The sequence below is a fragment of the Xanthomonas cannabis pv. cannabis genome (assembly GCF_000802365.1).
In the GTDB taxonomy this organism is placed as follows: domain Bacteria; phylum Pseudomonadota; class Gammaproteobacteria; order Xanthomonadales; family Xanthomonadaceae; genus Xanthomonas; species Xanthomonas cannabis.
Window position 1 is genome coordinate 1 of record NZ_JSZE01000043.1, and the last position, 51,474, is coordinate 51,474.

A 51,474-nucleotide genomic window follows, 5' to 3' on the forward strand; every position below is an offset into this window, starting at 1 on the left:
ATCGCCCTGATCCTGTTGAACGGCTTCTTCGCCATGTCGGAGATGTCGTTGATGACCTCGCGCAAGAGCCGCCTGAAGCAGATGGCCGGCTCCAGCAAGCGCGCCGCACGGGCGCTGGCCCTGGCCGAAAGCCCCGAGAACTTTCTGTCCACGGTCCAGATCGGCATCACCCTGATCGGCATCCTGACCGGCGTGTTCGGCGGCGAAGCCATCGGCGAGGCGATCAGCAGCTGGCTGCAGGGCGTGTTCCCGGCGTTGTCTGCCTCGTTCGAGCTGGTCGGCAAGCCGCGCCCCTACTCGGTGGTGATCGGCAGCACCCTGGCCGTGGCGCTGATCACCTTCCTGACGTTGATCTTTGGCGAGCTGGTGCCCAAGCGGCTGGCGCTGCGCAACTCCGAGGACATCGCCGGGGTGGTCGCGGTGCCGATGACCTGGCTGGCCAGGATCGCCGCGCCCGGCGTGTGGGTACTGGCACGCTCCACCCGGCTGGTGCTGCGCATGCTGGGCATGGGCAAGGACGAATCGGCATCGGTGACCGAAGAAGAGATCCGCATGCTGGTGGCCGAAAGCCACGAGGCCGGCGTGATCGACGCGCACGAGCGCGACATGATGAATCGCGTGATGCGGCTGGGCGACCGGACCGCCGACAGTCTGATGACCCCGCGCAACCGCATCGCCTGGCTGGATGCCAATGCCGAACCGGAACGTAACTTTGCGGTGATGCGCGAGCACGAATTCTCGCGTTACCCCGTGTACCGCGGCAGCGACCAGGACATTGCCGGGGTCCTGGAAGTCAAATCGCTGGTCACGCGCATGGGCGGGCACGGCGAGAACCTGTTCCAGGCGCTGCGCGAGACCCTGTTCGTGTCCGAATCCACGCACGCGATGAAGCTGCTGGAGATCTTTCGCGAAGAACAGCAGTCGATGGCCCTGGTGGTCGACGAATATGGCGAGATCCGCGGCCTGGTGACCATCAGCGACCTGATGGGTGCGGTGGTCGGCCGTCTGCAGGCGGTGGAAAATACCGACGAAGATGCGCTGGTGGTGACGCGCGCGGATGGCTCGCTGCTGATCGATGGCTCGCTGCCGGTGGAAGAGCTGCGCGAGGTGCTGGGTGCCGAACTGCCGGATGCCGACGAAGGCGACTACCACACGCTGGCCGGGCTCTGCATTTATTACTTCGGCCGGATTCCGCAGGCCGGCGAATTCTTCGACTGGGCGGGCTGGCGGATCGAGATTGTGGATCTGGACGGGGCGCGCGTGGACAAGTTGTTGCTGAGCCGCGTCGGCGACGAGGGCAGCGATGACATCGTCGGATAACGGCGCGCCGCCTTCGGAGGACGCCGGCAGCGAACAGATGCGTTACCGCAATGAAGGAATCCGCAGCCTGCTGGCGGCCTTCAGCGACGGCGACCCGGAGCACGTGCTGCGCGTGCGCGAGATCCTGGCCGATCTGCAGCAGAGCGCATTCGGCGTGTTCCTGTTCCTGGCGATCCTGCCATCCTTCATTCCCATTCCCGGCGTGGCCGGCGGCATCAGCGGCCCGCTGACGGTATTGATCGGCCTGCAGATGATGTGTTGCCTGCGCAAGCCCTGGGTGCCGGGGTTCATCGGCGACCGTGGCCCGAAGCGGCGCACCAGCCAGCGCTTCGTGGCGAAGCTGGCGCCGACCCTGCAGCGGCTGGACCGTCTGCTCAGGCCACGCCTGCATGGTGTGCTGGACCGCATGCCGGCGCAGGTGTTCACCGGGGCGCTGCTGGTGCTGGTTGGCGTCCTGCTGACGTTGCCGATCCCGTTCACCAACTATCTGTTCGGGCTGATTCTGCTGCTGTTTGCGCTGGCCCTGCTGGAGCGCGATGGCGCCCTGATGCTGGCGGGCTGGGCGGCGGCATTGATCTCGATTTCCGTGTTCGGCGTGACCTCGGATCAGTTGGTGGACCTGATTCGCGGCTGGTGGCCGGTGGCCTGGCGTTGAGACTGCGGTCACCGGCGGGCATTGGTGTGCGCTCGCTGATGTAGCTTGGCTGCGCGTGTGTCGGTGGTGGGGCGTGCGGTGTGCTGGCCTGCGGAGGTTTGGCGACGGTGTTGACTGAGCTGGCTTGGTGGAACTGTCTTGACCGCTCTCCGCAGCGCCGATCTGTTTCCCGGCGCTGACGTGTTGCGAGCGACCTTACCCTCACCCCAACCCCTCTCCCGCAGGAGAGGGGCTCACACGCGTTGCGCGCGGTTGGGCGATCTGGTTTCAGGGCTACGCCACGCGCCTTGCGCGCAGTCTTGCGCTACACGTACCAGGAACGTGCAAGGCCCTTCGCTCTTGCTTGGCAAGGGGTTGATCGTCGTCGCTACACCCGCTCAGGTGTTGCTTACTTCAGATCGACCACGCGGTTGTCCGAAAGGCTGGCAGTGTCGTCGGTCACGGCGGTCATGACGAAGTACAAGGCCTTGCCGAGCAGGCCGCTCGGGCCGTCCCAATATTCGGCCGATTCGGCGCGCACATGGATCAGGCGCAGGTTGGGGTCTTCCTTGCCACCGGGGAAAAATACCTTCATTGCCGGCGACCACAATGCATCGATCTTGGCGCGGTCGTGGACGACGCGCGCGGTTCCGGCGACCGACACATAGGTGTTCCTGGAGGCCGACGCGTAGGCCACGTTGACGCGCGGGTCGGCGGCGATCTCGGCCACCTTCGGGCTGTCGGCCGCGGTGGCGAACCACAGGTCGCCATCGAATTCCACTTCCTGCGTGCCCAGCGGACGGCTGACCAGCTTGCCGTCCGCCGACACGGTGGTGAACATCGCGATGTCCACACCGCGAATTAATTCCGCCAACTGCTTGATGCTGTCGCTGCGATCCTGAAATTGCATGCCTGCCTTCCTGATGGAGATGCACGCATCTGAGCGGATCGCCGCGCAAAGCGACGTGAATCACGCAGTGGTCACGTCCAGCTCGCGGCAGGCAGCGGCCGCGAGCTCGAACGAGCGCAGACGTGCGCTGTGGTCGTAGATGTTGGCAGTGAACAACAACTCATCGGGCGCATGCCGCTCGATGAAGGCCGCCACGCCGTGCGCCACCTGCTCCGCATCGCCCAGCACCGTGCATGCAAGCGCGCGCTCCACGCCGGCGCGCTCGTGCGGCTGCCAGAAGGCGTCGATGTCATCGATCGGCGGCGGAATCTTGCCGGGCCTGCCACGTCGCAGATTCACGAAACTCTGCTGCTGGGTGGTGAACAGGCGCCGCGCCTGCGCCTCGGTGTCGGCCGCCACCACGTTCAGCGCAAGCATCGCGTGCGGCTTGGCCAGCTGCGCGGACGGGCGGAATTCGCGGCGGTAGATCGCCACCGCTTCGTCCATCGCGTCGGGCGCGAAGTGCGAGGCAAATGCGAACGACAAGCCCATCGCCGCCGCCAGCCGCGCACTGAACAGGCTGGACCCCAGCAGCCACACCGGCACGTCCAGGCCGGCACCGGGAACCGCCTGTACCAGCTGTCCCGGCACGGCGGGCGCGAAGTAACGCAACAACTCCGCCACATCCTGCGGGAACTGGTCGGCGCTATCGAAATAACGGCGCAAGGCACGCGCGGTCGGCTGGTCGGTGCCGGGCGCGCGGCCCAGCCCCAGGTCGATGCGCTGCGGATACAGCGAGGCCAGCGTGCCGAATTGCTCGGCCACCTGCAGCGGGGCGTGGTTGGGCAACATGATGCCGCCGGCACCGACACGAATGGTCTTGGTGCCCCCGGCCACATGACCGATCAGCACGGCGGTGGCCGCGCTGGCGATCCCGGGCATGTTGTGGTGCTCGGCCAGCCAGTAACGCTGGTAGCCCCAGCGCTCGGCGTGTTGCGCCAGATCGAGCATGTTGGCGAAGGCGTGGGTGGTGTCGCTGCCTTCGCAGACGGGCGCCAGGTCGAGCACGGAAATGGGCGTCATCGGATGGCTCCGGAGGAATGATGTGCAGGAAATGGGGCTGCCCGGCGGGGATTGCCAGCGGTTTCACGGGCGTTGAGGGGATTACAGCATTCCAGCAGTCGGACAACGGGTGGGTTGTGGGACCGAGTATTCTCCGGCGGGAGGGGCTATCCCTTCTCCCTCCGGGAGAAGGTGGCGCGTAGCGCCGGATGAGGGTAAGGGCGAAGCTTGGTGGACCTTGGATGCACGCTTGTCGTGCTGTCCGCTGGTGTTCGCATGCCCAGCGCCATCTTGCCTGCAGGCGAACGCCTTGACTGCGCCGCGAAGCGTTGCCGCTGTGGGTTCTGGGCACTGCCTATGATGGCGACGCTCCGTCTACGACTGGCTGCACATGTCTCCGATTGCCGCGCCTGCCCCTGTACCGCCCTCGCCTTCCGCGCAGATTGCAGCGAGGATCGATCGCTTGCCGGCCAGCGCCACGCTGTGGCGGCTGGTTGGCCTGCTGGCGCTGGGCGGCTTCTTCGAGCTGTACGACCTGTTCCAGACTGCCTACATCAGCCCCGGGCTGATTGCCGACGGCATCTTTGCCAGCGGTGCCGACGGCGCGTTTGGCATGTCCGATCAGGCCGCGTTCGCGGCGGCGACCTTCCTGGGCCTGTTTGTCGGTGCCGCGCTGCTGAGCCCGTTTGCCGATCGCTTCGGGCGCCGCCCGGTGTTCACCTTTGCGCTGGTCTGGTACACCGCCGCGACCGTGGCGATGGGGCTGCAAAACACCGCCACCGGCGTGATCGTGCTGCGCTTTCTGGTTGGCATCGGGCTGGGCATCGAGCTGGTCACCATCGATACCTACCTGTCAGAACTGGTGCCGCGGCACATGCGCAGCGCGGCGTTCGCATTCGCGTTCTTCGTGCAGTTTCTGGCGGTACCCGCCGTCGCCCTGGCCGCCTGGCTGCTGGTGCCGCACGCCCCGCTGGGCGTCAGCGGCTGGCGCTGGGTAGTGCTGCTGAGCGGCGTGTTTGCGTTGGCGATCTGGTGGTTGCGCAGCCGCCTGCCGGAATCGGCGCGCTGGCTGGCTGCGCAGGGCCGCCACGCCGAAGCGGACGCGGTGCTGGCGCAACTGGAAGCCCGCTGCATGCGCGATCTCGGCGCGCCGTTGCCGGCACCGCAGGCGGCCGCCGCGCGGCCGACCGACCGGACACAGGTCTCGCGGTTGTGGCGCGCGCCGTATCGCGGCCGCATCGGCATGCTGGTGGTGTTCCATATTTTTCAGGCCATTGGCTTCTTCGGCTTCGGCAACTGGCTGCCGGCGCTGATTGCCGCACAGGGCAACGGGGTGAGCAGGAGCCTGGGATATTCGTTTGCGATCTCGCTGGCCTACCCGCTGGCGCCGCTGCTATTGCTGCGCGTTGCACAGCGCTGGGAAAACAAGTGGCAGATCACCGCATCGGCGCTGGGCGCGGTGGTGTTCGGGGTGGCGTTTTCGCTGCAGCAGCAGGCCATCGGCATGGTCTTGTGCGGCGCCATGATCGCGTTCTGCAATGCCTGGATGAGTTTTGCCTATCACGGGTACCAGGCCGAGCTGTTCCCCACCACACTGCGCGCGCGTGCGGTGGGCTTCTGCTATTCGTTCAGTCGCCTGTCCACCGCGTTCAGCAGCGTATTGATCGGCTGGTTGCTGAGCCGGGTCGGCAGCGACGGCGTGCTGGGCTTCATCGTGATCAGCATGTCGATCGTGGCGAGCGTGATCGCCGTGTTCGGCCCGCGCACGCGCAATCGTGCACTGGAAGACATCGCCGGTTAGCGGGCGCGCGGCGGCGCTGCGCGCATCATGCGCCGCGCGTGATGGCGACCGCTGCCCTGCGCCTGCCCGTCAGGCACGGCGCCCAAGGCCACCGTGCGGTCGGCCACCGCGGCCAGGCTGGTGCGGTGCGAGACCACGACCAGTGCCGTCTGCGGCAGACGCTGCCGCAGCATGCACAGCACCTGGTGCTCGGCATCCGCATCCAGCGCGCTGGTGGCTTCATCCAGCACCGCCAGGGCGGGCTGGCGCAGCAACACCTGCGCCAATAACAACCGCTGTACCTCGCCCCCGGACAGACGGCTGGGTTGCCCGTGGATGACGGTCTCAAGCCCCTGCCCCTCGCGCTGCAGGCGTGCGCGCAAACCGACGTCGCTCAGCGCGTCCCACATGCGCGCCTCCGGCACACCCGGCAGCGCCCAGTCCAGGCAATCGCGCACGCTGCGCTGCCACGGCCGCACGCCCTGCCCGAGGTAGGCGCCATGCCGGACCAGCTGCTGGTAGGCGGCAAAATCCAGCCGACGCCCCCCCATGTGTGCATCGAACAGCTGCGGTGATGTCTGCCCGGACAGCACGTCCATCAGGCTGCTCTTGCCGATGCCGGACGGGCCCACGACCAGGGTCATTTCACCCGGCACCAGCACCAACGCGGCGATCTCCAACCGGGCCAGCGGCGGCGCCAGCGCAATGCGCTCGATCTGCAGCGCGGCGGGCAGCGAGCGGGCGGCGACGGCAGACGCCGGGGCACGCGCGGCGCCCAGATCCACATGGCGCTGCCAAAGTTGCAGGGCCGGCCAGGCAGAGCGCAGTTGCTGCACGCTTTGCCGCGTGGTGACCAGGTACGGCAGCAGCCGCCCCAGCAGCAGGCTGACCGTGATCAGAGCGGCACGCTCGCCGCCTTGCCATAGATTGGCCAGCACCAGAATGCAGGCGATGGCGGCCACTGCCGTGAGTTCGAGCACCAGTCGGCTGCTGGCCACCAGTGCCTGCTGTTGTGCATAGCCCTGGCCCAGGCGCGCGGAGATGCGCTCGTAATGCCCGATTTCCACGTCCTCGCGCTGGAACGAGCGCACGTGGCGCAGACGCCGTGGAAAGTCCTCGCTCAACCAGAACAATTGCGTCATGTCGGCCACGTAGTCGCGGCTGATGCGCGCCTGCGCCGCGCTGCTGGAAAGGCGCAAACCCAGCCACGCCAGCAATGCCAGCAGCGGCGTGGCAAGCAGCAACGATGGTGCGATCAACACCGCAATGCACAGGCTCACGGCGGCCGTAATGCCGGCCACCAGCAACTGCAGCACGGCACTGAAGCCCTGCGTTGCGATCTCGATGTTATAGGTCAGCACGTTGGCGATTTCGGCGGAGCTGGTACCCGCCAGCGCGGGCAGCGGCGCATCGATCAGAGCGGTATGCACACGTCGGCGCAGGCCCAGCGCATAACGACTGGTCAACCTCGCCGCCAGCCGGGCGCCCTGCCAGCGCAGCGCGGCGAACACCAGGCTCACCAGCACAAACAGGCCGGCCTGCACCGGCAAACCACCCGGCACGGTGAGTCGATAGCCGGCCAGCTGCACGCCATGACCGGGCTGCACCAGCGGAACCAGACACACCGCCACGATGCTGCCGACGCAGGCGGCCGCCAGCGACAACGCCACGTACGTCATCATCGATGGCACATCTGCCGGCACCAGCGTGCCGGCGAAGCGGCGCAGCACGGCCACGACGTCATGGCGAACGATGGCCCTGTGCATCAGCAGCGCGCAACGTAGTGCAGCGCCGCGTCCGCAGCACTGCGACGTGCCGGGGCGGGCCGCGCGCAGTCTGCGCACGGCCATTGCGGCGGTGGGTTCATCGCAACACCTGCAGCACCGCCTCCAGCGAGGCCTGCGGCTGGGCGCCACGACGCAGGGTCGACATGCCGATACGCTGCACCTGAGCGACAAACCGTTGCCACCCCGGCTGCCCGGCCGCGTACGGCTGGTCGCGCGCCAGGCACTCGGCGATCTGTGCGGTGGGTACCGGAACCAGACCCGGCGCGGAGGTGCTGGCCGATAGCGGGGAAAGCATCACCACCGCACACAGCTGCAACGGTGTGGGCGCCAGCGTGGCCTGACCATGACGGATGTCCACTTCGAACTTCTCCACGCCGCTGCGACGGACAATGGTGGGCGAAGCACTGATCCAGGCACGCGTGCGCGCATCGACCAGCGCAAGCGCCTCGGGCCGCAGATGCAGAAAGTTGGCCACGCCGGTGGTCAGCAGGTTGTCCGGCGCGACGAACACGCCGTCTTCGGCAACGAACTCCAGTCCATGCAGCAGGCAATGCAAGGCGAGCGTGGATTTCCCCGCGCCGCTGGCGCCCAACAACAGCACGCTGCGCCCACGCCGGCCGACGCAGGCCCCATGCAACGGCACCAGCCCCATGCCACGCGCGGCCAGCAGGAATACGGCGAACTCGATCAGTTCGTAACGTACGTGATAGGCGTGCGCCAGCATGTCCTCGGAGACCACCAGCACCGCGCGGCGCTCGGGCACCGAGAGCATCAGATAATTGCAGGCATCCATGACCCCGCAGACCAGCCCGCCGACGGCGTGCGTGCGCACCGGCGGCGGCACGGCAACACTGCCGTGCGAGACGCGCGGCAGCAGATCCATGCTGATGTGGAACTGCGGCGCGCCGGGCAGGTGATGCGCCGGCAACCCGGCATACGCGGTATCGACCAGCGCCAGCAGCGCGTGACTGTCACTGCTGAAGTGGAACAGCGCACCGAGAATCTGCCGCTGCACGCTGAAACGACGCGGCCGCTGCTCGCCAAACGGATCGGCGGCCAGCACGCCCGGCGTGGCTGCGTGCGCGCCCGGCGGCATGTGTTGCGCCAATGCAGCCGACTGCGGCATGCCTGTCCATCCATTGCTTCGATCAGCCGGTGGGTGCCGATTCGCTACACAAAGGTTGCATCGACACAGGTGATGCATCGCCGCGCCACCGTATCGCCGCTGGCAGCGCGACAGCGCAACCAAAGCCGCCTGCATGCGCACCTACTGCCGAGCCGAATGCCGGTGTCTGCGCACGCCGCCGCTGCGCGCCACCTGGCGACAGAACGAGAGCCTTGTGCAGATGCTAAAGATCCAGGTCAGTCATTCGTATTTCCTGCGTTACGACCCCAAGCAATGGGAGCGCGGCAAACCGTACCCGCCCTTGGCGACGCTGCAGATTGCCGCGCTGCTGCGCCAACGTGGCCATGCGCTGAGCCTGTTCGATGCCATGCTGGCCGACGATGTCGAGGAGTACGCCGGTGCGCTGCAGGACGCGCAGCCGCAGCTGGTGGTGTTCTACGAGGACAACTTCAACTTCCTCACCAAGATGTGCCTGAGCCGGATGCGCGAGGCGGCCTGCCGCATGATCGGGCAGGCGCACGCAGCCGGCTGCCGCGTGCTGGTGGCGGGCTCCGATGCGTCCGACAACCCGGATGTCTTTCTGGCTGCCGGCGCGCACGCAGTGCTGATTGGCGAAGGCATCGCGCCACTGATCGAACTGATCGAACGCCTCGAGGCCGACCCGCAGATCGCCACGAGCGAGTGGCTGGCCGGCGTTGCGCGCATCGCCAGCCGCGATCCTGCCGTGGTGCGCGCGCATCCGGGTGCCCAGCCGCCGGACGCGCGCCTGAGTGGCCTGCCCGCCTGGGACCTGGTCGACATGCCGCGCTATCGACAGTTCTGGCAGCAGCGCCATGGCTATTTCAGCCTGAACATGGCGGCCTCGCGCGGTTGCCCGTTCCGGTGCAACTGGTGTGCCAAGCCGATCTGGGGCAACCATTACAACCGCCGCGGCGCCGAGGACGTGGCCGCCGAGATGATCCATCTCAAGCGCAGCTTCCAGCCCGACCATCTGTGGATGGCCGACGATATTTTCGGCTTCCACATCGACTGGGTGGAAACCTTTGCGCAACGCCTGACCGAGGCCGATGGCGCCATCCCGTTCACCATCCAGACCCGCGCCGACCTGGCCAGCGAACGCATGGCTGCGGCCCTGGCGCGGGCCGGATGCGCGGAAGCCTGGATCGGCGCAGAAAGTGGCAGCCAACGCGTGCTGGACCGGATGACCAAGGGCACGCAGGTCGCCGAGGTGATCGCGGCGCGCCAACGCCTGGGAGCACAGGGCATCCGCGTGGGATTTTTCATCCAGTTGGGATATCTGGGCGAAGACCTCGACGACATCCTGGCCACGCGTGCGCTGGTGACGCAGGCCAACCCAGACATCATCGGCGTCAGCGTGTCTTATCCCCTGCCCGGCACCAAGTTCTACGAAGAGGTCAAAAACCAGCTGGGCGGCAAGACGCATTGGCAGGACAGCGACGATCTGGCGATGATGTTCCATGGTGCGTACGACTCGGAGTTCTATCGCAGCGTGCGCGACCTGCTGCATACCCAGGTCGATCTGCAACAGGCACGCGCCGGCATGGACGCCGATGCGTTTGCACGCGCGGCCGAGGCACTGGAAGCACGCTGGTCTGCGCTGATCGCCGTTGAACATCGCCACCGGACCGAACCGCTTGCCACGCTGGCCGCGCGACAACCACGGGCGTTGGCCACCGTGCTGGTGGGCTGAGCACATCCGTGGCGCGAGCGCGCTGTGCACGCCATGTTGCCCCCTTCATCGCGGCACCCTGCGAGCCGCTTGACCGCACCAACACTGCGACGCGTTTCAGACAACGACGCGTCGCGACACCTCCCTTCGACCTTCCGGATCATGCCCGCATGCAGCCTTCGCTCCGTACCATCAAACACGGCTTGCACACCGCCACCGAACAGCTGGCGCACGAGCTGGCACAGCCGGGCGACAGCGCGCCGCAGTGGGACCGGCTGCAGTGGCAACTGGCGGCGGCGGCGGCGGCGGCACACGGCGTCTCCCCGTTGCTGCAGCGCCGCTCGTTGTGGCAGGACGCCCAATGGACGGCCTTTCTCACCAAGCAACGCCGCCATGTCGAAGACCGCCACCGGTGCATTGCCGTGCTGCTGGCCCGTATCGACAGCGCTGCCCGCAGTGCCGGCATTGCCCTGGTGGGATTGAAGGGCACCGCCTTGCACCGGTTGGGGGTGTACCTGCCCGGTGATCGCCCGATGGCCGATATCGATCTACTGGTGGCGCCGGACGCTGCACCCGCGGTTGCAGCGGTGCTGTGCGAGCTGGGCTACACCGCCTCGTTCGAACAGTGGAAGCACCAGGTCTTCAAGCCCATCGGTGGCGATGCGGTGGCCGGGCTGGGCGAGCATCGCGATGCCCCGATCAACATCGAGCTGCATACGCGTATCCAGGAGCGCCTGCCGGTGCGCGGCGTGGACATCACCGCACGCATCTGGCCGGAGCATGCGCAGCCGGGCCTGAACCCGTATCCGTCGACTGGCGCGCTGATGGGCCACCTGCTGCTGCATGCCGCTGGCGGCATCTGCCATCGCAGCATCCGCCTGATGCATCTGCACGATCTTGCGTTGCTGGCCACCCGCATGGGGCCGCGCGATTGGCAGGAACTGTGGGAAGACCCGGCGGTGTCGCCCTGGTGGGCATTGCCGCCGTTGTTGTTGCTGCAACGTTACTACCGCACGGTGGTGCCGCCTGCGGTGATGGCCCGCCTGCACGCGGAGTGCCCGCGGCTGCTGCGCAGGCGCGCTGCGCGACAGACCCTGACCACCGCGTCGTGCTCCAACCTGTGGTTGTCCGCACTGCCGGGGATCGAATGGTCCGGCTCCTTGCGTGAAGCGCGGCAGTATTTGCGCGAGCGCGTGGTGCCCTCGGCCGAAAGCCGCAAGGAGCGCGCGGACATGCTGCAGACCCAGCTGTGGCTGCAGGACCAGCCATGGGTGCGCCAGACCCAGGCACGCCGCCTGATGACGCGACTGACCCGGCCGGTGCCCCGCACCGACATGCTGTATGTGGTGCGTGCGGCGCTGGAGGGCTATCTGCAGCCGGCGTAGCAGCCAAGCGATTGCGTGTGTGCCATGCCGCGCGGCGTCTGCTGCGGCTGAAGGTGCGGCTCAGCGGCGCGGTGTTGTGCGCGCTAGTCGGCCCATTGCCGCCGCGTGCCGGCTGCCACGTGCTGCGCCACGGCCGCGATCAGGCGCGATCGCCCGCCGGCCAGGTACACGACGCACTCCGCAGCTGCGCCGCGGTTGGGCACGCCCCAACGCCGACCGCCCTTCGGCGCTGCACCCGACCGTCAAGACAACGGTCGTGCGTCGCATACCTGCCGATAGAGCTGCTCGAACAGGCGGGTGGTGAACGCGGCATCTTCGCGCACTGCGCGGCACTGCGCTGCCCAAGCCAGGCGCAGGCGCAATTGGTCATCGCCGAGTACCTGCCGGACCGCCTCGGCCATTCCGGCCCAATCGCCGGGCGGTACCGCCAGTGCCGAAACCGGCGCCCATTCGACCAGATGGCCGACCGCCGTGCCGACCGTCGGCACACCGGCCACGGCCGCTTCCAGCAGCACCATGGGCCCGGCTTCGTGCAACGAGGACAGCAGCAACAGATCGGCCGCCAGCATGATCGGGCGCAGCTCGCGCTGGGTCTTGAAGCCTAGAAAGCGCACCTGATCCTGCAGGCCCAACGCCTGCACCAGGCGCTGCATGGCGCCATCCAGGGTGTCCACGCCGACCATGTCCAGCGTAAAGGCGACCCCGGCGCGCTTGAGCGCGGCCATCGCCTGCAGCAGGGTGCGCTGGTCCTTGACCGGGTTGAGGCTGGCCACGTGCAGCAGGCGCGCAACCGCACCCTGGCGGGCACGTGGTGGCGCCACCGGCCAGGCACGCAGATCCACGCCCAGCGGCACGCGCGTGGCAGCGATGCCCAGCGCCTGCAGCGAGGCGATGATGGGTTCGCTGGCCGCAGTGACCCGATCAGCCAGCCGCAGGATCACCGCTTCGCGTAGGCGGCCGCGCCATTTGCGACGGCCGCCATAGCCGATGGCATGCAGCGCCGCCAGCTCGCCACCGGCGATGTGCACCGCGCTGGGACGCCGCAACAGGCGCGCCGCCGCCACTGCGATGAGGCTGCAGTAGCCGGAAAAAACCGCCTGGACCACATCGAACGGGGCGCGACGATGCTCCGCCACGATGGCTGCGACCGCACGCAGGCGCGTGCGCCGCGCGCCGATGTTGTGCACCATGGCACCGCGCAGCATCCAGGTATCCGGCAAGGGCTCCTGGTGCAGCACGAACACATGCACCTGGTGACTGCGCGCCAGCCAGTCGATCAGGGTCAGAAACACAGGGATCACCCGCACCTCACCGCTGCGGTCCACCCCACCGGGCACCACCAGCGCCAGTTTCATGCCGCGCTCCCGCGCGGGGGTTTCAGCAGGCTGGCGTAGGCCTGCGCCCAACCCTGCCCGACTGCGGCAAACGACAGCCGCGCATCGAAATGCGCCCGCACCTGCGCACGGGCGGGCCGCTGCCGCGACACGCGCAACAACAGCTCCGACAGCGCACTGGCATCGCCCACCGGCCACAGTTCGCCCATGCTACCCCCATCGCTGAGCGCGCAGAATGCGGGAATGTCGGTCAGCAACGGCAGCGTTCCGCAGGCGTAGGCCTCAAGCGCCGCGTAGCCGCAGCTCTCCGCATGGCTGGCCGAGACGAACAGGTCGCTGGCCCGCAGCAAGTCCTGCACCTGCGCATGATCGACCTTGCCCAACAACTGCACGCAGCGCGCCAGCCGCGGGTCCTCGCGCAGGCGCTGGCGGACCTGGTCCATCAACGGCGCCTGATCGAAGACGCAATACAGCCGCAGGCCGGGCAGCACGCGCGCGGCCATGGCCACCGCGTCGAGCACGCATAACGGGTCCTTGGCGGCGCTCAAATGGCCGACCCAGAGCACGCAGGGGTCGCCCTGCAGCCGGGTCTGTTCGCGTGCCAGCAGGCGATCGCCGGGAGTGAAGCGGCTGCTGGATTCGGGAATGGCAACCACCTGCGTCTGCGGGCGAAACAGACGCGCGCGCACGAATGGCTGCGCCAGCTGCAGCGAGGTGAACGCAATCCCGGCAGCGGCGCTGTAGCGCGCGCGCCACAGCAGCCTGCTCCACCAATGCGGCGGACGATTGGCATGGTCCTGCAGCAGCAGTGGCACATGCGGCAGCCGGCGCGCCAGCCGCCGTGCATCGCCGGCAAATTCCAGCCCGTGCACATGGATCACGTCGGCGTCGATCTCGCGTAGCAGTTTGCATAGGGTGCGCGCCCGTGCGGCGCTGCCACGCGGGCCAAGTGGCGCGAAGCGATAGTCGATGCCGCCCTGGACGATGTGCTGATCCAGCGCCGAGGCCTGGATCACCGTGACCCGCACGCCGGCACTGGCGACGGCCTCGGCAATGTCGGCCAGCGACGGCCATTGCGCGAACACCTGCGCCGCGCTCAGACCGTGCGGAGTAGGAACCAGATTGAGCTGGACCACGTGCAGGCTCATGACGCCGGGATCTCCCGTGTCGCATGATGCGTGCGGCGGCAACCCGCAGCCGCGCAAGACACGACGTGGCCGCAGTGCAGCCTGGTCCGGCCACTCAGCGTGCGGCCGTACACGGCCACTGCAACCGCACCGGTCACGCGACGCGACGCAGGCGCAGCACCAGCGCCACCGGTACCTGCAACGCGGTGCGGTCAAAATTTGCGCCGGCAGGAATGTCGGCCGGGTCCAGCATCGGCTCGGCCACCGCTTCGATCGCAAAGCCCAACGCGGCGCAGGCCGCATGCCAGTGACTGTACAGATGCTGGGTATGGCGCACGGCGTAGTGCTGGCCATCGGCCTTGAAATCACGACGCCACCCCAGCGCATGGCCGATCGGATGCACGTCACTGCACATCACCAGGCCACCGGGACGGGTCACCCGATGCAGCTCTTCCAGCGCCGGCCACAGGCGCTGCAGGTGGCCCACCACCAGGCCGCAGACGCTGAGGTCGGCCACCGCATCGGCCAGCGGCAACTGGTCCAGGCTGCCCTGCTGCAGGCTGACGCGCGCGGGCGGCCACTGCTGTGCCAGTTCGGTCCCGGCGCGCTGCAACATCTGCGGCGACAGGTCGACACCGGTCACCTGCCGTGCGCCGCGGCGCAATGCGTGCTGCATGTAACGGCCGCTGCCACAGCCGGCGTCCAGCACGTGCTGGCCCTGCAAGCTGGACGGCATCAGGCCCAGCATGGCGCGTTCTTCGGCCCGCATCACCGGGTTATGCGCATGCGGCGGATACGCCTGTGCCCACAGCGCGTATGCGGCAGCGGGTTCGAGCACCGGAATGGTGTTCACGACGCCGCTCCCATCGCGCTCACTGCGCCAACGGCCCTGGTGCTCGCAGGTGCGAGCGGCTGCACACGGTGCAGACCAGGCTCCAGCGCCAGCACGGCGGGATCGGCCAGCGCCGCATCCAGCAGCTTGGGCCGGCCATCCAGCACCACCGGCACGGCCGGAACACCGGCTGCCGCGAACCACGGCGCAAAATCCGGGTCGGCAATGCGCGGCTTGCCGTTGCGGATCACCGCACGCAGCTCGCTGCGTTCACAACCGATGACGCTGTCGGCGGGCTCGCCGCCGCGGTCGCGCACGATCACCAGATCCGCAGCGGCGCCCGGCGCGATGCGCCCGCGCCTTGGCATGCGCAGGATGCGCGCGGACCGGTCTGTGACCAGGCCCAGCAGCAGGTCGGGCGCCAGTCCGCTGTCGGCGGCGATGCGCAGTTCTTCGAGCAGATCGCGCGCGCCGCTGACGCGCGAGTCGCTGCCCAGCGCCAGCCGCCCGGCCATGCACAGCCGCCAGGGGTCGAGCGTACGACCCAGCAGCGCCAGATTGCTCGACGGGCACCACACCACTGCCGCACCGCGCGCGATCACCCGTTCGATCGCCTGCTCGCCCAGGCCCACGCCGTGGATCAACACCGTGTTGGCAGCCAGGCAACCGAGGCGGTCCAGGTCGTCCAGCTCCGCCCGCGCCACCGCATCGGTGCCTTCTGCCAGATGGATCATCCACGGATGCGTGGAGGGCGTGGCGGCAAAACTGGCTTGCACCGGCGGGCCGTAGCCGGTCCAGCCGAGTGCGTAACTCCAGCCAAATTCGTTGAGCACGCCGACCGGGAAATCCGCCTCATCCAGGGTGGCATGCCAGGGGTCATGCTGGGCCACACAGGTGACGCCGGCCAGCAGGTTCTTCAGCCCGCCGTGACGCAGCCGCACCGCCTTGGGCACGCGCAGCGCCGCAGCGACGGCCGGATGCTGGAAATGCGCCTGAAATGCTTCGATCCAGGCGTAGCTGTTGGGGAAAGGCGCACGCTGCGGCAGCGGCGGCACGCAGTTCACCTGCAGATGCTCGTGCGCATTGACCAGCCCCGGCGCCAGCACATGGCCGGACAGATCCAGGCGCAGGGTCGCGGTGCCCACGGTGCCGCCGAAGCGGCCTGCGCGCAGGTTCAGCGCCGCGCGCGACGGGCCGGCCAGCGTGATCGAGCGCGCACCCTGCAGACAGACGTCGGCCATGGACATCGGCGTCTCCACTCAGCGCTTGCGCATCACGATCAGGAAGTGATCGCCCATGTCGCGCAGCAGCGGCAGGCCGCCGAACCGGTCGTCGAGCCGCCCCAGTCGCTCGGCCAGGCGCGGGTGCCGCTGGCAGACATCCACCAGATAGGGCGGTGGCAGAAACAGGCTCAGCGCACGATAGCGGTCCAGCACGAAGTGGGGTTCGAACGCGCGATAGAACTCGCGCGGCAGGTGGTACCAGGTCCAGATGGTGTGCCCGTTCATGCCTACCGCCGTGGCGCCCCTTGCCGCACGCACCGCCGCGCGCCTGAAGCGCCCACGCAAGGCGTAGTGGCCGATTTCCCAAGGGCAGATCCGCCCGATCACCGAAAACACCAGGCAGCCATCGGCCCGCAACAGACGTGCGCACTGGGCGGCTACCGCCGGCAGGTCCGGTGCGCAGTTGAGCGGGCCGAAGTTGGAGTACATGCCGTCGAAGGTGCCCTGCAACTGATCCAGCTGCTGGATGCCGACATGCGCGGCCGCCAGGCGTTCTTCCAGGCCCTGGGTGGCCGCACGCTGGCGGGTGCGCTCGACCATGGCCGGCGACCAGTCGGTGGCCAGCACGCGATAGCCGCGCCGGGCGAACTCGCCGGCATCCAGACCGGTACCGCAGCCCAGATCCACCAGCCGTGCGCCTTGTGGCAACTCGGCAGCGACCGTGTCCCACAAGGTGGTGCGCATGCGCTGGATCAGCGCATTGTTGCCGCGCGGGCCGTCATAGTCGGGGGCGACGCTGTCGAATGCACGCTGCGTTTCCAGCAACTGTTCCGGCGCGACCGTGCCACCGCGCGCAGCATGCTCATTGACCAACGACATGCATCGCCTCCCACACCTGTCCTGCTGATTCCACGGCACTCTCCGGACGCAGTGCCGCCAGCGCGGCATCGCTTGATAGACCCGTGAGTGCGTCCGGCTGCCGGTTTGGTTGCAGTCGCACCGCCTGCCAACCACGCGCCGGGCCGGGGCAACGTGCGCGTGCTGTGACCAAGGACCGAACGGGGATGCGCTTACGCGCGCGGCGCACAAGACCTGGAGCTGGCAATGCTGCGATCGGTCTGCGCTGCGACGCGTTGCGGGGCGTGGATGCCCAACACTCAGCCGGCTGCGGTGACGCCTGCCAGGCGGTGGCGACGCCACGCATTGCGCAGCACCGCCACCACCGTGCCCAGCCCGGCACCGCCCAGCAGGGCGACTGCCCACACCATCACGGCATTCGGGAACGCCCGCTGTTCCGGCACGTACAGCGGCCACGCCAGCGAGGTCTGGTAGGTATACCGTGCGGTCAGTCGCGCGATCAGATCGTCGCGCTCGGCCTTGATCGCGCGAATGGCGGTGGTGTTCTCGGTCAACAGCACCCCGGCCAGCACCTGCGCAGGTGTCGCACCGGACCCGCCCTGCCCCGCGTGCAGCTGCTGCTGCAGCTGCTGGCGGGTGAGCGTGGCAACACGCAGGTCTTCGCTCAGCCCCTGCAGGCGGGTACGCGCCAGCGCGAGCGCGGCGGTGTTGGTGTCGCCGTGCAAGGTCTGCAGGACGGTCACGGTCGCCATGGCCAGGGTGCGCGCCTGCTGCGCCGATTCGGCACGGACGGTGATGCCGATCAGGTTGGCGTACGGGTCCGGATCCGGCTTGAGGCTGCCGCGGTATACCTGCGCGGCGCGGCTCTTCAGCGGCACGCCGGCCTGGCGCAGCACTGCATCCTGAAACAGCCGCGTCTTCATGCGGTCGATCACCCGCTGGAACGGCTCCACCTTGGGGTCGCGGCCCGCCGGGGTCGGGCCGATCTCGCCCACCTGGATCCATGCAGTGGCTTCCCATTGCGGGGTGGCCACGCGCAGGAAAACGAAAGCCAGACCAAGCACCAGCACCAGTGCAGCCAGCACCCAGCGCCATTCGCGCCGGAGGATGCGCCACAGGTCGATCAGATAGATTTCGTCGTGTTGATTCATGGTGCGCAGGCTCTGCAACGTGAGGGAGGACGTGGCCGTGTACTTACACGGCAGACGGGCATGTGGCATGGCGGTTGGGCAGCAGCACGGTGCAGGCATGCAACACCAGGCACAGCGCAATGAAGCCGAAGTTGGTCCAGGTAAACGCCTGTGGTGCAAAGGGCGACATCACGCAGGCATAGGCGATGCGCAGAAAGATCAGCACATGGAAGATCGACAACGACCGGTTGAGCCGGCGCACGCTCCACACCAAGCCCGCATACAGCGCCAGCAACGCCAGCAAGGCACCGGGGGCGCCCCAGGCCATCAAAAACGGGAAGAACTCGGTGCCCACGTTGATGTTGGGCGCGTCCAGCGGAATGCCGGTGCCGGCAGTGGCAATCGAGCCGCTGAAGGGCACCAGCTGGTTGATCAGGAAGCTGGCGTTGACGTAGCCCTTGGCGAGCATCGCGCCGAAGTTATAGGGCCCGGCGCTGATGTACAGCAGCAGCCATTGCAGCCCCTGCGGCATGGCACGGTAGAACGCACTGAACGGCAGCGCCACCGTGGCCAGCGAGCCAGACCGCAACGCGCCAAGCACCGAGAACACACCGCCGCCTGCCAGCAGCAACAAGCCGATGGTCTTCCACGGCAAGCGGCGTGCCGCATCGCGGCGCAGCAGCATCACCAGCACGAAGGAAAACAGCCCGGCAAAGATGCGGTTGCGGTCGATCACCACGATCGGGAAGACAAACCCCAGCGTCACCATCGCCGCGCGCAAGCCGCGGTGGCGTACGCACAGCAGCGCGATCGGCGGCAGGATCCAGCACATATTGGAGATGTGCCGCACATGCGAGCGCGCCGGGCTCAAGGTTGCGTAAGACGCCGGATCGCTGAACAGCGGAATCGGAAACAGCACCACATCGGCGATGCAGAACACGGTGACTACCGCCGCCAGGGTCAGTGCCAGGAAAGCGTCGCGGGTGCCGGCGTAGCGGTAGCGGCGGAAGTGCTCAGAGGTCGGTATTTTCGGCCCAGTGAGCATGTCCAGGACAAAGATCGCCGCCGCTCCTGCAACCAGCCATACAAGCCCTTGCGTATATCCCGTTGGCAGCTCATAAGTGGCAACCGTAATAAAGCAGCTAACGGCCATTGAAGGTGATAGATAGACACATGGCCTCCGCACCCACGTCATGAGCGAAGGCATCAAGACGCTCTCCTGATGGTGGAAAGCGCCAACGCAACAACACGCTTTTTTAGATACATCGACAAATGCCACGCCACAACAACGTAGCTTTTTTCTAGAAACGCGATCTTTGCGCGTATCAGGCTCAACCGAGCCTGCAACAGCTGACATTCGACACCGGAAAAAAAAGCACAGCTGCGTTCCGCCACCCGAGCGAATTCGCTGAGATTCGCCAACCGTCTTTGCACATCACGTGTCTTACTGACATTCGTTCCATGCAGCCGATACGCACAGACCTTGACATCAATGAAACCAAGAGAATTACTAGCAACCAATCGTAGGAATAAGTCCCAGTCCTCAATCCTGAGCGTCTCGTCCCACGTCATCCCCCTGTCAAAGGCACTACGCCTGAGCATTGTCACCGCACCGCTGACAGCCCAGTTGCAGATGACAGCGCGACGGATGCCCGGGTCGGATGCGTACAACCGCTTGTCGGCGCGATGAAGGTCGCACATGGCGCTTGCATGCAGCAGCCTGCCCTCGCTATCGACAACGGATGCATCGCCAATCACTGCGAATTTATAGGGTGTGGCATCGAGATAGGCTACCTGTGCCTCGATTCCGCCGGGGATCAAATAATCGTCGCTTGCGACCACACGCATGTATTCGCCCCGCGCGATTCGCCCGGCTTCATTCAGTGTGCCTGCAACACCCCGGTTCTCCCGCTGCACAAATTGCACCGGCAGCCGATGCCCGTGCTCCGCGACCCATTCCCCGATCTTCTCGGCAGTGGCATCGCTGGAGCCATCGTCGATGATGACGATCTCCTTGCACGGGTAAGGCTCTTCCAGCACGCTGTCCAGGCAGCGCTGGACGAAGCGCGCGTGGTTGAATGCCGGGATCAGCACCGACACCAGCGGCCAGTGTGCACGCTCCGACGGTGGCATTCGGTCGCTCACGCCGGTTGCACCAGGTAGCGACGCACCACCACGATGTTGAACAGCAGATAGAGCACGTAGTTGGCGACGAACGCGTACATCGCACCGACCAGGCCGAAGTGCGCGGTGAACAGGTACACCAACCCCAGATAACTGGCCGCAAACACGCATTCGGACAGCACGAACACGCGCGTCATCGCCTTGGCCAGCATCACATACGACAACACGAAGGCGGCGATCTTGACCACGTCGCCGAGCAGTTGCGGCGCGTACAACGCCCTGGCCGGGGAAAATCCTTGGTCGAACAGCACCCAGGTTACCCAGTCGCGGCAGATATAGACGCCCAGCGCCATGACGATCACCGCAGGCATCACATAGCGGTACGCGGCGCGCAGCTCGCGCCCCAGCGCGGCACGCTCGTGCAACGAGGCCAGCTTGGGCAGGTAATACACATTGATGGCGGTGGTGAAGAACAGCAGGTATGCATCCGACACCCGGCTCACGGCCTGCCAGTAGCCGACCTGCTGCCAGCCGAACTGCGCGACCAGATGGTCACGCACCAGCATGACCACCATTTGCGGCACCAGCGTGGAGGTCAGCGTCATCACCGAAAACGCGGCCAGACGACGCGCCATCGGCGCATCGAAGCGCATGCGCAACATCTCGCGTCGAAAGTACGGGCTGGCCCGCAAGGCCGGCACGCCGGCCAGCAGCCACAGCACCTGTCCCAGCACCAGCGCCAGCAACGCGCCCTGCAACTGGGCCCGGCTGGACAACCACGCCACCAAGGCCACGCTCAATACCGCACCGCTCACCTGCACCACGGCCAAGCGGCGCACGTCCATGAAGCCGTTGATCACGGCAAGAATGTAATTGACCACTGCGATGCCCAGCTGCGCGATCGCCAGCACGCAGATCAGCGGCCGGTAGCCGGCATCGCCCAGCAGGCGCTCGGCGAGCGCTTGGCTGAACAGCAGTGCCAGCACGGCCAGCACGCAGGAGGCGCAAAACGCATACCACAGCGCCGTGCCCAGCAGGCGTGCCTGGGCCTGCGGGTCGCCGCGATATTCGGCCACATACTTGACGATCCCGGCGCTGATGCCGCCACCGGCCAGCACCGCCAGCACCGACATCAGATTGAGGAACTGCCCGAGCCGGCCCACCCCTTGCGGCCCGGCATGGATGGCCACCAGCTTGACCACCACCAGTGCAGCGAGCAGCTTGGCCAACGTCGCAACGCCGGTATAGGCGCTGCTGCGCAGCAGATTCATGTGCGGGCGCCGAAGGATTGGCATGCGTCAATCACCCGCTGCACCGACGCGGTATCAAGCGTCGGGTTCATCGGCAGACTGAGCACCTCCGCATGCAGGCGCTCGCTGACCGGCAGGCAGGCATCGCCCAGGGTGGCGTAGGCCGGCTGCCGATGCGGCGGCACCGGGTAATGAATCTGGGTGTGGATGCCATGGCGCAGCAGATGCGCCTGCAACGCATCGCGCTGCGGGCTACGCACCACGAACAGATGCCAGACATGCTGCTCGTCGCTGACCACAGTCGGCAGCGTGATCGAGGGGTTGTCGATCCCCTGCAGATAGCGCTGCGCCACCTCGCGCCGCAGCGCGATCTCTTCGTCCAGATAGCCAAGCTTGACCCGCAGCAAGGCGGCCTGCAGCTCATCCAGGCGCGAGTTAACGCCCTGATACAGGTGGTGATACTTCACCTCCGAGCCGTAGTTGCGCAGCGCGCGAATGCGCTCGGCCAGATGGGTATCGGCGGTGACCACCACGCCGCCGTCGCCCAGCGCACCAAGATTCTTGGTCGGAAAGAAACTGAAAGCGGCGGCATCGCCGAAGGCACCGGCGCGCCGGCCGTGCGCCATCGCACCGTGCGCCTGCGCCGCATCTTCGATCAACAGCAGCCCGTAGCGGTGAGCCAGCGTCTGCAACGCCGCCATATCGGCCAGCTGACCGTACAGGTGCACTGCCATGATGGCGCGGGTGCGTGGCCCGATCGCCTTTTCCACACTGGCCGGATCCATGTTGAAGGTGGCCGGATCCGGCTCCACCGGCACCAGCACCAGATGGTTCTGGCTGATCGCCAGAAAGGTGGCAATGAAGGTGTTGGCCGGCACGATGATTTCATCGCCCTCGCGCAGCGCGCCAAGCTCCCGATAGCCACGCAGGATCAACGACAGCGCATCCAGGCCATTGCCCACGCCCACGGCATGGGCGGTGCCACAGTAACTGGCAAACTCTTCTTCAAAGCCGGCCAGCTCCTGGCCCAGCACGTACCAGCCGGCATCGATCACCCGCGCGGCGGCGGCCTTGAGTTCGTCCGCATAGCGCGCGTTGACCGCGCGCAAATCCAGGAAAGGCACCTCCATAGAACCGATCATCTACGACTGCACTCCTAGCAAGGCGCGCTGTTCGGAAGGAACCTGATGTGTATTCATCGGATCTTTGCCACCACGCACTTCGCTCAGGAATTGGTCGTAGTCCAGGATGTAGTCGCCCGGGTCGTAGAACTGGTCGGCCAGCACCATCAGCACGCAGTCGGGGCTGAAGTGATACAGGTCGCGCCACACCATGCGGCCAAGCAGCAGGCCTTGCGCCGGGTCGTCCAGCACCACTTCGGTCGGCCCATCGCCCTTGCCTTCGTCCAGCAGGATCCTCACCGAGCCGTGCAAGGCCACCGCAAGCTGATTGAGCTGGCGGTGCGCGTGCTGTCCGCGGTGCACGCCACTGCGGGTGCCGAACAGGTAGTACACGCGGCGTATCTCGAACGGGACATCGCGCTGCTGCTCCAACGACACGAGCAGGCCGCGATCATCACCGTGGGTATGCAACTGGATGGGTTCGAAGGCCATGATCCGGGGGCGTTACCGCTGACTGCACGTAGTGCGACATGCCTGAGTGCGCCGCGATGCGCGAAAGGTTGCGCCACGCCGGGGCCCTGCGAAGCGGCGTGCGCGCAAGCGCAGCACCAGGCGTGGCGCAGCGCCGATGCCCCGCCGCCGCGATAAAAATTCGTTGTGGCGATGCAACCTTTCATCGGCATCGCCGCACATATCGGTGCACGTTCACCTGGCCGCAGCTTGGCCGGCGTGGGGAGCCAGGCCTGGCAGCGCGACACGCATTGCCGGAACCAACGACCACCACCGGTGAGGACACCGACCAGATGCGTTCTTCCCCTCAGGCTTCCGACCCGGCGGGCAGCGCCGATGCCACCGCGCTGCCCTCGGCACCAGACACCGCGCCGGCCACGCGCGTCATTCCGCTTCCTAAACCGATGCGCGTGCTGCACTGGCTCACGGTGCTGTGCCTGGTGATGGCGGCCAGCCTGATCCTGCTGCGCGCCGAACTGGATGGTCGCGCAGTGCGTCAGTGGCTGTTGGAAGGCCACCGCCACTTTGGCCTGATGGTGTTGCTGCTGTTCGTGTTGCGCGTCGGACTGCGCCTGCGTCTGCGCAAGCTGCCGCCCGGCCCGCCCTCCCCGCTGATCACCCGCTTGCTGGCCGGTGCCACCCACCTGGCCATGTACGGCCTGATGCTCGCACTGCCGCTGATCGGCTGGTCGCTGAGCAATGCCTTCGGCAAGACGGTGTATCTGTTCGGCCTGCCGCTGCCGAACCTGATCGAGGTGGACGCGGATCTCGGCGACACCCTGGGCACCTGGCACCTGAACGCGGCCTGGGCGCTGCTGGCGCTGGTGCTGCTGCACATCGGTGCCGCGCTCTGGCATCACCTGGTGTTGCGCGATGGCCTGTTGCGCCGCGTGTTGCCGGGCAAGCACGCATGAGCCCTCGCCCGTTCTCCGCACGCATCCATTCCGTTGCATTCCGTCCCGCCGAACAAGGACTTTCCATGCCCAACTCCCAGCCCGCTCCGCGCCGCGCCACCGCCTCGCGTGCCGCCTCCCTGACGTCGTTGCTGTGCGTCACCGGCCCGTTGCTGCTGATGGCGAGCAACCAGGCGCAGGCGGTTGCCGCCTTCGCACGCCAGACCGGTTCGTCCTGCGCTGATTGCCACATCGGCTCGTACGGCCCCTCGCTCACGCCGTATGGCATGCGCTTCAAGCTCGGCGGTTTCACCGATACCGACGGCAACGGCACCAAGATCCCGGTGTCCGGCCAGCTCACCTGGTCGCGCAACAACCCCAGCCGTGGCGACAGCACCGCACGCCTGACCCAGGCCGACCTGTATCTGGCCGGCCGCGTCAGCGACAACGTCGGCGGCTACTCCAAGATCCGCTCCAACAACAGCGGCAATGCCACCTTCGATACGCGCCTCGACGACGTCGATCTGCGCTTCGTGACCAAGCCGTTCCAGCTGGCCGGCAAGGACACCATGGTCGGTGTCAGCGTCAACAACAATCCGGGCATCTCCGACCCGATCCACGTGTTGCCCAATGCCTCCACGCTGACCCCGGCGTCCAACGGCGGCGCCTCCACCATGCTCAGCTCCTCGTCGCTGTCCAACCGCGTCATCGGTGCCAGCGTGTACGGGCTGTACGACAAGAACTGGTACGGCGAAGTGGGCAGCTACAGCGCCTTGTCGCCGTCTGCGCAGGACCGCCTCGGCTGGCCGATCAACGGCGACCCGGGCAAGCTCAGCGACACCACCTACGCGCGCGTGGCCTACATGAAGGACATGAAGCGGCAGTTCTTCTCGGTGGGCCTGACCGCGCTCAACACGCGTCGCCAGCGCCCGCGCAACGGGCCCAGCGACGACCTCACCGACTTCGGCTACGACCTCACCTACCAGTTCCTCGGCACGCGCGAGCACGTGGCGTCGCTGGCCTACGTCAACATCTACGAGCGCCGCAAATATGGCAGCCCGCTGATTCCGTCCGACCCGACCATGCCGGCGCTGGACCGCGGCAGCGTGCGCGATCAGACCTTCAGCGTGAACTACGCGTTCAAGCAAACCTATGGCGTGCTGGCCGCGCACATGATCAACACCGGCTCGTTCGATGCGGCGCGCTATTCGCCGGTGGGCATCCCCGACACCACCAGCAATCTGATCCTGCTTTACTGGAGCCCGTTCGGCCGCGAAGGCACCTACACCGCCAACGCCAACCTGCGCGTTTCCGCTGGCTGGTTCCGGTTCGACAAATTCAACGGCAGCACCTCCAACGTGTTCCGGGGCCCGCCGATCACCAATCCTCGCGATCTCGACAGCTTCTCGCTGTCGGTCAACCTGGCGTTCTGATCCCCCACCGTTGCACGCAACCGTACGGACTCATATGCACCCATTCCACAAAACGTTGTTATGCGCACCGCTGGCCGGCCTGTTGCTGGCCGGCGCAACCCTGGCCACGCCGGCGCGTGCCGCCGATGGCAAGAGCGTCTTTGCGACCGAATGCGCCGAATGCCATAGCGCCACGCAGGGCAAGAACAAGAAGGGTCCATCCCTGTTCGGCATCGTCAATCGCCCCGCCGGCACGGTGGCGGACTTCAGCGGCTACTCCCCTGAGCTCAAGGCAAGCAAGCGCAGCTGGGATGCGGCCGGCCTCAAGGCCTTTTTGAGCGCGGATTCGAAGAAAGCGATACCGGGTACGAAGATGAAGTACGAAGGGCTTGAAGACGCGAAGGAGCTGGACGCCCTGATCGCCTACCTCAACACCCTGCACTGAGACGAACGGCAAGCCATGCCGGAAACGCCGGCCGTCGGGGGTGTCCCTGCCGGCACGGGGACGGCAAGGCAGTCGAGTCTGCCCGAGCCATCGCTGCAGGTGTCTGAAGACCGCGCTCAGGCAGGGGCGATCGCTTCAAGCCAGGTACAGCCTGCCGGCCGCAGTCTCCGCGGCCAGCAGCCGATCACATGCCGCACTAGGACAGGTGCAAGGTATCGCGTTGCCTGAGCCGACACCTTCGCGTATACGGACGGAACCGCCACAACCGGGGCGGTCTCGCCCTGCGTGATGGGTCACTATCGCGCCCCGCTTCGTGCCCACGTCCTACGCCCTTGCCGAACCTGCTGTCCGCCAAGCAGTCTCCGTATCTACCGCGACGCCATTGCGCCTGCGAGGGGCAGCCGTGGGCCGCATCGCACGGCTGTGCACCGCCGTACTCTTCGCCGCCTCGATGCTTGCCCTGCCTGCACGCGCATTGCGGAAGGCCGGCACCGCAGGCCCAGCGCTTACAGCTACACCATGCAGTCATGCTCGCCTTGCTCCTGGGCCCCTGCGGCAATGCACTGGCGGATAATGTTGGCGGTGCGGTCGCAGTCGCCTCCTCCCTGATCGATCGCGGCATTGCGATTGCGCCCAACCGCGTCACCCTGCAGACCGCCGGCTACTGGCTGCCGTCGCCGGGCTGGTCGGCCTCGGTCTCTGCCGCGCTGCAATCGCCGTCGCTGAGCAAGCCGGTGGCATTCACCATCCAGGGCGCGCGCGCCTGGATGCTGGACGACCGCTGGCAGATGCAGGCCAGCCTGCTGTACTACGCCTACCCGGCCGACCGCCAGTCGCGCACCTTCGACCGCCAGGAAGCGAGCCTGGCCTGGTCCTACCGCGACATGCTGACCTTTTCGCTGTCCACCTTCAATTTTCCGCGCGCGCAGCGCTCGCCCTGGAACACGGTGATCGACGTCACCGCCAGCGTGCCGCTGTCGTCCAGTTTCAGTCTCTCCGCCGGCGCCGGCATCTCCGATTTTCCGGCGATGACCTACGGCGCCGCCAGTTCCGGCCGCTATCGGTATGGCCAACTGGGCCTGAAGTGGAACCACGCCGCATGGACCGTGAAGCTGGACCGGATCCTGACCAGCAGCAACACCCCGCGCGCGCAGGGGGGCCCCGGCGAAACGCCCTGGGTGGGCATGGTCTCGCGCGCGTTCTGATCCACCCGCAACCTTTTGCCCGCCTGCGGGCACTCAAAGGTGTCCTACGCCATGCCTGCCTCGATGAATGACACCGACACCCTGGGCGATGCCACCGACCGCATGCTGTTGCGCCGCATGGCGGCGGGCGATCGCGACGCGTTGGCCAGCATGTACACCAGTTATCACGGGCGGTTGTGCCGGTTTCTGTCGCGCCTGACCCGCCGCCCCGACATCATCGAGGAGGCCATCAACGACTGCTTCTGGATCGCCTGGCAGAAAGCCGGCGACTTCCGCGGCGATTCGCAGGTGTCGACCTGGATCATGGGCATCGCCTACCGCTGCGGGCTCAAGTGCCTGCGCCAGCATGACGGTGAGGCCATCGACGACACCGCGGTGGTGGAAGAGCACGCCCCCAGTGCAGACGACAACGACGACCGCGAGCTGCGCGACTGGCTGGACAAGGGCATGGAGCGCCTGTCGCCGGATCAGCGCCTGGTGATCGAACTGGTCTATGGCGTCGGCCACAAGCTCGAAGAAGTTGCCGACATCATGCAGTGCCCGGTGGGCACGATCAAAGCCCGGCTGTTCCATGCACGGGTCAAATTACGCAATGTGCTGCCCGGCCTGGCCGGCAGCGCGCCTTACACGGAGACCATGCAATGAAGACGTTTTTCATCGCGCCTGGCAAGGAATGCTCGCACGCGTGGGAGCTGATGCCAGCCGTCCTGCTGGACAGCGCCACCGAGGAAGAACACAGCTGGCTGATTGCGCACGTGGCCAAGTGCGCCTCGTGCAGCGCCGAGTTCGCGCAGCAAAATCGTCTGCGCCAGGCGCTGGCGCTGCCATCGGCCGTCACACTGGACCCCAATGCCGGGCTGCAACGCCTGCTCGGCCGCCTGGATGCCCCCGAACAGCGCACCGCGCCGGCACCGGCAGTACGCCGCTCCGGCAGCTGGACGGTGCGCGCACTGGCCGCCGCCGCGTTGGTGCAGGCCGTCGGCCTGGGCGTCATGGGCGTCAAGCTGGCCTCGCCGGCCCCCACGCACGACTACCGCACGCTGAGCAGCGCAACCGCGTTGCCGTTGCCGCAGGGCGCCATCCGCGTGGTGCCCGATGCCAGGATGACCGTGGCTGACTGGGATCGCCTGCTGCGCGCGCAGCAGTTGCAGGTCATCGCCGGGCCCAACGACCTGGGCGCCTACACCGTGGTGCCGGCCGCGCCGCAGCCGCAGCCGCAGCCGCAGCAGACCGTGCAGCAACTGCGCGCCAATCCGGCTATCCGGCTGGCCGAGATCGTCTCCGCCCCATGAGCCGTCTTTTCGCCATCGGCCTGTGCGTCACCCTCATCGGCCTGGGCCTGCAGGGGAGCGCGCACGCTGCCGCGCCCGCGCAGGACCCTGCAAACACGGCCGCCATCGCCGCGGCATCCGCCCCGGCCGATGCGCATACACCCGATGCCAGCCGCGACATCCTGCTGGCGGTGGCCAATCCGCTCAGCGCACCACCGGCGCGTGCCGGCTCCAGCCTGATCGGCTACGCCTCCAGTTACTACGGTGCCGGGCAGAAGGCCGCCGTGCGCATGGAAGACATCAAGCGGCGCTACAAACTGCGCGAGGTCTCCGGCTGGCCGATCACCTCGCTGGGGCTGTACTGCGCGGTGCTGCAGCCGCCGGAAGGCGTGTCGCGCGATGCACTGGTCAGCACGCTGTCCCACGACGACGGCGTGGAGCTGGTGCAGCCGGTGCAGGATTTCTCGGTGTTTTCTGCCGATGCCGAAAGGAGCACCCCGCTGTCGGGCTACAACGACCCGTACGTGGACATGCAGCGCGGCTTTATCGACACCGATGCCGCCAGCGCGCAGACCGTCACCCAGGGCCGTGGCGTGGTGGTGGCCGTGGTCGATACCGGCGTGGATACCAGCCACCCCGACCTGAAGACGCGCATCCGCGACGTGCACGATCTGGTCGACGACACGCCGGTCATGACCAGCACCGATTCGCACGGCACCGAAGTGGCCGGCATCATCGCCGCCGGCAGCAACAACCATCAAGGCATCGTCGGCATGGCGCCCAAGGCCATGCTGAGCATCTATAAGGCCTGCTGGTATGCGCCCACGGTCGGCGCCACCGCCCGCTGCAACACCTTCACCCTGGCCAAGGCGCTGGCGGCGATCAACAACAGCTCCGCGCGGGTGGTCAACCTGAGCCTGGGCGGCCCGGCCGACCCGCTGCTGAGCAAGATGCTGCTGCACCTGGTGCAGCAAGGCCGCATCGTGGTGGCCGCCATGCCGCCCAACGGCCGGCTGGATGGGTTTCCCAACGACGTGCCGGGCGTGCTGGTGGTGCGCAGCAGCAGTGCCAGCGCGGCGATGCCCGGGGTGCTCAGCGCACCCGGCAAGGACATCCTGACCACCCAGCCCAACGGCCGTTACGACTTCACCTCCGGCTCGTCGATGGCCACCGCGCACGTCAGCGGCATGGCCGCGCTGCTGTTGTCGCTGTCGCCGTCGATGGACGCCAGCGCGCTGCGCGAGCTGTTGCAGCGCACCAGCAAGGTCTCCGATGGCCAGTTGCAGGTCAATGCCGGCGCGGCGGTCGACGCGTTGTCGCCTTCCAAACACTCCAACTGACGACACCGGCATGGCCAAGTGGATCCCGTTGTGGCTGCACAAGCTGAGCTCACCGCCGCTGTTTTACCGCTTTGCCGGGCGCGTGCGTCCGTGGGCGCTGGCGCTAGCGCTGTTGCTGGGCGCAGTGGCCGCCTACGGCGGGCTGGTGCTGGCACCGCCGGATTATCAACAGCACGACGCCTACCGCATCATCTTCATCCACGTGCCCAGCGCCTGGATGAGCCTCTTCATCTATGCGGCGATGGGCGTGTCGGCCTTTATTGCGCTGGTGTGGCGGATCAAGCTGGCCGAGGTGGTGACCATGGCGTCGGCACCGATCGGCGCGGCCTTTACCTTCATCACCTTGTGCACCGGCGCGCTGTGGGGCAAGCCGATGTGGGGCACCTGGTGGACCTGGGACGCGCGGCTGACCTCCGAATTGCTGCTGCTGTTTCTGTATCTGGGCGTGCTGGGCCTGTACTACGCGGTGGAAGACCGCCGCCAGGCGATGCGCGCAGCCGGCCTGCTCGCATTGGTGGGCGTGATCAACCTGCCCATCGTGCATTACTCGGTGGTGTGGTGGAACACGCTGCACCAGGGCTCCACCGTGCGCCTGCTCGGCCCCTCCAAGATGGGCGCGGACATGCTATGGCCGTTGCTGACCATGATGCTGGCCACCAAGTGCTACTACATCGCCAGCCTGTTCGGGCGGGTACGGGTGGAGCTGCTGGCGCTGGACGGCGGCAAGGACTGGGCACGCCGCATCGTGCTTGCGGAGCGCACCACATGAGCAGCTTCCTGGCGATGGGTGGCTATGGCCATTACGTGTGGACTTCTTATGCGGTGTTCGTGCTGGTGCTGCTGGCCGATCTGGCATCGCCGTGGTTGCGGCGCCGGCGCCTGCCGCGCGAGCTGCGCGGTCAACTGCAGCGGCAGACGCCGCGCCGCCAGCGCAATGCGCCCTTGCCGTTACTGGAGCGCGACGTCCCATGAATGCCACCCGCAAACAGCGCCTGTGGCTGGTCATCGGCGCGCTGGCCGCCGCCGCACTGGCCGGCACGCTGATCGTGTTCGCATTGCAGCGAAACATGAGCTATCTGTTCACTCCCAGCCAGGTACACGCCGGCGAAGCGGCCGGTTACCAACAATTCCGGTTGGGCGGCATGGTCAAGGCCGGCTCGATCCGGCGCGCCAGCGACTCGTTGAACGTCAGCTTCACCGTCATCGATAAACACGCAGCCACCCAGGTCGAGTACACCGGCATCCTGCCGGACCTGTTTCGCGACAACCAATCGGTGATCGCCAACGGGCGCATGCAGGGCGGGCGGTTTGTCGCCAACGAAGTGCTGGCCAAGCACGACGAAACCTACATGCCCAAAGAACTGAAAGACGCGATGGCCGAAGGCCATGTCGGCAAGCCGATTGCTGCCACCGCCGTGCCGCTGTCTGCGCCGCGCTGATGCGTTGTCGGCTGGCGCAAGGCACTGCAATGACTCTTCTTGGTTACACCCAGCGACCTATCCATGACGCCTGAACTCGGCCAGATCGCATTGATCCTGGCGTTACTGCTGTCGCTTGCACAGGGCGTGTTGCCACTGATCGGTGCCTGGCGCGGCAACGCTGCACTGATGGGGATTGCGCGCCCGGCCGCGCTTGGCCAGGCAGTGTTCGTGTGGATGGCCTTCGGCCTGCTCGCGTGGTCGTTGCTGTCGCTGGATTTTTCGGTGCAATACGTCGCCGCCAACGCCAACATCGCCCTGCCCTGGTACTACCGTTTCGCCGCGGTGTGGGGCGCGCATGAAGGCTCGCTGCTGCTGTGGATCGCCATCCTCGCCACCTGGACGGTGCTGCTGGCCGCCTTCAGCCGGCATCTGCCGCAGCATTTTGCCGCGCGCGTGCTGGCGGTGCTGGGGCTGGTGTCGGTGGGCTTTCTCGCCTTCATCCTGCTGACCTCCAATCCGTTCGCGCGGCTGTCGCCGATTCCGCTGGATGGCAACGAACTCAATCCGGTGCTGCAGGACCCGGGCATGACCTTCCACCCGCCGGTGCTGTACACCGGCTACGTCGGCTTCTCGGTGGCGTTTGCGTTCGCGGTGGCGGCCTTGCTGGGCGGCGAGCTGGAACAGGCCTGGGTGCGCTGGGCGCGGCCGTGGACCAATGTGGCCTGGGCCTGCCTCACCGCCGGCATCGTCGCCGGCAGCTGGTGGGCGTATGCGGAACTGGGCTGGGGCGGCTGGTGGTTCTGGGACCCGGTGGAAAACGCCAGCTTCATGCCGTGGCTGGTCGGGACCGCGCTGATCCACACCCAGGCGGTCACCGAAAAACGCGGAAGCCTGCGCGCCTGGACCATCCTGCTGTCGATCCTGGCGTTCTCGCTGTCGTTGCTGGGCACCTTCCTGGTGCGCTCGGGCGTGCTGACCTCGGTGCACGCCTTCGCCGCCGATCCGCGCCGCGGCCTGTACATCCTGATCTTCCTGGTCGCGGTGGTCGGCGGCTCGTTGTTGCTGTACGCGCTGCGCGCGCCCCGGATCGCCAGCGGCAAACCGTTCGCTGCCGCCTCGCGCGAGACCGCCATCCTGATCGGCAACCTGCTGCTCACCGTGGCGGCGGCGATGGTGTTGCTGGGCACCTTGTTCCCGCTGATCGCCGATGCCTTCGGCCTGGGCAAGGTCTCGGTAGGGCCGCCCTATTTCGGCCTGTTGTTCCCGTTGTTGATGCTGCCGGTGGTGCTGTTGCTGCCGTTCGGCCCCTACCTGCGCTGGGGCCAGGCCGATGCCGCGCCATTGAAGGCGCTCGGCACCCGTGCGGGCATCGCGGCGATTGCCTGTGCGCTGGTCGGCAGCATCGTTGCCGATGGACAGGCCAAGGCCATCGCCGGCATCGGCATGGCGACCTGGGTGGCCGCCGGTACCGCGCTGTACGTTTACAAGCGCTGGCGCGAGCTGCCGCGCGGCCGGCGTTTCCCGGCTGAAATGGCCGGCATGCTGATCGCGCATGCCGGCGTGGCGGTCTTCGTTGCCGGCGTGCTGGTGTCCGAAAGCCTGTCGGTCGAACGCGACGTGCGCCTGGCACCTGGGCAAACCGCCGAGATCGCCGGCTACAGCTTCCGCTTCGACGGCGTGCAATTGATCGATGGTCCCAACTGGAAGGCCGAACAAGGCAGCGTGCAGGTCAGTCGCGATGGCCAGGTGGTGGCGCAACTGCATCCGCAAAAACGCCTGTACAGCAGCGAGCGCATCCAGACCGAATCGGCGATCGACCCCGGCATCACCCGCGACCTGTATGTGGCACTCGGCGAGCCGCTGGACGATCAACACATCGAATACGACTGGACGCTGCGGCTGTACTACAAACCCTTTATCCGCTGGATCTGGGCCGGCGGCCTGCTGATGATGCTGGGCGGTTTCGTCAGCGCCTGCGCACGGCGCTTTCGTGCACCGGCCAGCGCCGCCAGGCCGGCCGCAGTCCCCGCACACGATGGCCTGGTCATCGCACAGGAGTCGCACCCGTGAATCGCATGCTGCCCCTGCTGGGGTTTTTGGTGGTGGCCGCCCTGTTCGGCTTCGGCATCTACTGGACGGTGCAGCACAACCCGCGCGAGGTGCCCTCGCCGCTGATCGGCAAACCGGCCCCGGCGTTCTCGCTGCCGCAGCTGGATCAGCCCGCGCGGCACGTCACCCGTGACCAGCTGCTGGGCAAGCCGTACGTGCTCAACGTGTTCGGCAGCTGGTGCGCCGAGTGCGTGCACGAGCACCCGGTGCTGATGGCGCAGGCCCAACGCCTTGGCGTGCCGTTGATCGGCTACAACTACAACGACGCGCCGGCCGATGCCACCGCCTGGCTTGCACGCCTGGGCAATCCGTATGCCGTGGTGCTTGCCGACGAAACCGGCCAGACCGCAATCGACTTCGGCGTCTACGGCGCGCCGGAAAGTTTCCTGATCGATGCGTACGGCGTGATCCGCTATAAGCACATCGGCGTGCTGACCCCGGATGTCATCAACGACGAGCTGCTGCCGGCCATCGCTGCGCTGCCCAGGGGCACGCCGTGATCGGGCGTTACCGCGGGCTGCAGGCACATCGGCAGCAACAAGCGCGGCAGCTGCGGCTGTTGCTGGTGTTGCTGCTGGGCCTGCTGCTTGCGCCCGGTCTCCACGCGCAGGCAGTGGACCCGCTGCCGTTCAAGAATGCCGCCGAACAAGCGCGCTATCAGCGGCTGACCGCGCAGCTGCGTTGCCTGGTGTGCCAGAACGAGAACCTGGCCGATTCCAACGCCAGCCTGGCGCGCGACCTGCGCCACCAGGTCTTTGCGCAGCTGCAGGCCGGCAGCAGCGATGCGCAGATCAAGCAGTACATGGTCGACCGCTATTCGGACTTCGTGCTGTACGACCCGCCGGTCAAGCGCAGCACCTGGTTGCTGTGGTTCGGGCCGGCGCTGATGTTGGTCGCCGGCGCGGTGGTGGTGGCCCGTACCGTGCGCCAGCGCGCACGCGCCGGCACGTCGGTAGCGCCGCGGCCGGAGGACGACTGGTGATGACAGGCTTCTATCTCGCAAGCGCCGCACTGGTGCTCGTTGCGCTGCTGCTCTTGCTGCTGCCGCTGTTGCGCAAGCCCACGCGCCACGGCGCCGCGCACTACACGCTGCCGGTGCTGCTGGCGCTGGGGCTGCCGCTCGCCACTGCCGGGCTGTATCGGCTGGTGGGCACACCCGATGCGATCGCGCCGCGCATCGACGCCGCGCCGCCCCGGAGGACGCACACCGCCGTTGCCGACCGCCCACAAGCACAGGCCCCGGTTGCCGACGACGCCCAACTGCAGGCGCTCGATGCATGGATGCAGCAGGCCAAGAATCACGAACAGAACAACCGCCCCGCCGAGGCGCGCGACGCGTACGCACAGGCCCTGAAGCTTGCGCCGGACACCAGCGCAGCCATCGTCGGCTGGATTGCTGCCGACATGGCCACGCATGACGATTTTGCGATCGACGCGGCCGCACGCACGCGCCTGCAACAGGTGATCGTACGCGAGCCGGACAACCAGCGCGGGCTGTGGCTGCTTGGCATCAGTGATTTCCAGCAGCACGACTACGCGGCCGCCACCACGCACTGGCGTCACCTGCACGGTTTGCTGGAGATCGGCTCGCCCATGCAGAAGGCGGTGGCAGACAAGATTGCCGTGGCGCAAGCGCTGGCCACCGAGCGGCAATCCGGGCGCGCTGCGCGCTAGATCTCCACCGCAACATATCGCTCGCGGCGGCCGGCTCGCACAACGCGTCTCGCCCGCCACTGCCGCAAGCCGTACTGCGGCGCCTGTGTGTGCCGCGGAGCGCAGCGGCACGACACCGCGACTGCGGTCACCGCCGCAGACCGGCAACAGCGCGCCAGGCTGCGCGCGGCGGGCTCACGGCGATGGCCCGAGCACCTCGTGCAATTTGCCGCTGAACTCGCCCAGCGTGAAAGGCTTGGCGATCATGCTCATGCCCTCGGCCAGAAACTCGCCACGGTCGCGCGCGGTTTCGGCGTAGCCGGTCATGAAGATCACCGGCAGATCGCGGCGCGACTGCCGCGCGATTTCCGCCAGCTGGCGGCCGTTGAGCCCGGGCAGGCCGACGTCGGTGACCAGCAGGTCGATCCGCCGTGGCGACGCCAGGATCGGCAACGCGGCATCGGCATCGGCCACCACCTCGGCCTGGTAGCCCAATTCGCCCAGCAACTCGGTCACCAGCAGGCGCACCTGTTCGTCGTCCTCCACCACCAGCACCTGCTGCCCCTGCCCGGCCACCACCGCACCGCTCTGGGGCTCCGACACCGCACCCGGCACGGACACCCCGGCCGGCAGGTACAGGCTGACCGTGGTGCCCGCACCAATCTGCGACTCCACCCACACCTGCCCGTTGGACTGCTGCATGAACCCGTAGATCATCGACATGCCCAGGCCGGTACCCTGCCCGATCGGCTTGGTGGTGTAGAACGGCTCGAACACCCGCTCCAGCACATCGGTCGGCATGCCGGTGCCGGTGTCGGTGACCGACACCACCGCATAGTCGCCCGGCGCCAGGCTGATGCCACGGCCAAGCTCCAGCCCTTGCGCCTGGACCTGCAGATGCCGCGTGGCGATGCGCAACAACCCACCATTGGGCATTGCATCGCGTGCATTGATGGCCAGGTTGAGCAGCGCGCTTTCCAGCTGGTTTTCGTCGACGTAGGCCTGCGGCAATGCACTGCACAGATCGGTTTCCAGGCGTACCGATTCGCCCAGCGTGCGCGCCAGCAGATCCTGCAGCGACACCACCAGATCGTTCAATTGCAGATGCCGCGCTTCCAGCGATTGCCGGCGCGAAAACGCCAGCAGCCGCTGCGTCAACGCGGCCGCACGTAGCGCCGAGGCCGACGCCACATCCAGGAACCGCCCCAGCCCTTCGGTGCGCCCCTGATCGATGCGCAGGCGCGCCAGATCCAGCGCAGACAGGATGCCGGTCAGCATGTTGTTGAAATCGTGCGCGATGCCGCCGGTCAGCTGGCCCACCGCTTCCATCTTCTGCGCCTGGCGCAGCGCTGCCTCGCTGGACTCGCGCGCCTGCATCTGCTGCTGCAGCTCGGCCGTGCGCTCGGCCACCTTGGCCTCCAGCACGGTGGCTTGCTGCTGGATCGATTCCATCGCCAGCGCCCGCGCGGTGACATCGGTCGCGAACACATGGAACCCGTCCACCTGGCCGTTCGCATCGAAACGCGGCATGTAGCGGATCTCGGCATCGCGGCGACGCCCATCGGCATGCGGCCAGCTGGTTTCCACCGTGAGCGCGCGCCCGGCCAGTGCCGCCTCGATCCACGCGCGACGCTCGGCCACCACCGCAGGCCCCACCACGTCCACCAGCGGCCGCCCGATTACATCCTGCGGCGGGATCCCGATCCAGTCTTCATACGAACGGTTGGCGAAGCGGTAGACCAGGTGCTTGTCGATGAACGCGATCAAGACCGGTAGAGCATCGGTGACACGACGCAGCTCGGCTTCGCTGAGCGCCAGCGCTGCCCTGCTCTCAGCCAGCTGTGCCATCTGATCGCGGATCACGAACTGCTTCTGGCGCGAGCGCAGCGCGGTGGAAATCGCACTCAGCAACGACGACGAACTCAGTGGCCGCTCCAGCTCGATGACGTTGGTCATCTCCGGCGGCAGGCTTGCCCGCCGCCCGGCATGGCTGCCGCGCGGCGCACGCAACAGCACGAACGGGATGTCCGACCAGGCCGCCTGGGCCTGCAGGATCTGCTGCAGCTGTTGCAGATCGCCTCCCACGGCCTCTTCGGTCAGGACCACCACACCGGAACTGTCGAGCAGGTCGCCGGCCAGCGCGGCCAGCGTGCCATACACCTTCTGGGTCAGTCCGTGCTCACTGACGATGCCGGCGATGCTTTGGGCATCGCGGCCGAACGGCGCGATGATGTGAACGATCGAGCCGTCTGCCTCACAACTGGCCAAGGGGACGCCCCAGCAACGGCGCATCGTCTCCGACGAACTGCGGAGTGCCGGTCAGCACGCCATGGAATTTTTCCAGCGGCTCGCTCAGCTGCAGACCGCCCGTGCCGATCTGCAGTTCGCGGATCGCGTCTTCGTGCGCGCCGCTGCGGTTCTTGATCACCGACAAGGCCTTGCGGATGCGGCCCTGCGCTTCGAAGAAGCGGAACAGGATGACGGTGTCGGCCATGTAGGACACGTTGAGGTTGCCGGTGGACATCGTCCCCACCAAGCCATGCTGTGGATTGATCAGGAAGGTGGTCACGCCGCTCTGATTGAGATACGACAGCAGCTCGTGTATCTGCAACATCAACTGCTTTTCCTGCGGCATCGACGACAGGTACCCGTTGAGGCTGTCGATCACCAGCACACGGCAGTTGCGCTTTTCCACGCTTTCGCGCACGGCCCAGGCAAACTCGCCGGGTGTCAGTTCGGCCGGATCCATCTGATGCAGCTCCAGCAAACCCGACTGCAGATGCTTGCGTAAATCCATGCCCAGGCTGTGTGCACGCGTCAGTAGGGTACCGGTGCGCTCATCGAACTCCAGCACGCAGCAGTGCTCGCCACGCTCGCAGGCCGCGTTGACATATTGCAGCGCCACGTTCGTCTTGCCCGAGCCGGCCGGTCCGGTCAACAGCGTGCTGGTACCGCGCAGCGGGCCGCCATGCAGCAGCGCATCGATCCGCTCCACGCCACTGGACACCGCATCGCCAACGAACGGCACGTGATGGTTGGAGGCAATCAGACGCGGATAGATATGCATGCCACCGGTGGCGATCGTCAGATCATGGTAGCCAGCGATGAAATTGACCCCGCGCAACTTTTGCACCTGCATGCGCCGCCGCGCCGCACCGAAATCCAGCGTCATGCGTTCCAGCGAGACCACACCGTGGCAGAGGCTGTGCAGATGGGCATCGCGCTCGCCATGTTCCCCGGTCAGGTCGTCCACCAGAAACACGGTGATATTGCGTGGGGCAAAGAATTGCTTGAGCGCCAGCACCTGCCGCCGGTAGCGCAGCGAATCCTGCGCCAGCAATCGCAACTCGGACAACGAATCGAACACCACGCGCGTGGGCTTGACCCGATCAACCTCGGCCTGGATGAGCTTGATCGTGCCATCCAGTTCCATTTCCCAGGGATGCAGGATGGACTGCTGACGCCCGTCGCCCAGGAACGCTTCGGCCGAGGCCAGCTCGAAAATATGCAGCGGCTCCAGCGACCACTCATGCGAGGCGGCCACTTCGGTCAGCTCGTCGATGGTTTCCGACAAGGTCACATACAGGCAACTTTCGCCCCTGGCCGCGCCATCGAGCAGGAACTGCAGCGCCATCGTGGTCTTGCCGGAGCCCGGTTGGCCCTCGAGCAGATACAACCGGTTGGCGGGCAGGCCACCGCGGAGGATGGTGTCAAGCCCCGTCGTCCCGGTGGTGATACGGTTTGCGATCATCGGCTTTACGTTTTCCATGCCGCAGAATTTATCATGCGCCGGTGATACAGCCGCGTCAGGGACTGAATTGATCAGCTTGTTTGGCTTGACGCGCTGTGTGTTTTATCGCCTTCCTGCCGTGACACCGCTGACGTTTTACCTCCGGCGATGAATCGCACAAAAACTTGCGAGGATCTTGCTCGCCTACGCCGCCGGCTTTGTGGCAACTCCGACACATCCGTCACGCGCATACGCATAGCGTGGTCGATGGAAGCGAACGCGCCGTTGCGCTCGCTCGAGGACGGCAGTGAACGACGCATCAGGCAATGCACGCATTCTGTTGGTTGAAGACGACGATGCCATCCGTGCGATGGCCGCAGACATTCTGGGTGACGAGGGCTATCAGGTTGTTGTGTCCGCTGACGCCGAGCAGGCGATGCAGCAACTCACCACGGCGTGTCCGTTTGACTTGCTGCTCTCGGATATCTGCCTGCCCGGCATGAACGGACGCGACCTTGCCGACAATGCGCGGCGCCTGTATCCCGCGCTACCGATTGTCTTCATGACCGGCTATGCCGGTGCGATTGCCAAGCGCGCGGATTTTCTGGATACCGGCATGCGTCTGCTGCCAAAACCATTTTCGTTACGCGACCTGTTGGGCATTGTCCAGAAAGCGTTGTAACGCGTCGCCGAGTGCCACGTGTAGCCGCTGCGCTTGAGCACACCCCAGCAGATGCCGGCGGCTTTGCTCGCGCTGCGCGGTGGAGAGCACAACACCTGAAGCGCCTCGTCTCGCGGTCACGTCGTGTCTCCACGCGTGACCGCGCACCGCCCTGACTCACTACGGGCGCCGCTCCAGCAATTGCGCCACGCGCCGCTCCAGGTCAGCTGCCAGGAAAGGCTTGGTCAGCACTTCCATGCCGTCATCCAACTGCCCTGCTCCCACGGCCGCGGTCGCCGCATAGCCGGTCACAAACAAGACCGGCAGCATCGGGCGATATTGCCGGCCCGCATCGGCCACCTGGCGCCCGTTCAAGCCGCCGGTCAGACCGACATCGGTTACCAGCACATCGATGGTTTCCGCTGACCGCAGGCGCTCCACTGCCGCACTCCCCTCGGCCGTCTCGATGACGCGATACCCGGCGTCCGTGAGCACTTCGGAGATCAGCACACGGATCGCGGTTTCATCTTCGACCAGCAACACCGTGCAACTGTGCATCGTTGCCCGCTGCGGATCATCCTGCGTGGCCGGCCCTTCGTCATGCACCTGCTCGCCCATGAAGCGCGGCAGATACAGCGCCATGGTGGTACCCACTCCAACGTCCGATTCGATACGCACGTGCCCGCCGGATTGGCGCGTGAACCCATAGATCATCGACAGGCCCAGCCCGGTGCCCTGACCGATGGGCTTGGTGGTGAAAAATGGCTCGAAAACCTTGGACATGATCTCTTCGGTCATGCCGGTACCGGTGTCCTGCACGCTCAGGCACACATAGTCGCCGGGCGGCAACTCCAGCAGCTGGGCCGCAGCGTGATCCAGCGAGCGGTTATGCAGGCTGATGGTGAGCTCGCCACCATCGGGCATGGCGTCGCGCGCATTGATGCACAGGTTGAGCAAGGCATTTTCCAGCTGCGGCGCATCCACCAGCACCTTCCAGGCGTCGGCCGCCGGAATCACCTGCAAACTGATAGACGGCCCCAGGGTGCGCGCGATGATCTCGCGCATGCCATGCACCAGTGCCTCCACTTCCAGTGCGCTGGGCGCCAGGGTCTGCCGACGCGAAAACGCCAGCAGACGCTGCGTCAACGCCGCCGCGCGCGCGGCGCTGGTCTGTGCCATCTCCACGTAGCGTTCCAGCCGGTCGTATTTGCCCTGCTGCACGCGCGCTTGCAGCAGCTCCAGCCCCACCGTGATGGCGGTCAGCAGATTGTTGAAATCATGCGCCAGGCCGCCGGTCAGCTGCCCAACGGCTTCCATCTTCTGGCTCTGGCGCAATTTTTCTTCGGCCAGCAGCAGTGCCGCGCTGCGCTCGCGCACGCGTTCTTCCAGGGTTTCGGTCAGCAGGCGCAATTGCTCTTCGGCCTGGCGTCTGTCGGTGACGTCCGATGCAGTGCCGAACCATTCTTCGATCGCGCCGTGCGCATCCAGCAGCGGCACTGCACGCAGCAGGGTCCAGCGCACGCGCTGGCTGGCATCCAGCACCCGCAGCTCCAGCTCCAGCCCGGATTTGCCAGCGATCGCCGCACCGATGGCGCTCGACAACAGCGCGCGATCGTCCGGGTACACCCAGTCCTGTTGCCAGCGCGCGTTCGCCGGCAGGCTGTCGTTGAGCAGCCCGTCGCGCACGTGCTGGCGCAATGCACTCCAGTCGGCAGCCGCAGAGAAGATCGATTGCGACGAGGCGCGCACCAGCGCATCCAGGCGGCGCTCGCTCCTGATCAACGCTTCGCTGGCCAGACGCTCGGCAGTACGGTCGCGCAGGACCTTGACGAAACCGATCGCCGTGCCGGTTTCTTCGCGCAACACCATCAACGACCCGTTGGCCCAGAACAGTTCGCCGGTCTTGCGCACGTGCCAGCGTTCGTCCATGCCGCTGCCACTTTCCAGCGCGGCGGCAGCCTCGATGAGGATCTGCCGCCTTTCCACGTCTTCCGGTGTGAACGTACGCTCCAGCGATTGCCCGAGCATCTCGCTCTCGCCCCACCCCAGAATGCGGCGTGCGCCCTCGTTCCACGAGGTCACCCGGCCGCGCATGTCGGTGGCGATGATCGCGTAGTCCATGACGCTGTCCAGGATCTGCCGGTTGCGCACTTCGGCCTCGCGCACCGCGCGTTCCAGGCTGATGCGGTCGGTAATGTCCAGGCCCTGCACAAAGATGCCCGACACCGTGCCGTCGGCACCGGCGATCGGTTGATAGACCAGATCCAGCAGCCGGCGCTCGGTGGGCCCGCCCGGCACGGCCTGCACGTCGTAGGCGAGCGCCGTGGCCGAATACGCACGTCCGGACTGAAACACCTCATCCAGCCGCGCCAGGTGTCCTTGCGCCACCACGTCGGGCAGCGCCTCGGCCAACGGGCGGCCGATCACGTCGCGGTGACCGATCAGGCGCGAGTAACACGGATTGACGAACTCGACGACGTGCTGCGGCCCGCTCAAGAACGCCATGAACATCGGCGCCTGCTCGAACAAGCGGATCAAGCGTTCGTGTTCGTCGGCCAACCGCGCCTGCGCCACCTTGCGTGCGGTCACCTCGTTGGTCACGCAGAACGCGCCACCCACGCTGCCATCGTCGAGATAGATCGGCGAGAACGAGAACGTCCACCAGGTGTCTTCGGGCGTGCCATAACGGTTCATCGCGATCGGCACTTCTTCGAAGCGCGACGCGCGCCCGGCAAACGCCGCCTCGATCGGCGCACGCACGGCATCCCAGGCATCGGCCCACAACTCGCGCAGCGGCGCACCCAATGCCTGGGCCTGGCGCGGCCCCAGGATCGGCGTATAGGCATCGTTGTAGAAGAACGTCAGCGCCTGCCCCCAGACCACATACATGCTTTCGGGCGAGGCGAGCATCAGATCGACGACATTTCGTAACGGCAACGGCCACTGCGCGGGCGGCCCCAGGGGCGTGCCGCTCCAGTCATGGCCACGGACCGCCTGCGCCATCGCGCTATCGCCATGCGGGAATGCCGCGCTCATGCAGCGCACGACCATGGCGCGCCACTGCGCGCAGCGCACCGCGCAAGTGCAGCACTACGGGGGGCCAGGTGACCTGTCGACCATGGAAGCATCGTTGTGACCATCGGGAAGACTCAGGAATCGGCATGTGGGTGACAGGCGACACACACGCCGGGCGCCTATCATCTTGCCTGCGACCGACGCCGTCCAGCGAACGGGCGACACGCCACTGAATCGATTACCTGCCAGCTCGGCAGCGGTTGTTCGCTGCCCACCGTACTCCGGCCGGGAGTGGGTGGAGACAGGCCCCTTGGCAGAACGGCCTTACACGGCGGGCATGACGTCTCCACCGGACGATGTGGGTCATGCCAGCTCCGCTCCGGGCTCGGCTCGGCCTTCGCGCGCCCACGCATCGCCGACGCCACCCGGGCGAGCTGGCTGGCGGCTCGACGCCGCCCCGGACGCAGCAACCGCACCTGAATCCTCCGGGCTGCAAAGTTCAGTTCTCCTGGCCGAGGCCGCTAACGGATAGGTCGAGACACACCCAACGCAGCGGCCTTGCGCTGCCCACGGCCGTATCGCGCCTTTCGCCTCGCCATTGCCGCGGGGACCCCTGCCATCCCGCTGTCGGATCACCGATCGAACCCTATGCATCTCCTTTCGAATCTGCGCATTGGTCAGCGCCTGGCGCTCGGCTTTCTGTCCATCATCGTGCTGATGGTGATCCTGACCGTGGTCGGCATCCAGCGCGTACGGAGCATCGACCAGCAACTGACCGCCATCAACGAGGTCAATAGCGTCAAGCAGCGTTACGCCATCAACTTTCGCGGCAGCGTGCATGATCGCGCGATCGCCTTGCGCGATGTTGTCCTGATGGACGCGCCAGCCGACCGCCACGCGGCCGAGCAATTGATCGACAAGCTCGCCGCCGACTACGCCCGTTCCGCGCAGCCGCTCGACGACATGATCGCGGCTTCGACCGACGCAAAAGAAAAAGCCATCCTTCAGCAGATCAAGTCCATCGAGCAGCGCACCATGCCGCTGATCACGCAGGTGCGCTCGTTCCGCGATGCATCGGACCGGTTGCACGCCGAGCAGCAATTGCTGCAGCAAGCACGCCCGGCCTTCATCGACTGGCTGGCCAGCATCAACGCCTTCATCGACCTGCAGGAAGCCAAGAACCGCGCAGCGGCCAAGCAGGCCGTCGCCACCGCGCGTGGCTTTGCGATGTTGATGGTGATCTCCACCGTCGTCGCGCTGCTGCTCGGCGCAACCATCGCCTTCCTGCTCACCCGCAGCGTGGTGCTGCCGCTGCGTCAGTCGCTGCAGCTGGCCCAGCGGATCAACGAAGGCGACCTGCGCAGCCAGGACGCCCCGACCGGCAGCGACGAATCCGGCCAACTGCTGCGCGCCATGCAGCTTATGCAGCATCGCCTGCAGGACGTGATCTCCGCACAACGCACCATGGCGTCGCGCCACGATGCCGGCGAGATCAGCTATCGCACCGATGCGCAGCGCTTCCCCGGCGAGTACGGCCACATGGTGCAGGACACCAACGCATTGGTGCACGCACATGTGCAGACTCAGCTGCGCATGACCGAGGTCATGGGCCGCTATGCAGTCGGCGACCTGGCACCGGAAATCGAACAGTATCCCGGCGAAAAGGCCGCCATCACCGCCACCATGCAGCAGGTCAAGCAGAACCTGCGCGCGATCAACGCGCAGATCCACGCACTGACCCAGGCCGCCTGCGCGGGCAACTTCGCACTTCGCGGCCAGCCGGACAAGTTCGAGCACGATTTCCGCCTGATGGTGGAGAACCTCAACACCATGATGACCACCTCCGACACCAACCTGGCCAAGTTCTCCGAACTGCTGCGCGCCATCGCCGACGGCGACCTGACCGTGCGCATGTCCGGCAACTTCCACGGCGTGTTTGCATCCATGCGCGACGACGCCAACAGCACCGTGCACCGCCTCACCGATATCGTGACGCGCATCCAGACCACGTCCAACAGCATCGGATTCGCCGCCGAAGACATCACCGGTGGCAACCAGGAACTGACCCGTCGCAGCGAACAGCAGGCGGCCAGCCTGGAAGAAACCGCCGCCTCGATGGAAGAACTGACCTCCACCGTCAAGCAGAACGCCGAGCATGCAGGCCGCGCCAACCAGCTCGCGCTTGGCGCGGCCGCCATCGCCTCGCAAGGTCGCGATGTGGTCGGCCAGGTCATCGAGCAGATGTCCGGCATCGAAGCCTCCTCCAAACGCATTGCCGACATCATTTCCGTCATCGACGGCATTGCCTTCCAGACCAATATTCTGGCGTTGAACGCCGCTGTCGAAGCCGCGCGCGCGGGCGAACAAGGCCGCGGTTTTGCGGTGGTCGCGTCGGAAGTACGCACGCTCTCGCACCGCTCATCGGATGCAGCGAGGGAGATCAAACGCCTGATCGACGATTCCGTACAGCGCGTGGCCGATGGCTCGACCCTGGTGCATCAGGCCGGCACCACCATGGGCGAAGTCGTCACCAGCGTCCAGCATGTCACCGACATCATCGGACATATTTCCGCCGCCTCGCAGGAACAGGCCGGCGGCATCGAACAGGTCAACCACACCATCGCCCAGATGGACGAAACCACCCAGCAAAACGTGCGCCTCGTGGAAGCCGCCAGCACCGCCGCGCATGCGTTGGAGGAGCACTCAACGCAACTCACCCGCGCAGTGGAAGTCTTCAAGGTCAATGCAACGGTGCTGTGAGCCCGCATGATCGCGTTCAACGCGCAAGCAGCGGTGCGGCCATCGTCTCGGCGTCGACCTACCGCAGGCGCCTAATCGGCAGAAAACAGACCAACCTGCCGCGGCGGATAGCACAGATCGCGCCCAACCGGGCGCGCATCGGCATTCAGCTGATGCGGCTGCGCCGTGGTTTCGCCAAGGATGTGCAGCACCTGCCACCCTCGGTGCAGCAACAGATCTGCAATCAAGCGGCGATGGCACTGCCACCATAGCGCTTCGGCACACATCAGCGCGGTACGCCGCTCCCGTGCCATGGCCGTCGCCTGCTCCAGTCCGGCAGCGAACTCGGCACTGGTCATGTGGTCGGCATAGCCCTGAAACGCCGCGTTGCGCCACCCGCCATTCGGCGATCCCGCCTGCGCCTTGCGACGGCCGCCCAGCTCGGGCAGCCACAGATAGCGCACCGATACGGCATCCAGTGCCTGCGCCATCGTGTCGCTGGCAAACCAGGGGTAGCGGCGCGAACCCGGAAAACGCCGCACATCCACCAGTGCCTCAATCCCATGCGCGCTCAGCAGCGCAACGAACGCCTCCCAGGTCCTGGTGGAGTGACCGACCGTCCAGACTGTTTTGCCCGCATCGCCCGCCTGCTGCGCAAGCGCGTTGGTGTTGATCAAGGGTGAGGTGTCATGCATCGCGGCAGTGGCTTGAAGGAGTGCCCGTATAGCACTATCACCGCGAGTGCCCATGCCAGGTGATGCCCACACGGCCCGACTGCCGTGCGCAGTGCGGGCGTGCCTGTTTCACACGCATGCGATTCCTCGCCTCAGGGAGAGCGCTGCTTGCTTCAAATCGCTCTGGAAGCGTTCGTCCAGCTGCAAGCGCCGGCGACATAACCATCTGCGGTGCACGGTTGACGAGGCTGCTGAGCGATCAGCCTGAGAGAAGTAGTCGCCACGGAAACCATGACGCTGCGTATGGGAGAGAAGATGGGACGACGGCGAACCTTGCAAAAAAACCATCGCCTCAGCAACTTGTGGCAGCGTGTGGCGGAGAGAGTGGGATTCGAACCCACGGAAGGTTTGACCCTTCGCCGGTTTTCAAGACCGGTGCCTTAAACCGCTCGGCCATCTCTCCGATGCTGCTGCGCATGACCGCCGAAGGCATCGGCTGTCACGCTGGCGACCCGCATTGCGCGGGTGGCGCCTGACGGTGGCCGCAAGGACATCTTGTGCGTATCCACCACTCCCGGGATCGCTCCCGGGCGCGCATTCTCGCATGCCCTGGCGCGTTTTGCTTGGTGGCACCATTCGCTTCTGGCTGGCACAGCGTCGTGCGGCGCTACTCGTGGCTAGCCGCTGCATGTTGTGGTCGGTGGGATGCACCCAAGCATGGATGCGGCCTGCCGAAGGTCTGCAGCGAACCGACTGCCGAGCAGCTCGCTGGCTGCCAGCCAACCTGTCAGCCAGCCGCGGCGGCCAGACGCAGCCCTCAGCCGGCATTTGGCCACGACCGCTCAGCCGGCTTCCGCCACCACCAAGCGCGGCGCGGTGCCGGCGGCACGCTTGAGCTTTTCCGCCAGCTCGGCGCAGTTGCCGCCGCAATCCAGGCGCGAGCGTTCGATCTCCTGCGGCAGGTGCTCGGCCAGGAAGTCGATGAACACGCGCACCGCGGGCAGCAGGCCGCGGCGCGAGGCGAACACCGCATGGCAGATGCCCTGTGGCAGCGACCAGTGCGGCAGCACCACTTCCAGTTCGCCGCTGCGCACCGCTTCGGCGCACACGGTCTCCGGCAGCATGGTGATGCCGAAGCCGTCGCGCGCCATCGACTGCAGCAGCGGGAAGTCGAAGCCGGCCAGGCGCGGCTGCAGGTCCACGCGGCGCATCTCGCCGTTGGGCCCATGCAGCTCCCAGCGCTGGTGCGCTTCGTCTTCGCTGGTGCTCATGGTGGTGTGGTTGGCCAGCTCGCTCGGGTCCTTGGGGCGCCCGGCGCGGTCCAGGTACTTCGGGCTGGCCACCAGCAGTTCCTGCACCTGACCGAAGCTGCGCATCACCAGGCTGCCGTCGTCGTCCAGGCGCGAACGCACACGCAGGGCGATGTCGTAGCCCTCGTTGATCACATCGACGCGGCGGTTGCTGATGTTGAGTTGCAGCCGCACCTTGGGGTACTTGGCCAGGAATTCCGGCAACAGCTTGGGCAACTGGATCTGCGCGAGCGAGACAGGAACGCTCACACGGACAAGACCGCGCGGCTCGGCGCTGAGACGATCCACCACCTCGCGCGCGGCCTGGGCCTCGGCCAGCATGGTCTGGGCATGCCGGTGCACGCTGGTGCCGACGTCGGTGACCGCAAAGCGGCGCGTGGAGCGCTGCAGCAGGCGCACACTCAGGTCGGTTTCAAGCTGGCTGATACGCCGGCTCAGGCGCGACTTGGGGATACCAAGCGCACGCTCGGCCGCGGCAAAGCCGCCGTGGTCCACCACCATCGCGAAGTAGTACAGGTCATTCAGGTCGTGCATGGCGCAGGTATCCATGGATAGAACGATACGTGATATTTAACCATCTTTATCCCAACAGGGCAACGACCTAGTCTGCGCATCTCCGCGGCGCTGCCGCTTGCCACAGGTCTTCGCCATGAAGCTCCTTCACATCGACTCCAGCGCCCTGGGCGCCAATTCCGTCAGCCGGGAACTCAGTGCCACCGCCGTTGCGCAGCAGCAGCGGCTGCACCCCGGGCTGCAGGTGACATACCGCGATCTGGATCAGGAGCCAATCCCCCACCTCAGCGGCAGGTCATTGGCGCAGGCGGACGCGGCCGAAGCGGCCGTGGCCGAGCAGGCGATGCAGCAGTTTCTGGAGGCCGATGTCATCGTGATCGGCGCACCGATGTACAACTTCGGCATCCCTTCCACGCTCAAGGCATGGATCGACCGCATCGCGGTGGCCGGGCGTACCTTCCGCTACACCGCATCCGGCCCGGAAGGCCTGGCCGGCGGCAAGCGCGTCATCATCGCCAGCGCGCGCGGCGGCATCTACCCCGACCCGACCAATGATTTCCAGGAGCCCTACCTGCGTCAGCTGTTCGGCTTCCTGGGCGTGGACGATGTCAGCTTTGTACGCGCCGAAGGCGTAGCGTATTCGCCGCAGCACCGCAGCGACGCGATTGCGCAGGCGCTGGCTGGCCTGCAGCAGACGGCAGGCGCAGTGGCATAAGCGCGCAGCACCAAACGCAGGCCAATGCCCTCGCCCGTACCGTAAGAGTGATAGCGACGTACTGGCTTGGCGCAACGCATTGCGATCCTGAGCGTGCTGCGTAATTTCCATAACGCGCGCCAGGCACTGCGCCATGCGGCCAGCCAGCCGCGTACAACGCAAAACGGGGCCATTGTTGGCCCCGTTTTATGTGCTGAAACTGCACCGTTCGCCTGCAAGCGACACTGCACTTGCTCGTGCAAATGCGTACGTGCTGCCGATCCAACCACCACTCCAGACCGCGCGTGTGCATGCCGAGATCACTCGACGTCTCCACCGCTGCACAGCGCTCGCCGGCTGCATTGACGTCAACCGATCTTTTCCATCCCGCCCATGTACGGGCGCAACACTTGCGGCACATCGATCGAGCCGTCGGCGTTCTGGTAGTTCTCCATCACCGCAATCATGGCGCGGCCCACTGCGGTGCCGGAGCCATTGAGCGTGTGCAGCAATTCTGGCTTGCCGCTGGCCGGGTTGCGCCAGCGTGCCTGCATGCGCCGCGCCTGGAAATCGCCGCAGTTGGAGCACGATGAAATTTCACGATAGGTGTTCTGCGACGGCAGCCAGACCTCCAGGTCGTAGGTCTTGATCGCCGAAAAGCCCATGTCGCCGGTGCACAGCAGCACCTTGCGATAGGGCAGACCGAGTTGTTCCAACACCACCTCGGCGCAGCGCGTCATGCGCTGGTGTTCGGCATCGCTGTCCTCCGGCGCGCAGGCCGTCACCAGCTCCACCTTCTCGAACTGATGCTGGCGAATCATGCCGCGCGTATCACGACCACCGCTGCCGGCCTCGGCCCGGAAGCACATCGAATGCGCCGTCATGCGCAGCGGCAGGCGCTCGGCATCGATGATCTCGTCGCGCACGATATTGGTCAGCGGCACTTCCGAGGTGGGGATCAGATAGCGGCGCGACTCACCCACTTCAGTCTGGAACAAATCGTCTTCGAACTTCGGTAGCTGCCCGGTGCCGCGCATCGAATCGGCATTGACCAGCAGCGGCACGTTGGTTTCTTCGTAGCCGTGCGCACCCACATGCAGGTCCAGCATGAACTGCGCCAGTGCGCGGTGCAGGCGCGCGATCGGCCCGCGCAGCACGGTGAAGCGTGCGCCCGACAACTTGGCCGCCGTCTCGCCGTCCAGCCAGCCGTGCGGCGCGCCAAGTTCCACATGGTCCTTGACCGCAAAATCGAACTGTCGCGGCGTGCCCCAGCGCGACTGCTCGACGTTGTCGCCTTCGTCCTTGCCCAGCGGCACGTCGCTTGCCGGCAGATTGGGCAGCCCCAACGCAATGGTGTCGAGCTTGGCGCGAATCGCATCCAGCGCCTCTTCCGAGGCCTTGAGCTCATCGCCGAACCCGGCCACCTCGGCCATCAGCGCGGCGACATCCTCCCCTTTCGCCTTGGCCTGCCCGATTGCCTTTGACTTGGCATTGCGCTGGCTCTGCAGTTCCTGCGTACGCACCTGAATGCGCTTGCGCTCGCTTTCCAGCGACTCCAGTTCCGCAGTGTCCAGCGAGAAACTGCGGGTGCTGCGCAGGCGCTCGGCAAGGTCGGCGGGATGTTGGCGAAGCAGGGCCGGATCTAGCATCGGAAGTCTGTGTGTCGGTGAGGAGCGCGGGATTATCGCCTGTTCCGCCACCTGCTGCGATCGATTCACCGGGGCTATGCAAGAATTATGGCGATCCTTCAGGTGAGCCCTATGCCCGCGCCCCGCCCTGCGTCCGACCGCCAGATCGTTTTGCGCCTACCCCGCCACACGCTGAAAATTGCCGGTATCGCGTTCGCTGCCGGCCTGCTGCTGTTCCTGTTGGTGTGGGCTACCGGCCGCAAGGACGATTTCTACAAGGCCTCCCCCTCCCAACCGACCGCCGGCACGCCGGCGGCGGATGACGCCATTCAACCGCTGCCAGCGCCGCTGCCCGCCCAGGATGGCGCCAGCGACATGCCACAGGCCAAGCCGCCCGAAGAGACGCCCACGTTGGTCGACACCGCGCCGGCGGCTCCGCCCGCGCCACTCCCGGAAGAGGCCGTCCCCGGTGCGCCAGGAACCGCAGCGCCGGCCTCGGCCCCGGTGGCCGGCGGCAACCGCCCGGTGCCGGTCCAGGGCCAGATGCCGCCGCCGCGCTATCCCTCCGCTGCGTTGCGGCGTGGCGATGCGGGCGATGTGGTGGTGCGCGTGGACGTGGATGCCGCCGGCAATCCCGGCGGCGTCACTCTGGTGCAGCGCAGCGGTTCACGGGATCTGGACCGCGCAGCGATGGAAGCGGTCCGCCACTGGCGCTTCCATCCGGCCCAGCGCAATGGCCAGCCGGTGGCCGGCAGCCTGGATGTTCCGTTCGAATTCAAGCCTGCTCAGTAAGCGCCACTGACGGCAACGCAGATCAGCATCGCCCGGTACTGCTGATCGTGCGCACGACGGCCGTCGATATCCACTGATCGAGCCCTGCACGGCCATCACCCGGATGCAGCGGTCGCCACTGTCACCAACCTGAACATCTGCACGCCGGCAACCGCCGTCAGGCCCCGCGCCTTAGCTGCGCCTCAGGCAGTGCCGACCAGACTGGCCGCGTCATCCCCAAGATGCGCCAGGAGGTCTGCCATGTCCTTCATCTCGAACCCTTCAACGCCCCAGGCGCCAGCGATGTCGCGTCGCGCTCCACCTATCACGGGCCGGGGGCCAGATGCGACAGACGACGGCGCCTCGCCATGGCTGTGGGCGACGCTGCTGGCTCTGCTGGTGGTCATCCCGGCCTGGTGGTGGAACCGGCATAGCGACGAGTCGTTTGCGACCGATACCGGCCCCGCTCCCGTCGCGAGCCGCCAGATTCTGCCCAGTGCCGATGGCCCCCGCGCGATGACCATGGTGGCGCATGCACCGGCACGCGCGGCCACCACCAGCATCGAGGCCCAACCGTTACCCGGCAATGCAATGCCCAGCTATCCCGCCGAACTGGCGCGCGCCGGCATCCAGGGCAGCCGTACCGCGCGCCTGCAGCTGGATGTGCAGGGCCGGGTGCGCGAGGTTGTCATTGTCGAACGCACCGGCAGCAACGACCCGCGCCTGGATGCGGCGGTGACCGACAGTCTGCGCCAGTGGCGCTTCGCGCCGGCCACGCGCGATGGCCATGCCGTGATCAGCAGCGTGC

At 66.6% G+C, this 51,474-nt stretch carries 44 protein-coding genes, 1 tRNA gene and 1 pseudogene; 24 read left to right on the forward strand and 22 right to left on the reverse strand.

Annotation, left to right across the window (positions count from 1 at the left end):
• Positions 1-1,320: hemolysin family protein (locus tag OZ10_RS09260; RefSeq protein ID WP_236726967.1), on the forward strand; the 1,320-nt coding region annotated here is incomplete at its 5' end.
• The gene (locus OZ10_RS09265; RefSeq protein ID WP_039409364.1) at positions 1,304-1,975 is read left to right on the forward strand and encodes an exopolysaccharide biosynthesis protein; all 672 of its coding nucleotides are present in this window, start codon (positions 1,304-1,306) and stop codon (positions 1,973-1,975) included. The genes OZ10_RS09260 and OZ10_RS09265, both read left to right, overlap by 17 nt.
• A gap of 388 nt (positions 1,976-2,363) precedes the next feature.
• Here the strand turns inward: OZ10_RS09265 and OZ10_RS09270 are convergent, their stop codons facing one another.
• Together OZ10_RS09270 and OZ10_RS09275 are read right to left on the reverse strand one after the other, a co-directional pair.
• Positions 2,364-2,864 (reverse strand): pyridoxamine 5'-phosphate oxidase family protein, encoded by a 501-nt coding sequence (locus tag OZ10_RS09270; protein ID WP_039564624.1) that lies wholly within the window; start codon positions 2,862-2,864, stop codon positions 2,364-2,366.
• A gap of 60 nt (positions 2,865-2,924) precedes the next feature.
• Positions 2,925-3,926, reverse strand: a complete 1,002-nt coding sequence (locus OZ10_RS09275) for an LLM class flavin-dependent oxidoreductase (RefSeq protein WP_039564625.1) — start codon at positions 3,924-3,926, stop codon at positions 2,925-2,927.
• A 364-nt stretch (positions 3,927-4,290) separates the two neighbouring features.
• Here OZ10_RS09275 and OZ10_RS09280 point away from each other — a divergent pair, with 364 nt between their 5' ends.
• Positions 4,291-5,706, forward strand: coding sequence for an MFS transporter (locus OZ10_RS09280; RefSeq protein ID WP_425598941.1), 1,416 nt, complete (start codon positions 4,291-4,293; stop codon positions 5,704-5,706).
• Here the strand turns inward: OZ10_RS09280 and OZ10_RS09285 are convergent.
• Positions 5,703-7,367 (reverse strand): ATP-binding cassette domain-containing protein, encoded by a 1,665-nt coding sequence (locus tag OZ10_RS09285; protein ID WP_425598942.1) that lies wholly within the window; start codon positions 7,365-7,367, stop codon positions 5,703-5,705. The two genes, OZ10_RS09280 and OZ10_RS09285, sit on opposite strands and share 4 nt — an antisense overlap.
• A 181-nt stretch (positions 7,368-7,548) precedes the next feature.
• Positions 7,549-8,598 carry a serine kinase gene (locus tag OZ10_RS09290; protein WP_039564627.1) on the reverse strand — a complete coding sequence of 350 codons (1,050 nt, stop codon included), beginning with the start codon at positions 8,596-8,598 and terminating at the stop codon, positions 7,549-7,551.
• 156 nt (positions 8,599-8,754) lie between these two features.
• On the opposite strand from OZ10_RS09290, the pseudogene OZ10_RS09295 reads away from it, so the two are divergent.
• Both OZ10_RS09295 and OZ10_RS09300 read left to right on the forward strand, forming a co-directional pair.
• Positions 8,755-10,309: pseudogene (locus tag OZ10_RS09295) on the forward strand (B12-binding domain-containing radical SAM protein).
• Between the two features lie 149 nt (positions 10,310-10,458).
• Positions 10,459-11,673, forward strand: a complete 1,215-nt coding sequence (locus OZ10_RS09300; RefSeq protein ID WP_039409378.1) for a nucleotidyltransferase family protein — start codon at positions 10,459-10,461, stop codon at positions 11,671-11,673.
• Between the two features lie 242 nt (positions 11,674-11,915).
• Here OZ10_RS09300 and OZ10_RS09305 read toward each other — a convergent pair whose 3' ends face one another.
• The 11 genes from OZ10_RS09305 to OZ10_RS09355 all read right to left on the reverse strand — a co-directional run bounded on the left by OZ10_RS09305 (position 11,916) and on the right by OZ10_RS09355 (position 23,164).
• Positions 11,916-13,028: a glycosyltransferase family 4 protein gene (locus OZ10_RS09305; protein ID WP_039409380.1), complete on the reverse strand. Its 1,113-nt coding sequence runs from the start codon at positions 13,026-13,028 to the stop codon at positions 11,916-11,918.
• The gene (locus OZ10_RS09310; RefSeq protein WP_039564628.1) at positions 13,025-14,155 is read right to left on the reverse strand and encodes a glycosyltransferase family 4 protein; all 1,131 of its coding nucleotides are present in this window, start codon (positions 14,153-14,155) and stop codon (positions 13,025-13,027) included. Before OZ10_RS09310 ends, OZ10_RS09305 begins: the two co-directional genes overlap by 4 nt.
• 133 nt (positions 14,156-14,288) lie before the next feature.
• Positions 14,289-14,987: a class I SAM-dependent methyltransferase gene (locus OZ10_RS09315; RefSeq protein ID WP_039409385.1), complete on the reverse strand. Its 699-nt coding sequence runs from the start codon at positions 14,985-14,987 to the stop codon at positions 14,289-14,291.
• Positions 14,984-16,213 (reverse strand): amidohydrolase family protein, encoded by a 1,230-nt coding sequence (locus tag OZ10_RS09320; protein ID WP_068835668.1) that lies wholly within the window; start codon positions 16,211-16,213, stop codon positions 14,984-14,986. The genes OZ10_RS09315 and OZ10_RS09320 overlap by 4 nt, the downstream gene beginning before the upstream one ends.
• Positions 16,214-16,225: 12 nt before the next feature.
• Positions 16,226-17,068, reverse strand: coding sequence for a class I SAM-dependent methyltransferase (locus OZ10_RS09325; RefSeq protein ID WP_039409389.1), 843 nt, complete (start codon positions 17,066-17,068; stop codon positions 16,226-16,228).
• 278 nt (positions 17,069-17,346) lie between these two features.
• Positions 17,347-18,198 carry a Wzz/FepE/Etk N-terminal domain-containing protein gene (locus tag OZ10_RS09330; RefSeq protein WP_039564643.1) on the reverse strand — a complete coding sequence of 284 codons (852 nt, stop codon included), beginning with the start codon at positions 18,196-18,198 and terminating at the stop codon, positions 17,347-17,349.
• Between the two features lie 43 nt (positions 18,199-18,241).
• Positions 18,242-19,384: a hypothetical protein gene (locus OZ10_RS09335; RefSeq protein WP_039564630.1), complete on the reverse strand. Its 1,143-nt coding sequence runs from the start codon at positions 19,382-19,384 to the stop codon at positions 18,242-18,244.
• Positions 19,384-20,322: a glycosyltransferase family 2 protein gene (locus OZ10_RS09340; protein ID WP_039564632.1), complete on the reverse strand. Its 939-nt coding sequence runs from the start codon at positions 20,320-20,322 to the stop codon at positions 19,384-19,386. Before OZ10_RS09340 ends, OZ10_RS09335 begins: the two co-directional genes overlap by 1 nt.
• Positions 20,319-21,572, reverse strand: coding sequence for an O-antigen translocase (locus OZ10_RS09345; RefSeq protein WP_039409399.1), 1,254 nt, complete (start codon positions 21,570-21,572; stop codon positions 20,319-20,321). The genes OZ10_RS09340 and OZ10_RS09345 overlap by 4 nt, the downstream gene beginning before the upstream one ends.
• Positions 21,569-22,681 carry a DegT/DnrJ/EryC1/StrS family aminotransferase gene (locus OZ10_RS09350; protein WP_039564644.1) on the reverse strand — a complete coding sequence of 371 codons (1,113 nt, stop codon included), beginning with the start codon at positions 22,679-22,681 and terminating at the stop codon, positions 21,569-21,571. The genes OZ10_RS09345 and OZ10_RS09350 overlap by 4 nt, the downstream gene beginning before the upstream one ends.
• Before the next feature lie 12 nt (positions 22,682-22,693).
• The gene (locus OZ10_RS09355; protein WP_039409402.1) at positions 22,694-23,164 is read right to left on the reverse strand and encodes a sugar 3,4-ketoisomerase; all 471 of its coding nucleotides are present in this window, start codon (positions 23,162-23,164) and stop codon (positions 22,694-22,696) included.
• 311 nt (positions 23,165-23,475) lie between these two features.
• On the opposite strand from OZ10_RS09355, the gene OZ10_RS09360 reads away from it, so the two are divergent.
• The 14 genes from OZ10_RS09360 to OZ10_RS09425 all read left to right on the forward strand — a co-directional run bounded on the left by OZ10_RS09360 (position 23,476) and on the right by OZ10_RS09425 (position 34,952).
• Positions 23,476-24,096: a cytochrome b gene (locus OZ10_RS09360; RefSeq protein ID WP_068873837.1), complete on the forward strand. Its 621-nt coding sequence runs from the start codon at positions 23,476-23,478 to the stop codon at positions 24,094-24,096.
• A 65-nt stretch (positions 24,097-24,161) separates the two neighbouring features.
• Positions 24,162-25,508, forward strand: coding sequence for a hypothetical protein (locus OZ10_RS09365; RefSeq protein WP_039409408.1), 1,347 nt, complete (start codon positions 24,162-24,164; stop codon positions 25,506-25,508).
• A 34-nt stretch (positions 25,509-25,542) separates the two neighbouring features.
• Positions 25,543-25,932, forward strand: coding sequence for a c-type cytochrome (locus tag OZ10_RS09370; protein WP_039409411.1), 390 nt, complete (start codon positions 25,543-25,545; stop codon positions 25,930-25,932).
• 527 nt (positions 25,933-26,459) lie between these two features.
• On the forward strand, positions 26,460-27,137 hold the full coding sequence (locus OZ10_RS09375; protein ID WP_052210003.1) for a hypothetical protein: 678 nt from the start codon (positions 26,460-26,462) through the stop codon (positions 27,135-27,137).
• A gap of 51 nt (positions 27,138-27,188) precedes the next feature.
• On the forward strand, positions 27,189-27,782 hold the full coding sequence (locus tag OZ10_RS09380; protein WP_179455132.1) for an RNA polymerase sigma factor: 594 nt from the start codon (positions 27,189-27,191) through the stop codon (positions 27,780-27,782).
• Positions 27,779-28,429 (forward strand): zf-HC2 domain-containing protein, encoded by a 651-nt coding sequence (locus tag OZ10_RS09385; protein WP_039564634.1) that lies wholly within the window; start codon positions 27,779-27,781, stop codon positions 28,427-28,429. Before OZ10_RS09380 ends, OZ10_RS09385 begins: the two co-directional genes overlap by 4 nt.
• On the forward strand, positions 28,426-29,748 hold the full coding sequence (locus OZ10_RS09390; protein ID WP_039564636.1) for a S8 family serine peptidase: 1,323 nt from the start codon (positions 28,426-28,428) through the stop codon (positions 29,746-29,748). Before OZ10_RS09385 ends, OZ10_RS09390 begins: the two co-directional genes overlap by 4 nt.
• A gap of 10 nt (positions 29,749-29,758) precedes the next feature.
• Positions 29,759-30,517: a heme ABC transporter permease CcmC gene (gene ccmC / locus OZ10_RS09395; protein ID WP_039409425.1), complete on the forward strand. Its 759-nt coding sequence runs from the start codon at positions 29,759-29,761 to the stop codon at positions 30,515-30,517.
• Positions 30,514-30,720, forward strand: coding sequence for a heme exporter protein CcmD (ccmD, locus tag OZ10_RS09400; protein ID WP_039409428.1), 207 nt, complete (start codon positions 30,514-30,516; stop codon positions 30,718-30,720). The genes ccmC and ccmD overlap by 4 nt, the downstream gene beginning before the upstream one ends.
• Positions 30,717-31,187, forward strand: a complete 471-nt coding sequence (ccmE, locus tag OZ10_RS09405; protein ID WP_039409431.1) for a cytochrome c maturation protein CcmE — start codon at positions 30,717-30,719, stop codon at positions 31,185-31,187. Before ccmD ends, ccmE begins: the two co-directional genes overlap by 4 nt.
• A 63-nt stretch (positions 31,188-31,250) precedes the next feature.
• The gene (locus tag OZ10_RS09410) at positions 31,251-33,239 is read left to right on the forward strand and encodes a heme lyase CcmF/NrfE family subunit (RefSeq protein ID WP_039564637.1); all 1,989 of its coding nucleotides are present in this window, start codon (positions 31,251-31,253) and stop codon (positions 33,237-33,239) included.
• On the forward strand, positions 33,236-33,778 hold the full coding sequence (locus tag OZ10_RS09415; RefSeq protein WP_039564638.1) for a DsbE family thiol:disulfide interchange protein: 543 nt from the start codon (positions 33,236-33,238) through the stop codon (positions 33,776-33,778). Before OZ10_RS09410 ends, OZ10_RS09415 begins: the two co-directional genes overlap by 4 nt.
• Positions 33,775-34,260 carry a cytochrome c-type biogenesis protein gene (locus OZ10_RS09420; RefSeq protein ID WP_052210004.1) on the forward strand — a complete coding sequence of 162 codons (486 nt, stop codon included), beginning with the start codon at positions 33,775-33,777 and terminating at the stop codon, positions 34,258-34,260. Before OZ10_RS09415 ends, OZ10_RS09420 begins: the two co-directional genes overlap by 4 nt.
• Positions 34,260-34,952 carry a tetratricopeptide repeat protein gene (locus OZ10_RS09425; protein WP_039409440.1) on the forward strand — a complete coding sequence of 231 codons (693 nt, stop codon included), beginning with the start codon at positions 34,260-34,262 and terminating at the stop codon, positions 34,950-34,952. The genes OZ10_RS09420 and OZ10_RS09425 overlap by 1 nt, the downstream gene beginning before the upstream one ends.
• 174 nt (positions 34,953-35,126) lie before the next feature.
• Here OZ10_RS09425 and OZ10_RS09430 read toward each other — a convergent pair whose 3' ends face one another.
• Positions 35,127-37,223, reverse strand: coding sequence for a PAS domain-containing sensor histidine kinase (locus tag OZ10_RS09430; protein WP_039409443.1), 2,097 nt, complete (start codon positions 37,221-37,223; stop codon positions 35,127-35,129).
• Positions 37,186-38,700 carry an ATPase domain-containing protein gene (locus OZ10_RS09435; RefSeq protein ID WP_039409445.1) on the reverse strand — a complete coding sequence of 505 codons (1,515 nt, stop codon included), beginning with the start codon at positions 38,698-38,700 and terminating at the stop codon, positions 37,186-37,188. Before OZ10_RS09435 ends, OZ10_RS09430 begins: the two co-directional genes overlap by 38 nt.
• A gap of 298 nt (positions 38,701-38,998) precedes the next feature.
• Between OZ10_RS09435 and OZ10_RS09440 the strand changes: the two genes are divergently transcribed.
• Positions 38,999-39,343, forward strand: coding sequence for a response regulator (locus OZ10_RS09440; protein ID WP_039409498.1), 345 nt, complete (start codon positions 38,999-39,001; stop codon positions 39,341-39,343).
• A gap of 159 nt (positions 39,344-39,502) precedes the next feature.
• Here the strand turns inward: OZ10_RS09440 and OZ10_RS09445 are convergent, their stop codons facing one another.
• Entirely contained in the window at positions 39,503-42,358 is a 2,856-nt protein-coding gene (locus tag OZ10_RS09445; RefSeq protein WP_039409501.1) for a hybrid sensor histidine kinase/response regulator, read from the reverse strand.
• Positions 42,359-42,985: 627 nt separating this feature from the next.
• On the opposite strand from OZ10_RS09445, the gene OZ10_RS09450 reads away from it, so the two are divergent.
• Positions 42,986-45,097: a methyl-accepting chemotaxis protein gene (locus OZ10_RS09450; RefSeq protein ID WP_039409448.1), complete on the forward strand. Its 2,112-nt coding sequence runs from the start codon at positions 42,986-42,988 to the stop codon at positions 45,095-45,097.
• 71 nt (positions 45,098-45,168) lie between these two features.
• Here OZ10_RS09450 and OZ10_RS09455 read toward each other — a convergent pair whose 3' ends face one another.
• The 3 genes from OZ10_RS09455 to OZ10_RS09465 all read right to left on the reverse strand — a co-directional run bounded on the left by OZ10_RS09455 (position 45,169) and on the right by OZ10_RS09465 (position 47,609).
• The gene (locus tag OZ10_RS09455; RefSeq protein WP_039409451.1) at positions 45,169-45,771 is read right to left on the reverse strand and encodes a DUF488 domain-containing protein; all 603 of its coding nucleotides are present in this window, start codon (positions 45,769-45,771) and stop codon (positions 45,169-45,171) included.
• A gap of 352 nt (positions 45,772-46,123) precedes the next feature.
• Positions 46,124-46,213 (reverse strand) — tRNA-Ser (locus OZ10_RS09460).
• A gap of 379 nt (positions 46,214-46,592) precedes the next feature.
• A complete protein-coding gene (locus OZ10_RS09465; protein WP_039564640.1) occupies positions 46,593-47,609 on the reverse strand; it encodes a LysR family transcriptional regulator in 1,017 nt (338 codons plus the stop codon).
• Positions 47,610-47,709: 100 nt separating this feature from the next.
• On the opposite strand from OZ10_RS09465, the gene OZ10_RS09470 reads away from it, so the two are divergent.
• Positions 47,710-48,288: an FMN-dependent NADH-azoreductase gene (locus tag OZ10_RS09470; RefSeq protein ID WP_039409461.1), complete on the forward strand. Its 579-nt coding sequence runs from the start codon at positions 47,710-47,712 to the stop codon at positions 48,286-48,288.
• A 347-nt stretch (positions 48,289-48,635) separates the two neighbouring features.
• Here OZ10_RS09470 and serS read toward each other — a convergent pair whose 3' ends face one another.
• A complete protein-coding gene (gene serS, locus OZ10_RS09475) occupies positions 48,636-49,916 on the reverse strand; it encodes a serine--tRNA ligase (protein WP_039409464.1) in 1,281 nt (426 codons plus the stop codon).
• 111 nt (positions 49,917-50,027) lie between these two features.
• Here serS and OZ10_RS09480 point away from each other — a divergent pair, with 111 nt between their 5' ends.
• Together OZ10_RS09480 and OZ10_RS09485 are read left to right on the forward strand one after the other, a co-directional pair.
• Entirely contained in the window at positions 50,028-50,687 is a 660-nt protein-coding gene (locus tag OZ10_RS09480) for an energy transducer TonB (protein WP_039409467.1), read from the forward strand.
• Positions 50,688-51,038: 351 nt separating this feature from the next.
• Positions 51,039-51,474 (forward strand): energy transducer TonB (locus OZ10_RS09485; protein ID WP_039564645.1); only part of this gene is annotated, 436 nt, incomplete at its 3' end.

Coding starts and splice junctions, on each gene's coding strand:
- OZ10_RS09265 (WP_039409364.1), top strand. CDS start 1,304: ATGACATCGTCGGATAACGGCGCGCCGCCTTCGGAGGACGCCGGCAGC.
- OZ10_RS09270 (WP_039564624.1), bottom strand. CDS start 2,864: ATGCAATTTCAGGATCGCAGCGACAGCATCAAGCAGTTGGCGGAATTA.
- OZ10_RS09275 (WP_039564625.1), bottom strand. CDS start 3,926: ATGACGCCCATTTCCGTGCTCGACCTGGCGCCCGTCTGCGAAGGCAGC.
- OZ10_RS09285 (WP_425598942.1), bottom strand. CDS start 7,367: ATGATGACGTACGTGGCGTTGTCGCTGGCGGCCGCCTGCGTCGGCAGC.
- OZ10_RS09290 (WP_039564627.1), bottom strand. CDS start 8,598: ATGCCGCAGTCGGCTGCATTGGCGCAACACATGCCGCCGGGCGCGCAC.
- OZ10_RS09300 (WP_039409378.1), top strand. CDS start 10,459: ATGCAGCCTTCGCTCCGTACCATCAAACACGGCTTGCACACCGCCACC.
- OZ10_RS09305 (WP_039409380.1), bottom strand. CDS start 13,028: ATGAAACTGGCGCTGGTGGTGCCCGGTGGGGTGGACCGCAGCGGTGAG.
- OZ10_RS09310 (WP_039564628.1), bottom strand. CDS start 14,155: ATGAGCCTGCACGTGGTCCAGCTCAATCTGGTTCCTACTCCGCACGGT.
- OZ10_RS09320 (WP_068835668.1), bottom strand. CDS start 16,213: ATGTCCATGGCCGACGTCTGTCTGCAGGGTGCGCGCTCGATCACGCTG.
- OZ10_RS09325 (WP_039409389.1), bottom strand. CDS start 17,068: ATGTCGTTGGTCAATGAGCATGCTGCGCGCGGTGGCACGGTCGCGCCG.
- OZ10_RS09330 (WP_039564643.1), bottom strand. CDS start 18,198: ATGAATCAACACGACGAAATCTATCTGATCGACCTGTGGCGCATCCTC.
- OZ10_RS09335 (WP_039564630.1), bottom strand. CDS start 19,384: ATGCCTTCGCTCATGACGTGGGTGCGGAGGCCATGTGTCTATCTATCA.
- OZ10_RS09345 (WP_039409399.1), bottom strand. CDS start 21,572: ATGAATCTGCTGCGCAGCAGCGCCTATACCGGCGTTGCGACGTTGGCC.
- OZ10_RS09350 (WP_039564644.1), bottom strand. CDS start 22,681: ATGGAGGTGCCTTTCCTGGATTTGCGCGCGGTCAACGCGCGCTATGCG.
- OZ10_RS09355 (WP_039409402.1), bottom strand. CDS start 23,164: ATGGCCTTCGAACCCATCCAGTTGCATACCCACGGTGATGATCGCGGC.
- OZ10_RS09360 (WP_068873837.1), top strand. CDS start 23,476: ATGCGTTCTTCCCCTCAGGCTTCCGACCCGGCGGGCAGCGCCGATGCC.
- OZ10_RS09365 (WP_039409408.1), top strand. CDS start 24,162: ATGCCCAACTCCCAGCCCGCTCCGCGCCGCGCCACCGCCTCGCGTGCC.
- OZ10_RS09370 (WP_039409411.1), top strand. CDS start 25,543: ATGCACCCATTCCACAAAACGTTGTTATGCGCACCGCTGGCCGGCCTG.
- OZ10_RS09375 (WP_052210003.1), top strand. CDS start 26,460: ATGCTCGCCTTGCTCCTGGGCCCCTGCGGCAATGCACTGGCGGATAAT.
- OZ10_RS09380 (WP_179455132.1), top strand. CDS start 27,189: ATGCCTGCCTCGATGAATGACACCGACACCCTGGGCGATGCCACCGAC.
- OZ10_RS09385 (WP_039564634.1), top strand. CDS start 27,779: ATGAAGACGTTTTTCATCGCGCCTGGCAAGGAATGCTCGCACGCGTGG.
- OZ10_RS09390 (WP_039564636.1), top strand. CDS start 28,426: ATGAGCCGTCTTTTCGCCATCGGCCTGTGCGTCACCCTCATCGGCCTG.
- ccmC (WP_039409425.1), top strand. CDS start 29,759: ATGGCCAAGTGGATCCCGTTGTGGCTGCACAAGCTGAGCTCACCGCCG.
- ccmD (WP_039409428.1), top strand. CDS start 30,514: ATGAGCAGCTTCCTGGCGATGGGTGGCTATGGCCATTACGTGTGGACT.
- ccmE (WP_039409431.1), top strand. CDS start 30,717: ATGAATGCCACCCGCAAACAGCGCCTGTGGCTGGTCATCGGCGCGCTG.
- OZ10_RS09410 (WP_039564637.1), top strand. CDS start 31,251: ATGACGCCTGAACTCGGCCAGATCGCATTGATCCTGGCGTTACTGCTG.
- OZ10_RS09425 (WP_039409440.1), top strand. CDS start 34,260: ATGACAGGCTTCTATCTCGCAAGCGCCGCACTGGTGCTCGTTGCGCTG.
- OZ10_RS09430 (WP_039409443.1), bottom strand. CDS start 37,223: ATGCGCCGTTGCTGGGGCGTCCCCTTGGCCAGTTGTGAGGCAGACGGC.
- OZ10_RS09435 (WP_039409445.1), bottom strand. CDS start 38,700: ATGGAAAACGTAAAGCCGATGATCGCAAACCGTATCACCACCGGGACG.
- OZ10_RS09445 (WP_039409501.1), bottom strand. CDS start 42,358: ATGAGCGCGGCATTCCCGCATGGCGATAGCGCGATGGCGCAGGCGGTC.
- OZ10_RS09450 (WP_039409448.1), top strand. CDS start 42,986: ATGCATCTCCTTTCGAATCTGCGCATTGGTCAGCGCCTGGCGCTCGGC.
- OZ10_RS09455 (WP_039409451.1), bottom strand. CDS start 45,771: ATGCATGACACCTCACCCTTGATCAACACCAACGCGCTTGCGCAGCAG.
- OZ10_RS09465 (WP_039564640.1), bottom strand. CDS start 47,609: ATGGATACCTGCGCCATGCACGACCTGAATGACCTGTACTACTTCGCG.
- OZ10_RS09470 (WP_039409461.1), top strand. CDS start 47,710: ATGAAGCTCCTTCACATCGACTCCAGCGCCCTGGGCGCCAATTCCGTC.
- serS (WP_039409464.1), bottom strand. CDS start 49,916: ATGCTAGATCCGGCCCTGCTTCGCCAACATCCCGCCGACCTTGCCGAG.
- OZ10_RS09480 (WP_039409467.1), top strand. CDS start 50,028: ATGCCCGCGCCCCGCCCTGCGTCCGACCGCCAGATCGTTTTGCGCCTA.